This window comes from Streptomyces sp. NPDC007875, from assembly GCF_042868035.1.
GTDB classification, from domain to species: Bacteria; Actinomycetota; Actinomycetes; order Streptomycetales; family Streptomycetaceae; genus Streptomyces; species Streptomyces antimycoticus.
In genome coordinates this window covers 1-57671 of sequence record NZ_JBIADZ010000015.1, presented here as the reverse complement: position 1 = coordinate 57671, position 57671 = coordinate 1, and the positions used below count along the sequence as shown (strand labels likewise).

General features: G+C 72.0%; 13 protein-coding genes and 1 pseudogene (1 of these 14 running past the window's edge). 13 read left to right on the top strand and 1 reads right to left on the bottom strand.

All coding sequences use genetic code 11. The features are described from left to right. The 3 genes in view from ACFYOY_RS28265 to ACFYOY_RS28255 are tightly spaced (at most 54 nt apart) and all read left to right on the top strand, a layout consistent with a single transcriptional unit that may run on beyond the window. Positions 1-1109: the 3' portion of an ABC transporter ATP-binding protein gene (locus ACFYOY_RS28265; protein WP_388590373.1), read on the top strand. 679 nt of this gene lie to the left of the window's left edge; only the last 1109 of its 1788 coding nucleotides appear in the window; the start codon falls outside the window, past its left edge; the stop codon is at positions 1107-1109. A gap of 54 nt (positions 1110-1163) precedes the next feature. Beyond that, on the top strand, positions 1164-12062 hold the full coding sequence (locus ACFYOY_RS28260; protein ID WP_388590371.1) for an amino acid adenylation domain-containing protein: 10899 nt from the start codon (positions 1164-1166) through the stop codon (positions 12060-12062). Beyond that, positions 12049-13749, top strand: a complete 1701-nt coding sequence (locus ACFYOY_RS28255; protein ID WP_351890049.1) for an ABC transporter ATP-binding protein — start codon at positions 12049-12051, stop codon at positions 13747-13749. Before ACFYOY_RS28260 ends, ACFYOY_RS28255 begins: the two co-directional genes overlap by 14 nt. Before the next feature lie 9 nt (positions 13750-13758). On the opposite strand, the gene ACFYOY_RS28250 is transcribed toward ACFYOY_RS28255, so the two are convergent. Beyond that, positions 13759-14859, bottom strand: a complete 1101-nt coding sequence (locus ACFYOY_RS28250; RefSeq protein WP_388590368.1) for an alpha/beta hydrolase-fold protein — start codon at positions 14857-14859, stop codon at positions 13759-13761. Between the two features lie 110 nt (positions 14860-14969). On the opposite strand from ACFYOY_RS28250, the gene ACFYOY_RS28245 reads away from it, so the two are divergent. The 10 genes and pseudogenes from ACFYOY_RS28245 to ACFYOY_RS28200 form a co-directional block, all read left to right on the top strand. Beyond that, positions 14970-16550: an amidohydrolase gene (locus ACFYOY_RS28245; RefSeq protein ID WP_388590366.1), complete on the top strand. Its 1581-nt coding sequence runs from the start codon at positions 14970-14972 to the stop codon at positions 16548-16550. A 64-nt stretch (positions 16551-16614) separates the two neighbouring features. Next, on the top strand, positions 16615-17133 hold the full coding sequence (locus ACFYOY_RS28240; protein WP_351890034.1) for a GNAT family N-acetyltransferase: 519 nt from the start codon (positions 16615-16617) through the stop codon (positions 17131-17133). A 199-nt stretch (positions 17134-17332) separates the two neighbouring features. Beyond that, a complete protein-coding gene (locus tag ACFYOY_RS28235) occupies positions 17333-19447 on the top strand; it encodes an FAD-dependent monooxygenase (protein ID WP_351890029.1) in 2115 nt (704 codons plus the stop codon). Positions 19448-19740: 293 nt separating this feature from the next. Then, complete coding sequence (locus ACFYOY_RS28230; RefSeq protein ID WP_388590364.1) at positions 19741-27849, top strand: type I polyketide synthase; 8109 nt, start codon at positions 19741-19743, stop codon at positions 27847-27849. A gap of 20 nt (positions 27850-27869) precedes the next feature. Continuing rightward, on the top strand, positions 27870-36299 hold the full coding sequence (locus ACFYOY_RS28225) for an SDR family NAD(P)-dependent oxidoreductase (protein ID WP_388590362.1): 8430 nt from the start codon (positions 27870-27872) through the stop codon (positions 36297-36299). A gap of 100 nt (positions 36300-36399) precedes the next feature. Beyond that, positions 36400-42675 carry an SDR family NAD(P)-dependent oxidoreductase gene (locus ACFYOY_RS28220; protein WP_388590481.1) on the top strand — a complete coding sequence of 2092 codons (6276 nt, stop codon included), beginning with the start codon at positions 36400-36402 and terminating at the stop codon, positions 42673-42675. Then, positions 42672-50027 carry an SDR family NAD(P)-dependent oxidoreductase gene (locus ACFYOY_RS28215; protein ID WP_388590360.1) on the top strand — a complete coding sequence of 2452 codons (7356 nt, stop codon included), beginning with the start codon at positions 42672-42674 and terminating at the stop codon, positions 50025-50027. Before ACFYOY_RS28220 ends, ACFYOY_RS28215 begins: the two co-directional genes overlap by 4 nt. A 94-nt stretch (positions 50028-50121) precedes the next feature. Beyond that, positions 50122-51324: a cytochrome P450 gene (locus ACFYOY_RS28210; protein WP_388590358.1), complete on the top strand. Its 1203-nt coding sequence runs from the start codon at positions 50122-50124 to the stop codon at positions 51322-51324. Between the two features lie 75 nt (positions 51325-51399). Continuing rightward, positions 51400-56556 (top strand): annotated as a pseudogene (locus tag ACFYOY_RS28205) (type I polyketide synthase); the annotation flags it as partial. Between the two features lie 37 nt (positions 56557-56593). Next, on the top strand, positions 56594-57671 hold a 1078-nt coding region (locus ACFYOY_RS28200), incomplete at its 3' end, for a beta-ketoacyl synthase N-terminal-like domain-containing protein (protein ID WP_388590356.1).

Below are 57671 nucleotides of genomic sequence, written 5' to 3'. Positions count from 1 at the left end.
GGGCGTACCGCCTCGAGGGCGCCTTCCGCGAGAAGGTCAGCGCTGAGTCATGGCGGGTGCGGGATCTCGGTATCGAGGTGTTCCGGTTCTTCGGCCGCTTCGTCGGCAGGGAGAACCGCGCCGAGTTCATCGGGCTGGTCCTGATCATCGTGGTCGGGTACTCCCTGCTGGAGGCCGATGCCGCCAGCCTGGGCGACGTCTCGTCGGCCCCCCTGATCTTCCACCGGCTGTTCACCCCGCTGGGCTCCATCATGTTCACCTTCGACGAGGCGCAGAAGTCGGGCGCGAGCCTGACCCGGCTGGTCGGCGTGGTGGGCGAGGCCGCCGAGGACCGGCTGGTGGGCGACGCGACCGTTTCGCCGGCGGACACCGGGCCACACTCGGTGACGGTGGAGGGGCTGACGTATCGCTACCCCGACACCGAGGAGCCTGTCCTCCGGGACGTGCATCTGACGATCCCGGCCGGTGGTTCGCTCGCGCTGGTGGGGGCGACGGGCGCGGGCAAGAGCACGCTGGCCGCGCTGATCGCGGGCATCGGGACCCCGCAGGCCGGGTCGGTGCGCGTCGGGACCACCGACCTCGCCGGTCTGGACGAGGCCGGGGCGCGGGCCCTGGTGAGCATCCTGACGCAGGACACGCATGTGTTCTCCGGGCCGCTCGCCGACGACCTGCGGTTGGCCGCGCCGCAGGCGACCGATGCCGAGCTGATGGACGCGCTGCGCACGGTCGGCGCCGACGGATGGGTCGACGCCCTGCCCGATGGGCTGAACACCGTGGTCGGCGAGGGCGGAGAGCGCCTGGACGTCACCAAGGTGGCCCAGATCGCCCTGGCCCGGCTGGTGCTGGGCCGGTCGCCGGTGGTGGTGCTCGACGAGTCGACCGCGGAGGCGGGCAGCGAGGGCGCCGCCGAGCTGGAGCGGGCCGTGCTGGCCGCGTGCTCGGGCCGGACCACGCTGTTGGTGGCGCACCGGCTGACCCAGGCGATGGCGGCGGACCGGATCGCCGTGCTGGACGCGGGCCGCGTGGTGGAGCAAGGAACGCACGAGGAGCTGGTGGCCCTGGGCGGCCGGTATGCGCGACTGTGGCGGGCCTGGCGAGAAGGTAGTTAGACACCCCTGATTCAGGTGAGCTTTTCATGACGTGGAAGGGATGCTGAGTCTTCGATGGTGGAACCGGGCGCTCGTCGCGTACTGCTTTCTCCCGGACAGGTTGCCGACGTACGCCGGCGGATCGGTGACTTCTCCGACCGGACCATCGCCGAAGCCTGTGCCATCGGGCTGTCGTACTGGGCGACGGGCCTGAGCCCCGATGGCATCGACCTCACCCCCGGCACCCTGTTCGCCGATGTCCTCGGGTGGGTCGACAACGGCGGGGCGGGGCCCGCGGGTTGGGGGGTCGGCGCGGACGACCGGAGCATCACCGTCCCGGAAGGCGTCGGGCCGGACGATGCGCAGGCCGCGCTGGACGACCTGACCGATTTCCCGGACCGGCCCATCGGCACCATCTCCCCGTCCTGCGTGGCGGCCAAGCTCGAGGCCCTGGCCGGGTGGAACGACACCGAGGCCGACCGGGTCCGCCCGACCATCGTGGAGATGTTCCGCGAGCGGGCGCGGTCCAGGCCGTACGCCGTCGCCATCGTCGACGAGCACCGGTCGCTGACCTACCGTGAGGCCGCCGAGCGCTCGAGCCAGCTGGCCCACCATCTGATCGAGCGCGGACTCGGTCCCGAACAGGTCGTCGGCATCTCACTGCGCCGCTCCGCCGAGATGGTGATCGGGCTGCTCGCCGTACTCCAGGCGGGGTGCGCTTTCGTGCCGCTCGATCCGCAGTGGCCCGCCGCGCGCCGGGCCGTCGTCATCGACGACGCCCAGGTCGTGGCGCAGCTGGGCGACTCGGGCGAACGCGACCCGGCCGAACCGGAAGCCGTCGTCGTCGACCTCGGCGACTGGCGCTTCGGTTCCCACCCCACCGGGGGCACCGGGGTCACCGTCCCCGGCAACGCCCTGGCGTACGTGATCTTCACGTCCGGTTCGACCGGGCGGCCCAAGGGCGCGATGATCCGGCACGAGGCGATCAGCGAGCGCCTGCTGTGGCAGGGCAACGAGATCCTGGGCTTCGGCCACGACGACGCGTCGCTGTTCAAGGCGCCGTTGTCCTTCGACATCTCCATCAACGAGATCTTCCTGCCGCTGGTGCACGGCGGCAGGCTGGTCATCCTGCGGCCCGGTGGCGAACGCGACCCGCACCACTTGCTGAGCGTGATTGCCGAGCAGCGGGTCACCTTCACCTACCTGGTCTCCTCCATGCTGGACGTGCTGCTGGAGATGGTGGGCGACTCCGGGCGGCTGGACAGCCTGCGCCATGTGTGGTGCGGCGGCGAGGTGCTGACGCCGGAGCTGTACGAGCGGTTCCGCACCCGGCTCGATATCCCGCTGTACCACGGCTACGGCCCCGCCGAGACCACGATCGGCGTCTCGCACGTCATCTACCGGGGCGCGGCCGAGCGCCTGTCCACATCGATCGGCAAGGCCAACCCGAACACCCAGTTGTATGTGCTGGACAGCGAGCTGCGCCCGGTCCCGGTCGGCGTCGGTGGCGAACTGTACGTGGGAGGGTTCCTCCTGGGCCGCGGGTACATCAACGCGCCCGGCCTGACGGCGTCCCGCTTCGTGGCGAACCCCTTCGCCGGGGACGGGTCCCGGCTGTACCGGACCGGAGACCTCGCGCGGTTCGCCCCGGACGGGTCGCTGGACTTCCTCGGCCGGGCCGACAACCAGATCAAGATCCGCGGTATGCGGCTGGAGATCGAGGATGTCGAGGTCGGCCTCGCGGAGCACCCCGGGGTGCGGTACACCTGCGTCGTCGCGAAGAAGAACGCGGCAGGCAGCACCTACCTGGTGGGATATGTGATCCCGGCCGCCGGGAGCGAGGACCTGCGCGCGGACGAGGTCAAGGGGTGGGCCGCCGGGCACATGGTGGAGTACATGGTGCCCGCCCACATCGTCGTGATGAAGGAGTTCCCGCTCACCGCGAACGGCAAGCTCGACCGCCGTGCGCTGCCGGAACCCGCGATCGGGACGGGCTCGATCGTCCAGCCCGCCACCGAGAACGAGCGGGTGCTGTGCGCGGCGGTCGCGAAGGTGCTGCGGCTGGACGAGGTCGGCGTCGACCAGGACTTCTTCCAGCTCGGCGGAGACAGCCTGCTGGCGATCTCGTTGCTGAGCGCGGTGCGCGACGCGGGTCTCCACCTCACGGCACGGCAGATCTTCACCGACAGCGCGGTGGGGGCGCTGGCGGCGATGGCGAGCCGTGAGGGCGCCTCCGCCACGGACGACGGCGATGTCGCGACCGGTTCCGTCATGGGATCGCCCATCGTGCAGTGGCTCGGCGAGACCACGGAGGCGATCGACGGCTTCGTACAGTCGGTCGTGCTGAACACCCCGGCGGAGCTGACCGCCGACGCCCTCGACGCGATCCTCGCCGCCGTGGCCGGGCGGCACGACATGCTGCGCGCCAGGCTGGTGCGCGGCGAACGCTGGAGCTTCGACATCCCGGCGGCGGACCGGGCCACGCCGTCGTGGCAGGAGAGCGACCGGCCGGTCGAGGAGTGCGTCGCGCTCGCCACCGGCGGGCTGGACCCGGACCAGGGCGTGATGCTGCGTGCCGTCTGGCGACGCGAGGCACGGCAGCTGGTCGTGGTCGTCCATCATGTGGTGATCGACGGCGTGTCCTGGCATGTCCTGATGGACGACCTGGCCACGGCATGGCGGCAGTTCGCCTCGGGCGCGCCGATCGAACTGCCCCCGGTGGGCACATCGTTCCGGCGCTGGACGCAGACGCTGGGGAATGCCACCTTCGACGCGGACCGTGGCTACTACGAGCGTCCCCTGCCGGGAGCGGACGGCCCCGTGGGCAGGCGCGCGCTGTCCCAAGCCGACACCGTCGCCCGGGAGAGGGTGCGGACCGTCTCGGCCGGTCCCGAGGTCACCGCCGCGCTGCTGGGCGAGATCCCCGCGAAGTTCCACGCCGGCGTGGGCGATGTGCTGCTGACCGCGCTCGCCGTCACCCTCGCCCGATGGCGCCGCGACCTCGGACAGGACCAGACCTTCGCGCATATCGAACTCGAGGGCCACGGCCGCGAAGGTCGGTTCGTGGCGGACGCCGCCGGTTTCGAGCCGGAGCTGTCACGGACCGTGGGCTGGTTCACCACCCTGTTCCCGGTGACCGTGGACCCCGGCGCGGCGGCCGATTTCACCGCCTCCGACTACCTGGCCACCGCGCTCAAGGCGGTCAAGGAAGACCTCGCCCGCGTGCCGTCCAACGGCGTTTCCTACGGTGCCCTGCGGTATCTGACCCACACCGAGTTCGACGCCCCCGCACCGCAGGTGCTCTTCAACTACCTGGGCCGCTTCGACGCGGGCGCCACCGGAGACTGGAAACTCTGCGGCAACACGGGCCAGTTGGGCGAGAGGCGCGACCCGAGGATGCGCCTGCCGCGCCCCCTGGAGTTCAACGCGATCGCCGAACCCGCATCGAGCGGCGCGTACGAGCTGATCACCACCATGTCCTGGCCCGACGGGATGTTCACCGACGAGGACATCGCGACCATCGGCGCGTACTTCCAGGAGACCCTGACCGCCCTGGCCGCGCTCGACCGGGGCGGCCACTCGCCCAGCGACTTCGGCCTGGTGCGGCTCACCCAGGCCGACGTCGACGTCCTGGACGGCCCGGCGCTGCGGGACATCCTGCCGCTGACCCCGTTGCAGGAGGGCCTGTACTTCCATTCGGTCTTCGACGACGACTCGGCGGGCGCCTATGTCGAGCAGCAGCTGCTGAGGCTGGACGGCGAGGTGGACGCCGACCGGCTCGCGGCGGCGGCCACCCGGTTGCTCACGCTGTACCCGAACCTGGCGGCGCGGTTCACGGCCCTCGCCGACGGCCGTGTGGTCTCCGTGCTGGAGAGCGGTGTGGGGGCGCCGTTCACCACGCTCGACCGCCCCGGGATCACCGACGCCGAGATCCGCGAGTACGCCGAGCGTGACCGCCGCGCCGGGTTCGACCTGGCCACCGGCCCGCTGATGCGGTACACACTCATCCGCACGGGCTCCGGCCGGAACGTCCTGGTGCAGACCGTGCACCACATCATCGCCGACGGCTGGTCGGTGCCACCGATGCTCCGCGCGCTGCTGGCCGAATACCACGCGCCGGGGACCGTGTACCCGCTCGGCGGCTTCCCCGACTACGTACGGTGGCTCGCGGAGCGCGACGAGGACGAGAGCGACCGGATATGGCGCGATCAGCTCGCCGAGCTGCGCGGGCCCTCGCTGGTCGCCGAGGGACACACCCCGTCCGGCCGATTCGCCGACACCGCCGTGCAACCGGGCGACGACATCGACACTGCCGCCCGGTCGGCCGGTGTGCCGCTGAGCGTGGCCGTGCACAGCGCCTGGGCGGTGACGCTGGGCGGCATCCTGCACGGCAGTGACGTGGTGTTCGGATCCACGGTGTCCGGGCGCGACGCGCAGGTGCCCGGCATCGAGGACATGGTGGGTCTGTTCATCAACACGATCCCCGTGCGCGCCCGGTGGGCCGGTACCACCACGGCGCGCGACCTGCTCGCCTCGGTGCGGGAACACCAGAGCGCGGTGCTGCCGCACCAGCATGTCTCGCTGGCGAGGATCGGCCGCCTGGCCGGCGCCGGCCCCCTGTTCGACACCCTGGTGGTGTTCGATGTCGCGGCCGATGTGGCCGCCCTGCGGGGGCCGGGCGACGAACTGGTCATCACCGAGATCGTGAACGAGGGCGCCCCGCACTACCCGTTGACGCTGGTCGTGGAGCGCGCTCTCGACGGCCGTCCGCGCCTCAACCTGATCTACGACGGCGAGCTGCTGCGGGAGACGAGCGCCCAGGCGATCCTGCGCACGTTCACCCAGACCCTCACCGGCCTGCTCACCCGCCCGGACGCCCTGGTCGACGACCTGGCGCCCGAGGACACCCGGCGTCCCGCGCCGATCACTCCGACGACCCTGGGCGGACTGTTCGACGCCGCCGCGCGCCGCGACCCGGTGGCCGCCGCCGTCACCCAGTGCGCTCTCGACGGCGGAACCCGGTCACTGACCTACGGCGAACTGGCGGCCGCGAAGAACGAGCTGGCCTCCGCCCTGCGCGCGGCCGGTGCCGGGCCGGGCAGACGGGTCGCCGTCGCCGTCCCGCGCTCCGTGGAGCAGGTCGTCGCCCTGGTCGCGATCGTCACGGCGGGCGGCGCGTATGTACCGCTGGACCTGGCGTACCCGGACGAACGGCTGGAGTACATCCTCGCCGACTCCGCTCCGCAGGTCGTTCTCGTGGACCGCGAGCAGCGCGAGCGCTTCACCCGGCTGCTGGCCCGGGCGGGCGTGCCGGCCCGTGTGCTGGTATCCGGAGACGAGCTGCCGCGGGCCGATACGGAGGCCGGTCCGGAGGCGAGCCGGCACGACCCCGCCTACGTCATCTACACATCCGGATCGACCGGCAGGCCCAAGGGCGTCGTCGTCCCGCACTCCAGCGTGGTGACCCTGCTTGCGAACACCCGGCCCGCCATGGACTTCGGCCCGCACGACGTATGGGTCCAATTCCACTCCTTCTCCTTCGACTTCGCGGTCTGGGAGCTGTGGGGCGCGCTGGCGCACGGCGCTGAGCTGCTGGTGCCGGAGTACGGGCTGACCCGCTCGCCGGTCGACTTCCACCGGCTGGTGTGCGAGCGCGGAGTGACCGTGCTCAACCAGACCCCGTCGGCGTTCTACCAGTTCATCGAGGCCGACCGGCATGCGGGCCGGCCGGTCACCGCGCTGCGCCGGATCATCTTCGGCGGCGAGCCGCTGGATCTCGGGCGGCTGCGCGGCTGGGTGGAGCGGCATGGCACCGGTGCGCCCGAGCTGGTCAACATGTACGGCATCACCGAGACCACCGTCCATGTCACCCACCGGGTGCTGACCGACGAGGACTTCGCCCCCGGCGGCGACGTCAGCCCGATCGGCGGTCCGATCCCGGGCCTGGCCACCTATCTGCTCGACGACCGGCTCCGGCCGGTGCCGCCGGGCCGGGTGGGCGCCATCTACGTCGCAGGCGACCAGGTGTCGCTCGGCTACCTGGGCAGGCCGGGGCTCACCGCGGGCCGTTTCGTGGCGAACCCGTTCGCGGGCGACGGCTCCCGCATGTACCACACCGGCGACCTCGCCCGCCGCACGCTCGACGGTGAGCTGGAGTTCACCGGACGCGCCGACGACCAGGTGCAGCTCAAGGGTTTCCGCATCGAACTCGGCGAGGTGGAGGCCGCGGTCAGGGGGCTCGATGGTGTGGTCGACGCGGCCGTCACCGTGGCGGACAGCGGCGACCACCTGGTCGCGCATGTCGTGGGCCGGGTGCCCGCCGATGTCACCGCCCTGCTGTCGGCGAAGCTGCCCGTACATTTGGTGCCGGGCCGGGTGCTGCCGGTCGACGCCCTGCCGCTGACGGTCAACGGCAAGCTGGACCGGAAGGCCCTGACCGCACGCGCCGCACAGGACGACACCCCGGTGCCCGGCTCCTCGGGCAGCGGGGATGCCGTGCTCACCGCACTGGTCGGCATCTTCGCCGACACACTGCCCGAATCCGCCGTGGCCGACGACACCGACTTCTTCCGGGCCGGGGGCGACAGCATCGTCGCCATCACCGTCATCAACCGGGCCAGGGCGCTCGGCCTGCCGATCGCGCCACGGGACGTGTTCCTGTTCAGGACACCGCGCGCGCTCGCCGAGCACCTGGGAACGCGCACACCGCAGGGCGAGGCGCCCGCGCCCGCCCACCACGAGGACGGCCCGCTGCCGCCGACCCCGATCATCCTGCGCCAGCGCGACCTGGGCGGATCGCTCACCCGGTTCGCCCAGGCAAGAACGGTGGTGGCCCCCGACGGCGCCGGGTTCGCCGACGCCGAGCGCGCCGCGAGCGCCGTCGTGGCCGCGCACCCGGCCCTCCGGCTGCGGCTGGGCGTCGAACACGGGGTATGGGCCCTGCGCACCGAACCCGCCCGCGAGGTCACTGTCGTACGGGCGGACACGACCGACGCGACGACCGCGGCGAACGAGGCCGCCGGACGGCTCGATGTCGAGTCCGGGGAGGTCATCGCGTTCGCGTGGCTGGAGGCGAGCCGGACCCTGGTGGTCACCGTGCACCACCTCGCCGTCGACTCGGTGTCCTGGCTGATCCTGCTGGACGACCTGGCCGCCGCCCTGCGCGGGGCGCCCCTGGCGCCGCCGACCACGTCCTACGCCCAGTACGCGGAAGCACTGGCGGCCCGGTCCGCCCATGCGATCGACGACCTCGGCCACTGGCTCACCACGCTCCAGGCACCCGCGCTCCTGCCCGCGGTCGAGCGACCCCGCGAGACCACGGTCGTGCTCGCCTCCGAAGTGAGCGACCGCGTGACGCGTACCGCGCCCAGCGCACTCGGCGTCGGTCTCACCGAGTTGCTGTGCGGCGCGCTGCGCACCGCGCTGACCCACATCCAGCCATCGCCCACCGACCTCGCGATCGAACTGGAGCGCCACGGCCGGGTCCCGGCGCTGGAGCACCACGACTACACCCGCACGGTCGGCTGGTTCACCTCCATCGCGCCCGTGCGGCTCACGGCGCACAGCGACCCCGTCGCCGCGGCGTACGAGGTCGCCGAACGCCAGCCGGACGAGCGCGCACACGTCGCCTACGGCCAGCTCAGATACCTCAACCCGCAGGCGGCCCCGCTGCTCACCGCTCGCCCGCAGGTGCTCTTCAACTACCTGGGCCGGGGCGGCGAGTCCCAGGCGCCGCACCTCACCGGCGGCGATCAGGGCAGCCCGTACGCCGTCGAGGTCAACGCGTGGACCGACGCGGCCACCGGCAGCCTGCACGCCGTCTTCACCCTCGCCGAAGGAATCCCGGACGAGATCACCGACCACTGGCGGACCGCACTGGAACGCATCGCGGACGCCTCCGCGACGGCCGAGCGCACGGCACCGGTCACCCCGCTCCAGCGGGGCCTGTACTTCCAGGCCCAGATGGCGGGTTCGGCGGGACACTACGTGGCGCAGAGCTGGTTCACCTTCGATCGGCGCCTGGACACCGACGCACTGTCCGAGGCGATGGCGTATGTGATGGCGCGGCACCCGGTCGTGGCCGCCGGCTTCGCCACCGACGACGACGGAAACCCGGTCCAGGTCCTGGGGGCGGGCCGGCGCGTCGACGTCCGTACAGTCGAGCTCACGAGCGACGCGGACGTCGAGGCGCTGCGCACCCGGGACCGCGACACGGGATTCGACCCGGGTGAGCCCCCGCTGATCCGGATGACCGTGGTGCGGCTGCCCGGCGACCGCGACGGGCTGCTGCTCAGCTACCACCTGCTGCTGTGGGACGGGTGGTCCCGCGAGATCGTGCTACGGGACCTGTTCGACGCCTACCGGGCCGTCCTCGCGGGCGAGTTGCCCGACCCGGCCCCGGCCACGCCGAGCTTCGAGGACCACGCCCGGGCGCTCGACGCCCGGGACTCCGCCGCGTCGGAACGCTTCTGGGCCGAGCACCTGTCCGGTCTCCCCGGCCCGACGCTGCTCGCCGGAGCGGCGCCGTCCCTCTCCGACGACCTGCCGCGCGCGCTCGTGCGCACGCTGTCCGCCGAGCGGTCGAAGCTGCTGCGGGCGGCGGCCAGGGCGCACGGCGTCACCCTGAACTCGGTGCTGACCGGCGCGTTCGGCCTCCTGCTCGGCGCCCACACGGGGCGCGACGACGCCGTGTTCGGCGTGACCGTCTCCGGCCGGGAGGGCGAGGGGCTGGACGGCATCGTCGGCGTGCTGCTCAACACCGTCCCCATGTGGACCCGGGCCCGGCCGGACGACACCGTCCGCGCGTATCTGTCGGACGTACAGGCGGCCAGGGTCGAGGCGATGGTCCACGAACACCTGGGGCTCGGCGAGATCCAGCGGGCCACCGGGCACGACACCCTGTTCGACAACCTCTTCGTGCTCCAGAACTTCCTGGACATGGACGCGTTCGCCGAGATGAACGCCAGGCATGGCATCACCTCGGTGACGGCCGACGACTCCACCCACTACCCGTTCACCTGGGTCGTCACCCCCGGCGACCGGCTCACGGTCAAGCTGGAGTACCGGGACGAGGACACCGCGAACGCCCGGCGGCTCCTCGACGACTACCTGCGCGTGCTCGACGACCTGGCCCGGTCGACCGGGCCGGTCGGCGGCCTGCGGGGACTGGGCCCGGAGCCCGTGCCCGCCGAACGCATGGACATCGGCACGGACACCGTGGTCGACCGGTTCGACCAGGCGGCGGACCGCGACCCGCGGCGGATTGCGCTCGTGGCCCACGGCTCGACCATGACCTTCGCCCAGCTGCGGGACCGCAGCCGCGCCGTGGCCGGTGTGCTCGCCGGGCGCGGCATCGGCCCCGAGACGACCGTGGGCCTCGCGATTCCGCGGTCCCTGGACTCGATCGTGGCGCTGTTCGCCGTGCTGCGCGTCGGCGCCGCGTATGTGCCGCTGGAGCTGGACCACCCGGACGAGCGGATCGCCGCGATCGTCGCGGACGCCCGCCCCGATGTGATCCTCACGGTGAGCGCCGTGTCGCCCCGGCTCACCGGCGACCTGATCGAGCTGGACCGCCCGCTGTCCGAGGCCGAGCCGTATCGGACGTATCAGCCGGAGGACCCGCAGCGCCTGCGGCACCCCGCGTACACGATCTACACCTCGGGATCGACCGGGAAGCCCAAGGGCGTGGTGACCGAGTACGCCGGGCTGACCAACATGCTGATCAACCATCAGCGCCGGATCTTCGAGCCGGTGCTGGCGGACCACGGTCACCGGGTCTTCCGGATCGCGCACACCGTGTCGTTCGCCTTCGACATGTCGTGGGAGGAGCTGCTGTGGCTCGCCGACGGCCACGAGGTGCACATCTGCGACGAGGAACTGCGCCGTGACGCGCCCCGGCTGGTCGAGTACTGCCTCGAACACCACATCGACGTCATCAACGTGACCCCGACCTACGCACAGCAGCTGGTCGCCGAGGGCCTGCTCGACCACCCGGAACGGCGGCCGGCGCTGGTGCTGCTCGGCGGCGAGGCCGTCACCCCGGCGCTGTGGCAGCGGCTCGCCGAGACCGAGGGGACGGTCGGCTACAACCTGTACGGGCCCACCGAGTACACCATCAACACCCTCGGCGTCGGCACCTTCGAATGCCAGGACCCGGTGGTGGGCGTGGCGATCGACAACACCGATGTGTATGTGCTGGACCCGTGGCTGCGGCCGCTGCCGGACGGCGTTCCCGGTGAGCTGTACGTGTCGGGCATCGGCATCGCCCGCGGCTATCTCGGGCAGCCCGACCAGACCGCGCACCGCTTCGTGGCGTGCCCGTTCGGCGCACCTGGCGAGCGCATGTACCGCACCGGCGACCTGGTGGCCCGCCGGCCCGACGGCAACCTGACGTACCTGGGCCGCATCGACCAGCAGGTCAAGATCCGTGGGCACCGGGTCGAACCGGGCGAGGTCGAGGCCGTGTTCGCCGCGCACCCGGCGGTGCGGTTCGTCGCCGCGGTCGCCCAGCCCGATCCGCAGGTCGACGGCGCCTACCGGCTGGCCGCCTACCTCGTACTGGACGGCTCCGACCTGGCGGCTGTCGCCGCCGAAGTAGGCACCGGGCTGCCGGACTTCCTGCGCCCGACGCACTACGCCCAGGTCGACAGCATCCCGCTGACCGTGAACGGGAAGGCTGACACCAAGGCGCTGCCGGAGGCCAAGCCGCTGGGCACGCTGACCACGGCGGGGGAGCGGGGACCGCGGACCGAGAACGAGACCGTGGTGTGCGAGTTCTTCGCCGAGGCACTGGACCTGGATGACGACGAGGTGAGTGCGGTGAGCGATTTCGTGTCCCTGGGAGGGCACTCCATGGTGGCGGTGCGGCTGATCGGGCTGCTCCGCCGCGAGTACGGCCCAGTGATCACCATCCGTGATCTGTTCACCCTGCGAACCCCGGAAGCGATTGCCCGCCACCTTGATGACCACTCCTGACACCCAGCGGCCCCGCCCGGGGGCCGACATCCTCCGGACCGCACTGCGCCGCAACATCGGCGCCATGACCTGGGGCACCGTCCTCATGGGCCTGTACCAGGCCGGTGAGACCGCCTTCCCCATCGCGCTCGGCCTGATCGTCGAGCACACGATGCGGGACCGCAGCCTCGGCTCGCTCGGCCTGGCGATCGCCGCGTTGGCAGTGATCATCACGACGGTGTCGCTGTCGTGGCGGTTCGGGATGCGCGTCCTGCAGAAGGCCAACACCACCGAGGCGCACCGCTGGCGGGTGAAGGTGGCGGCCTACGGCCTCCAGCCGGTGGCCAGGGACGTCGACCTGAAGTCCGGCGAGGTGCTGACCATCGCCACCGAGGATGCCGACCAGACCGCCGACATCATCGAGGTGGTGCCGCTGCTGGTCAGCTCGCTGGTGGCGGTGCTGGTCGCGGCGGTCGCGCTGGGCCTGGCCGACGTCCGGCTCGGCCTGCTGGTGATCGTGGGCACCGTCGCGATTCTGTCGATCCTGAGCGTGCTGTCCAAGCGGATCGGCTCCAGCACCCGAGAACAGCAGGCCCGGGTGGCACGGGCGGGGGCGAAGGTCGCGGACCTGATCACCGGCCTGCGCCCGCTGCACGGCTTCGGCGGCAACCACGCGGCGTTCGGTTCCTATCGCAGGGTCAGCACGGAGGCGAAGCACCAGGCGATCACCGTAGCCAAGGTCAACGGCGTGTACGCGGGCACCGCGCTGGCCCTCAACGCGGTCCTCGCCGCCGCCGTGACCCTGATGGCGGGCTCACTGGCCTTCAGCGGCCGGATCACGATCGGAGAACTCGTCATGGCCGTGGGGCTGGCGCAGTTCATCATGGAACCGCTCAAACTGTTCTCGGAGATGCCGAAGTACGTGATGATGGCGCGCGCGTCGGCCGAGCGGATGGCGCTGGTGCTGGCCGCCCCGCCGGTGGCGGCCGATGGGCGGGAGCGCCCGGCCGCGGGCGGCGACCTCGACCTCGACTGCGTCCGGTACGGCTCGCTGCGCGAGCTCAAGTTTACGGTGGCCGCTGGCGAGTTCGTGGCGATCGCGCCCTACCAGCCGCGCGCGGCGGCCGACCTCGCGTCGATCCTGGCCGTGAAGGTCCCGCCCGGCGCGTACGAGGGAGCGGTGCGGGTCAGCGGGCGGGAGCTCGCGGACCTGTCGATCGAGGCGGTCCGCGAGCACATGCTGGTGAACCCGTACGACGGGGAGATCTTCGCGGGCACCCTCGGCACGAACATCGATCCCTCGGGCACCAGCCGGATGGTCCCCGAGGCCGTCGAGGCGTCCATGCTGACCGACGTCGTCGCCCTCCACCGCGAAGGACTCGACTACGGCGTCCGCGACCGCGGCGCGAACCTCTCCGGGGGGCAGCGCCAGCGGCTGTCCCTGGCCCGCGCCCTCGCCGCCGACACCGACGTCCTCGTCCTGCACGACCCGACAACGGCCGTCGACGCCGTCACCGAACAGCTCATCGCGCGCAACATCGCGAAGCTGCGCCGGGACCGCACCACCATCGTGATCACCAGCAGCCCGGCCCTCCTGAACGCCGCCGACCGGGTCCTCGTCCTGGACGACGGCGTCATCACCGCCGAGGACACCCATCGCAACCTCCTCGTCACCGACCAGGACTACTGTCTGGCGGTGGCCCGGTGACCCGGCCCGCTAACCGAGCGCCCAGGCGACATCCCTGAGCAGGGCGTGCCGCCAGCCCGCCCGGTCGTGGCCCGCCGCCGACCGCGAGACCCGTATGGTCGCGCCGGATTGCCGGACCAGGCCCTCGGTCAGCTCGCAGTGGGGGAGCAACCACCTCTCGTGCTCGCCCACGTCGAACGCCACGCGCAGATTGGACAGGTCGGGGCGCTCGCGCAGGCGCGCGGCCATGGTGCCGCCGACCGGGCCGCCCATGGGGTCCGGCAGGTCCATGGCGTCGGGTGTCCACCAGAACGACCCCGACTGACAGGCGACGCGGGACACCAGGTCCGGGAACTCCAGCGCCGCGTACAGCGCGCTCAGCCCGCCCAGGCTCTGCCCGGCGACCACCAGCCGGTCCCAGCCGGCGGGTGCGCCGGACTCCGTCACCAGCGGCAGCAGTTCGTCCCGGATCGCCTCCCACAGCGCAGGGCCGCACCCGAACTCGGCCTCCCTGTCCTTGCTCGGCAGGAAGACGAGCGTGACGGCGGGCATCTCGCCACTGGCGACGGCCGAGTCGAACGCGGTCATGGCCGGGTGCAGATACAGCCAGTCGTCGCCGTCGAGCAGCAGGACCACGGGTCCGCCGCCCCCCACCGGGTGGACGCGCACGGTGCGCCGCCCGCCGAGCCGTTGGCTGTTCCAGCGGATCCGGTTGTGCGGGAGGGGCAGTACGGCATCGGCGCCGATGACGGGCCAGTACGGCTGGGCCGGGGCGTCCGGGGTCGCGGCGATGGACCGGTCACCGCCCGCGCCGACCGGGTTGAACGGGTCGGCGTGCGCCGCGTCGCCCGCGAGGAACTGGTAGGTCACCCGCAGCCGCGCGGGCATGCGTACCTCGGCGTACCAGCAGTCCGTATCACCCCACTGGCGCAGCGGGACCGGCTCCGACCAGCTCTCGAAGCCGATGCTCGCCGGAGACCCGCGCCACAGGAACAAGGTCGTCCAACCGCCGCCGTCGGCGGGCATCGACGCGGGTGTCCCCGCCGCCGCCCAGAACTCGTCGGTGCCGGGTGTGCCGGGCAGTCCGAACGCGGCGAAGGCGTTCTGTCCATCGGTCGCACTCAGGCGCATGAACGTCTCCTTGTGAGAGGGAAGGGACAAGGCTAAGCTCCTGTCAATTAGGCGAGGCTAACCTAAGTTTGACCTGTGAACCGCCCCGGCACCCAGGAGAGCTCCGGCAGATGCTCTGCACCAGACTGACGAACGCCCGCTTCCTCACCATGGACCCGGACCACCCCGTCGCCCACGACCTGGGCGTGTGGCGGGGCCGGATCGTGGGCCTGGACGACGCCGTCACCTCCCTGCCCGCCTGCGAGGTGATCGACCTGCAGGGCGCCACCGTGCTGCCCGGGTTCATCGACCCCCATGTGCACCTGGCCTGGACCGGGTTCAAGCAGAAGACCCCGAGCATCGCGGGGTGCACGCGGATCGACGAGGTGCTCGCCATCGTGGAGGAGGCCGTCACGACCCGGAAGAGCTCGCCCGGCGCCTGGGTGAGCATCGCCGGCTACGACCAGCGGGCCCTGGGACGCCATCTGACCGCCGCCGAACTGGACAAGGTCAGTCATGGGCGCAAGGTGTTCATGATGCACGACTCCGGGCACGGCTGCATGGTCAACTCCGCCGTTCTCGATCTGCTTCCCGCCGACACCCCGCACGAGAACGGCTTCCTCGCCGAGGGCGCCATGGGCGCCGCCCGCGCTCTGCGCCTCCCGTACTCTCAAGCGGAGCTGGCCGAGGCGATCGGCCGCGCCGCCCGTACATGCCTGGCCGAGGGCGTCACCGCCTGCGCCGAGGCGGGCATCGGCGGTGCCCTCTTCGGCCACAGCCCGGTCGAGCTGGGCGCCTACCAACTCGCCGGCGACTCCGGCCTGTTGCCACTGCGTGTACAGCTCATGGTCTCCGCCGACCGGCTGCGCCCGGTCGGCGCACACGAAGCCGACGGCATTCCCCGGGCCCTCGACCTCGGTCTGCGCACCGGGTTCGGCGACGACCGGCTCTCGGTGGGCGCGCTGAAGATCTACACCGACGGCGGCATGATGGCCCGGACCGCCGCGCTCAGCAGCCCGTACGAAGGGCTGGATCACATGGGCGAGCTGCAGGACGACCCGGAGGCGCTCGCGGACGCGATCGTGGACGGCCACCTGGCCGGGTGGCAGCTCGCCGTCCACGCGATCGGCGACCGCGCCGCCGACGTCGCCCTGGACGCCCTGGAACGGGCCCAGCGTCTCCGGCCGCGCCCCGACGCCCGGCACCGCATCGAGCACGCCGGACTGATCCGCCCCGACCAGCTCCCGCGCTTCGCGCGGCTCGGCATCAGCGCCGTCGTCCAGCCCAACTTCCTGCGCTACTTCGGCGACGACTATGCGGCGATCATGGGCGAGGAACGAGCCCCGTGGCTCTACCGCGGCAGGGCCTTCCTGGACCACGGCATCCCCCTCGTCGGCAGCTCCGACCGCCCCGTCACGGACGGATCCCCGCTGCGGGCCATCCAGTTCATGGTCGAGCGCACCTCCGAGTCCGGCCAGGTGATCGGCCCGGACGAGGGCATCACCCGAGACGAGGCCCTGCGGGCCTACACGGTCGCGGGTGCCGTCGCCTGCCGCTGGGAGGACAGACTGGGCAGCCTCACCCCGGGCAAGCTCGCCGACCTCGTCGTGCTCGGAGATGACCCCCGGCGGGTCGACACCTCGCGCATCGGGGACATCGAGGTGGTGGCGACCTACGTCGACGGCCGGGAGACCGGGACCCGCACCGGATGAGATGAGGCATGCCGAGGCGCTCACCGACCGGGCCCTCCGACCGTGGAACCGAGGAAGGAAAGCCTTGATCACGGCTACGCCACGCCCTGCACCGCTGCCGCACGCGCTCCTCGCGCCGACGTCCCGCGTGCGCGGCGCCCGTCCGGAGGACGCCGCCGCACTCGCCGAGCTGTCCCGGCCCTTCGTGCGTTCGGGGGCGCTGCGGGAGCGGCCTGTCTCGCGCTACGCGACCCGGGCGGCCGACTTCCTCGTGGCGGAGGCCGATGGCACCGTCGAGGGCTGCGTGGGCCTGCGCGTGCATCCCGCAGAACCGGGGGAGGGCCGCGGGCCCGCGGGCGTGGTGTACAACTTCTGCGTGGCCGGGCCGAGTCAGGGAAGCGGAGTGGGAGCCGGGCTGCTGCGCGCCACGCTGGCCAGGGCGCGCGCCCAGTCGCTCGGTGCCCTGTTCACGGCGACGACCGGCGGTGGCGGCCTGTTCCTCCGCCATGGATTCGCGCCCACGACGATGCGCCTGGCGCCTTCGCGCTGGGTGGAGTCGCTGGACCCCCGGCGCGATGCGCGGATCCTCGCAAGGACCCTGTGACCGCTCGCCCTGCGTGACGCCTGGGCCGTTTCGTTCCGGTTTCTTCGGCCCGGGCCATGAGTCCTTCCGCCGATTATGGCTGGTTTCTGGGCAGCAATGCCGTCACCTCCCTCAACTGGTGGGAGGACGGCGCGTCGCGGACGCGATGATGTCAGGCGGGACGACGTCCACCGCCGCCGCCGAAAAGGACTCTTTGACCATGAACACCACCCCCCGTATCGCGATCATCGGCGCCGGCCCCGGCGGCCTCACCCTCGCCTGCGTCCTTCAGGCCAACGGCATCGACGCGGTCGTCTACGAGCGCGATGCGGCCGATGCCGCCGGCTGCCAGGGCGGCACCCTCGAACTGCACCCCGAGTCCGGTCAGCACGCCCTGCGCGAGGCAGGACTGGAAAACGAGTTCTGGGCCCGAGCCCGCCCCACGGGCCTGGACATGAAGATCCTCGGCAAGGACGCCACGGTCCAACCCCAGGACGTCACCCCCGAAGACGACACGGGCTGGCCGGAGATGGACCGGTCCGCCCTGCGCGAGATCCTCCTCGATGCCCTCGCCCCCGGCAGCATCCGCTGGGGCCACGGCTTCGACCACGCCACCGCCCTGGAGAGCGGCCGCCACGAACTCCACTTCGACGGCGGCGCGGTGGAGAGCTGCGACCTGCTCATCGGCGCGGACGGCACCTGGTCCCGCGTCCGTCCGATGCTCACCGAAGTCGAGCCCGCATACTCCGGGATCAGCCTCATCGAACTCGGTGTCCCCCAGGCCCACCGCACCCAGCCGGCCTTGGCCACGCTCGTGGGCCGTGGCAGCATGTTCGCGCTGCAGGACGACAAGGGCCTGATAGCGCGCCGCGGCGGCGATGGCCGCCTGCGCATCTCCATCGCCTTCCGCGTTCCCGAGAACTGGCTCACCACCAACGGCATCCCCTACGACCGGCCCGAGCGGGCGCGCGCCGCGATCCTGGAGCACTTCACCGATTGGGCCCCGCAATTGACGGACCTGGTCCGCCACTGCGATGACACGATCGTGCCCCGCTCCGTCTACAGCCTCCCCATCGGCACCAGCTGGCCGACCACACCGGGAGTCACCCTGCTGGGCGATGCCGCCCATGGCATGCTGTCATCCTGCTGGGGCGCCAATCTCGCCATGCGGGACGCTGCCGACCTCGCCCGAGCCGTCATCGGGGCCGGTGACGACCTTACGGCGGCGATCGCAGCGTATGAGAAGACGATGCGCGAGCGTGCGGCGTCCATGGCCAGGGAGCTGAAAGGAAGCCTCGACGGGGGTGCCGATCCGCACGGCGTACGCAAGATCGGCGACTTCTTCGGGCGGATGACCGCCCCAGGGCAGCGGAAGAGCCGGTCGGCGTCCTCGACCGAGGGGGAACAGCAGCCGGTTGCGACGGCTCGTCCCACCAAGATCGACCTGAACCTTCTGGTCCCGCTGAACGCGCTCCTTGCGGAGCGCAGTGTCACCAGGGCCGCTGAGCGGGTCTTTGTCAGCCAACCCGCGATGAGCACGGCACTGGCGAAGCTGCGGCGGCACTTCAACGACCCGCTGCTGGTCAGGGCCGGGCGCGCGATGGTCCTCACCCCGCTCGCCGAGTCACTGGTCGACCCGGTCAAGGAACTCATGGGCGGGATGTACGAGGTCCTGGACCGTACGGATCGGTTCGATCCGGTCACCAGCGCCCGAACCTTCAACCTGGTCGCCGATGACTACGTGACCGCAGTGATGCTGCGTCCATTGCTCAGCGAGCTCAGCGAGCTCAGCGAGGTGGCCCCGGGCGTGCGGATCAGCGTCACCGGGGTGCACCCCGGTATGTTCGACCGGTTGCGCCGCGGGGAGACCGACCTGCTGATCTGGCCGCCGAACGTGCTGACCGACGAGCTGACGTCGTTCTCCCGCGCCGATCTGCCTCCGGACGAGCTGGTCGCCGTTGTTGACGGTGGCCACCCAGATGTGGGCCCGACCCTGAGCCTGGAGGAACTCGGCGCCCTGCCCCATGTCAGGATCGGCTCACAGTCCATGCCGCTGTCGGGCCTCACCTTGGGCGACTGCGGCGTAACCGACCGGACAGTGGCGGTGAGCGACACTTTTGCCGGCGCGGCCTCCATGGTGTCCGGCACCCGGATGGTCGCGGTCATTCCCCGGCGGCTCTTCGAGCGGCTGGGGAATCCCATGAGCCTGCGGGCGGTATCTCTGGAGCCGGCGGGGGAGTTGACGGAAGCGATGTACTGGCATCCCAGGAACACCGCGGATCCGGCGCACCGCTGGCTGCGGGAGCGTATCCAGAAGATGGCGTCACAGTTGTGATCCCACGGCTCCCACGGCTCCCGCGGTCGGCGGGCTGACCGGGCACCGGCGCTGGGTCGTTTGCGTAATTGGCCCGGTATCCATGGCGCGGATGGTCTTGATCGATACCAGTTGCCTTCCGGGCTCTCCACGAGCTGATTAGCGTCTCCGTCGAAGGCGGCGACAACCTGTCGCCGCCCATGACTCGGCGATGGGCCCGGTTTTGCCCAGCAGCATTCCGCTCGCATGGGAAGGATCTTCCGGGCACATTCCTCTCGCCGCTTGTCCTGTCCCGTGGGGAGGAAAGGTTGGCTGTGTCCGTCGCGCCTTCCGCGAGCGCTCACGCCTCGGCGCCGATCGCGATCACGGGTATTGCCTGCCGTCTGCCCGGTGGCCGGAGCCCGGAGGAATTCTGGCGGTTGCTCAGCGCCGGGCGCCATGCGATCGGCGAGACCGCGCACGGTCGATGGAGCGCCGAACAGGCCGTCGAGCACGGCGGCTTCCTCTCCGAAGTGGCCCACTTCGACGCCGAGTTCGCCGGAGTCACCGCGGCCGAGGCGGCCGCGATGGACCCGCAGCAGCGGCTTGCGCTCGAACTGGCCTGGGAGGCGATGGAGTCCGCACGGTTCGTGGCGGACCCCCTTCGTGGCGGCCGATCGGGTGTGTATCTGGGAGTGTCGTCCGACGACTACGCGGCCCTCATCCGTGCCCGTGGCGCGGCGGAGGACCGCTACACCCTGACGGGTACCCACCGCTCCATGACCGCCAACCGGGTGTCGCACCTGCTGAGGCTGGGCGGGCCGAGCATCACCGTCGACTCGGGACAGTCCTCCTCCCTCGTGGCGGTGCACCTGGCCTGTGACAGCATCCGCCGTGGCGAGGTCGACCACGCCTTCGTGGGTGGCGTCAACCTCAATCTCGCCCCGGTCTCCGCCAGGGCCGTCGACGCGCTCGGCGTCCTCTCCCCGGACGGTCGCTGCTACACCTTCGACGAACGGGCGAACGGCTACGTGCGCGGCGAGGGCGGCGTGATGATCGTGCTGCGGCCGCTCGCCGACGCGCTGGCGGACGGCAACCGTATACACGGCGTGATCCTCGGCAGCGCGGTCAACAACGACGGCGCCGGTCAGGCGGATCTGACCACACCGGACCCCTCCCTGCAGACCGATGTGCTGCGCGCCGCCTGCCGGGCCGCGGGCGTCGAACCCGATGCCGCGCAGTACGTCGAGCTGCACGGCACCGGGACCAGGGCCGGCGACCCGGTCGAGGCGGCCGCGTTGGGAGCGGCACTCGGCTCCGAACGGCCGGAGGGCGCGCCCCTGCGCGTCGGCTCGGTGAAGACCAACATCGGTCACCTCGAAGGCGCGGCCGGAATCACCGGGCTGCTCAAGGTGGTTTTGGCAATCACCCACCGCCTGCTGCCCGCCAGCCTGAATTTCGCCCGGCCCAACCCGGCGATCCCGCTGACCGAGTTGAACCTGCGGGTACAGACCGAGACCACCGCGTGGCCGGAAGAGGAGCGGCCGCTGGTGGCGGGGGTCAGCTCCTTCGGTATCGGCGGCACCAACTGCCATGTCGTCCTCGCCGAGCCGCCCTCCGTCGAGCCGCCGCCGTCCGGTACATCCTCGGCAGTGACGCCGTGGGTCCTGTCCACCCGTACCCGACAGGCGCTGCGCGGCCAGGCGGAACGCCTCCTCGACCACCTCGACCAGCACGATCTGCCGACCGCCGACGTCGGATACTCGCTGGCCACCACGCGCACGCTGCTCGAACACCGCGCCGTGGTCTTCGATCGGGAGGAGCTGGCGGCGCTCAAGGAACAGCTGCCGGGACCCGTGCTCGGTACGGCGGGGGAACCGGGGCGCACGGTCTTCGTGTTTCCCGGTCAGGGCTCCCAGTGGTCCGGTATGGGGCTGGCACTGCTGGAGGAGTCGGCGGTGTTCGCGGCACGGATGCGTGAGTGCGCACGGGCCCTGTCCCGGTTCGTCGACTGGGATCTGTTCGATGTGCTGCGCGCACCGATGACCGGCGACGATGTCGTGCAACCTGCCACCTTCGCGGTCATGGTGTCGCTGGCCGAACTGTGGCAATCCCACGGAGTGCTGCCGGACGCGGTGATCGGGCATTCGCAGGGCGAGATCGCCGCCGCCTGCGTCGCCGGAGCGCTCAGCCTCGAGGACGCCGCACGGGTCGTGGTGGCGCGCAGCAGGGCTGTCGAGGCGATCAAGCACCGGGGCCGCATGGGCATGGTCGCCCTGCCCGCGGCCGAGGTCGAGCCCTTGCTGCCGCAGGGTGTCACGATCGGTGCGGTCAACGGCCCGCGTTCGGTCGTGGTGTCCGGTGACACCGAGCCGGTGCGGGAGCTCCTGGAGTCCCTGTCGGCCCGGGGCGTGTGGGTGCGCACGGTGCCGATCGACTACGCCTCGCACTCCCCGCACGTGGACGACATCCGGCCGGCGCTGCTCGCTGAGCTGGCCGCCGTTCGCCCCGCCCGCTCCGCGGTCCCGCTGTTCTCCACCGTCACCGGGGACTGGATCGACGGTACCGGACTCGATGCCGACTACTGGTGTCGCAACCTGCGGGAGACCGTGCGGTTCGAAACCGGTGTGCGTGCGCTGGAAGCCGAGGGGTTCAGCGGGTTCGTCGAGTGCAGTCCGCACCCCGCCCTGGTGATGCCGGTTCAGGAGACCACCGGGTCCCAGGCCGTCGTCGTGGGTTCGCTGCGTCGTGACGACGGCGGTCTCGGGCGCTTCCTGCGATCGGTCGCCGAGGCCCATGTGCGGGGAGTGGAGGTGGACTGGCGGCCCGCCTTCCCGGACGGACAGCCGGTGGATCTGCCCACGTATGCGTTCCAGCGCAGCAGGTACTGGCTCGACGAACCGACACATGAGCCAGAGGCGAGGACACCGCGGGCGTCGCGGCGTACGGAGGAACAGCGGCGTGCCGCCGCGTTGCGGCTGGTGCGCGAGCACGGGGCCGCGCTGCTCGATCGGGACGACCCGGAGTCGCTGGCGGTGACCGAGTCGTTCCGCGACCTCGGCTTCGACTCGCTGACCTCCGTCGAACTGCGCAACCGGCTCGTCGCGGCCACCGGCGTAGCGCTCTCCTCCGCCGTGCTGTACGACCATCCGACCCCCGCGGCGTTGGCCGCCCACCTTGCCGCCCTGCTGGACGGTGAGCGTCCCCGGGCCGTCCAGGCGACGGTCGCCACCGTCGCGACGGACGATCCCATCGCCGTCGTCGCCATGAGCTGCCGGCTCCCGGGCGCGGTGACCTCGCCCGAGGACCTGTGGCACCTGGTGGCGGAGGAGCGTGACGCCATCGGCGGGTTCCCCACCGACAGGGGCTGGGACCTCGCCGATGGCAGCACCGCCACTCAGGCGGGCGGATTCCTCGACGGCATCGACACGTTCGACGCGGCCTTCTTCGGCATCTCCCCGCGCGAGGCCACGGCGATGGACCCCCAGCAACGCCTCCTGCTGGAGGGCACATGGGAGGCGCTCGAACGGGCGGGAATCGTTCCCGAGAGCCTGCGCGCCACCCGGACCGGGGTGTTCGTCGGCGCCAGTGCCCAGGACTACGGGCCGCGCCTGCACGAAGCCGCGCATGGCGCCGAAGGGTTCCTGCTCACCGGCACCAGCGCGAGCGTGCTGTCCGGCCGGGTGGCCTACACACTCGGCCTGCGGGGGCCCGCCGTCACCGTGGACACCGCGTGCTCGTCCTCGCTGGTGGCCGTGCATCTCGCCGTACGGTCGCTGCAGCAGGGGGAGTGTTCGCTCGCCCTGGCCGGCGGTGTGACCGTGATGTCGACCCCGGGCATGTTCGTGGAGTTCAGCCGTCAGGGCGGACTCTCACCGGACGGGCGCTGCAAGGCGTTCTCCGCTCAGGCCGACGGCACCGGCTGGGCCGAAGGGCTGGGCGTTCTCGTCCTGGAGCGCCTCTCCGACGCCCGGAGCAACGGACACGACGTCCTCGCGGTGATCCGCGGTACCGCCGTCAACCAGGACGGGGCCTCCAACGGGCTCACCGCGCCCAGCGGACCGGCGCAGGAGCAGGTCATCCGGCAGGCCATGGCCCAGGCCCGCCTGCTGCCGGACGATGTCGACGTGGTCGAGGCACACGGCACGGGCACCGTGCTGGGCGATCCGATCGAGGCGCACGCCCTTCTCGCCACCTACGGTCAGGACCGGGAACAGCCCCTGCTGCTCGGCTCGCTCAAGTCGAACATCGGCCACACGCAGGCCGCCGCCGGGGTCGCCGGGGTCATCAAGATGGTGCAGGCCATGCGGCACGGCATCGCGCCGAAAACCCTGCACATCATCGACCCGACCGCACACGTGGACTGGTCGGCGGGAGCGGTGCGGCTGCTGACCGAGGCCACACCCTGGCCCTCGCGCGGCCGTCCGCCCAGAGCCGCCGTCTCCTCGTTCGGCATCTCCGGGACCAACGCACACCTCGTCATCGAGGGCGTCCCCGCGCCCGGGCCGGACCGGACGCCCGACACCGGCAGCACCATGCCGCTGCTGTTGTCCGGGCACACCAGGCAGGCGGTGGTCGACCAGGCACGGCGACTGGCCGTGGCGCTGCCCGGGGCCGGGCTGGACGACGTCGCCCTCTCGCTGGCCACCACCCGGCAGCACCAGCGGCACCGCGCGGTCGTCGTCGGCGGGGACCGCGACGCGCTCCTCGCCGGGCTGGGCTCCCTCGAGGCTGATGACGTGTGCACGGCCTCGGCGGGTCCACTCGCCTTCCTCTTCACCGGTCAGGGAAGCCAGCGCAGCGGGATGACGGCGGAACTCCACGCGCGGTACCCGGTGTTCGCCCAGACCTTCGAGCGCGTGTGCACCGGATTCGACGAGCACCTGGATGCCGGGCTGAAGGCCGTGGTGTTCGACGGATCGGATCTGCTCGACCGGACCGTCTACACCCAGGCGGCGCTGTTCGCGGTGGAGGTCTCCCTGTTCCGGCTGGTCGAGAGCTGGGGACTGCGCCCCGACTACCTGGTGGGGCACTCCATCGGCGAACTCGCCGCCGCGCATGTGGCCGGTGTGCTCGACCTGGCCGACGCCGTGACGCTGGTGGCCGCGCGGGGCAAGCTGATGCAGGCGCTTCCGGGCGAAGGCTGTATGGCCGCGATCGCCGCGACCGAGCAGGAGGTGCTGACCCAGTTGCCGGGGGCGGACGGGTACGCGGAGATCGCCGCCGTCAACGGGCCGCGGGCCGTGGTGATCGCCGGAGACGAGCGGGCCGTCACCGGGCAGCTTCGCCACTGGGAGCGGCAGGGGCGGCGCACGCGCAGGCTGCGGGTCGGGCACGCCTTCCACACCGCACACATGGAGCCCATGCTGGCCGACTTCCAGGCGGTCGCGGAAAAGCTGACCTTCCACGCACCGGCGATCCCCATCGTGTCCAACGTGACGGGCACGATCGCGAGCGACGAAGAGATGTGCTCCCCGGATTACTGGGTGCGGCATGTGCGCGCGGCCGTGCGGTTCGGCGACGGCGTGCGGTGGCTGTACGACCACGGCGTCACGGACTTCCTGGAACTCGGGCCGGATGCCGTGCTGACGACGCTCGGGCCCGAATGCGTCGACGGGGATGCGCGGTTCGTGCCCGCGTTGCGCCGTGACCGCTCGGAGGTGGCCACGCTCACCGAGGCCGTATCAAGGCTCTACGCACACGGTGTCGGCCTGGACTGGGGTGCCGTCTTCGACGGCACCCCGGCACGACGCACACAGCTTCCCACCTATCCGTTCCAGCGCAGGCGCTACTGGCTGGACCAGCCTCCCGGCGCCGGCTCCTCGCCGGGCGCGGTCGGGCTGCGCCCGGCCGGGCATCCCCTGCTCGGCGCGCGGATCGCGCAGCCCGACGGCGATGGTGTGGAGTTCACCGGTGTGCTGTCCACGCGCACCCATTCGTGGCTGGCCGACCACGTCGTGGGCGGGACCGTGCTCGTACCGGCCACGGCCTTCCTCGAGATGGCCGTGCACGCCGGTGGCGTGACGGACTGTCCCACCGTCGAGGAGCTGGTGATGACGGCGCCGCTCGCCCTGCGCGCCCACGAGACCGTGGAACTCCGGGTGGGCGTGGGGGAGAAGGACGCCGACGGACGCCGTGCGCTGAGTGTGCACTCCCGGCCGGTGGACGGCGATGCCGAGTGGACACGGCATGCGACCGCCGCCCTCGTCCCCGCATCGGCCGCCCCGCAGCGGGTCCTCGGCCACTGGCCGCCGGTGTCCGCCGTCGAGTTGTCCACGCAGGACCTCTACAGCGGTCTGGCCCTGTGCGGGCTGGAGTACGGTCCGCGCTTCCAGAACGTACGACGCATCTGGCGGGCCGGCGACGAGGTGATCACCGAGGTCGAACTGGACCTGGACCTCGCCGGGCGGGCCGGTGAGTTCGCCCTGCATCCGGCGCTGCTCGACGCGTGTCTGCACGGCGCCGGCGCGCTCGGGCTCTTCGGCGGTGCGAAACTGCCGTTCTCCTGGCAGAAGATGGCCGTCCATGCCACCGGGGTCGCCGCCGCTCGGGTGTACACCAGACGTACCGGCGAGGACGCGGTGTCGCTGCGGATCACCGACACAGCCGGAGGGCCGGTCGCCGACATCGAGGCGCTGAGTGTCCGCACGCCCGGTCCTGTGGTGCACGACGATCCGTTCCTGAAGGTGGAGTGGGTTCCGGTCACTCCGGCGTCCACGCCATCCCGTGTCGCCGTACCGGACGACGGAGATCTCTTTGGGTGCGCGGGGGAGGGTCCGGACCTCGTGGTGGTGCGGGTGTCCTCGGAGACGGACCGGACCTTGCCCGGCACCGCCCATGCGACGGCCGGCCGGGCGCTGGAGCTGGTGCGCGCGTGGATCAGCGACGAGCGGTTCGCCTCGGCTCGGCTGGTACTGGTGACCCGGTCGGCGGTGGGCACCCGGGAGGGCGAGGAGGTCCCGGGCCTGGCCCAGTCCCCGGTGTGGGGTCTGGTGCGTTCCGCGCAGCGTGAGCATCCCGGCCGGTTCGTCCTGCTCGACCTGGACGCCGACGTGGAGGCGGCGCGGCCCCTCCTGGACGTACTACCCCTGGACGAGCCGCAGTTGGCGGTGCGTGCGGGCACACTCCTCGCCCCCCGGCTGACGCGGGGGCGCAGGCCCGCCACCCTCCGCGGCTGGAACCCCGACGGCACCGTGCTGATCACCGGCGCGTCCGGAGGGCTCGGCCGGCTGGTCGCCCATCGGCTGCTCGCCGAGCACGGCATGCGCCACCTGGTGTTGGCCGGCAGGCGGCCGGTGGACGTGGCGGAGTTGGGTCCCGGTGTCAGCTGGCGGTCCTGCGACGTCGCCGACCGCGACGCGGTGGCGGGGCTGCTGGCCTCGATCCCGGACGAGCGTCCGCTCACCGCGGTGGTGCACGCGGCAGGCGTCCTGGATGACACCGTGCTCTCCGGGCTGACCACCGAGCGGCTGTCATCGGTACTGCGTCCCAAGGTGGACGGGGCCTGGCACCTCCACGAGTTGACCCGGGACCTCGACCTTGACGGGTTCGTGCTGTTCTCCTCGGCGTCCGGCATCCTCGGTGCCGCCGGACAGGCGAACTACGCCGCCGGGAACACGTTCCTGGACGCCCTGGCCCAGCATCGTGCGGCGCAGGGGCTGCCCGCCACTTCGCTGGCCTGGGCCCCGTGGGAGCAGACGGGCATGGCCGGCGACTTGTCCCGTACCGACCTCGACCGGCTGGCGGACATCGGCATGCCCACCCTGTCCACCGAGGACGGCCTGGCGCTGTTCGACGCCGCGCTGCGACTGGACACCCCGCTCCTGGTGGCGGTGGGCCGCACAGCAGGACAGCCGCGGCCTGCGTCCGACCACCCGGGGCCACTGCTGCGCGGCCTGGTCCCGATGGCGTCGAGGGCACGGCCCGAGCGGGACGCCTCCCCCCTCGACCTGGTGCGGCGGGAACTGGCCGGCTGCCTCGGGCAGAGCCCCGACGAGGCGATCGACCTGGACCGTGGCTTCCGGGAACTGGGTGTGGACTCCTTGATCGCGGTCGACCTGCGCAATCGGCTCAACCGGGTGGCCGGGCTCGCGCTGTCCCCCACGGTCGTCTTCGACCACCCCACCCCGAACCGGCTGGCCGCCCTGATCGCCCAGAAGATGGCGCCCGCCGAACCGGAGCCGGTGGACGAGGCGGCGTTGCGCAGGGCGCTGGCCACGCTGCCGGTGGCACGTCTGCGCGCCGCCGGTCTGCTGGACGCCCTTCTCACGCTGGTGGCCGAACCGTCCGCCCATGCCGCGCCCCCGGCCGACATCGACCCACCGGACGGCCTCGACGGGCCGGACAGTGCCGACGTACTGGACGGCCTCGACGAGTTGGACGGCCTGGACGAGCTGGACGCGGACGAACTGGTCAGGCTGGCCCGTCGCAGCCTGGAATCCTGAGCGAGCCGGAGACGACACCGATGAGCGAAACAACCGCTGCCGCGGTCACCGAGGCGTTGCGCGACAGCATCCGTGAGGTCCAACGGTTGCGCAGGAAGAACCACGACCTCACCGCCGCCGCGCGCGAGCCCTTGGCGATCGTGGGAATGAGTTGCCGCTATCCCGGTGGCGTCCGCTCGCCCGAGGACCTGTGGGACCTGGTCGAGCGAGGCGGCGACGCCGTCACCGGGTTCCCGGTCGACCGGGGCTGGCGGCTGACCGAGCTCTTCGACCCGGACCCGGCACACCCCGGGACGTCCTACTGCAGCCAGGGCGGATTCCTGCACGACGCGGGCGGGTTCGACGCCGAATTCTTCGGCATCGGCCCGCGAGAGGCCCTGGCCATGGATCCGCAGCAGCGGCTGCTGCTGGAGGCGTCCTGGGAGGCGCTGGAACGCACCGGACTCGTACCGGGCACCCTGCGCGGCAGCCGCACCGGAGTCTTCGCCGGAGTGATGTACCACGACTACGGGCCGCCGCTGGAACATACCGCCGGCGCGGTCGACGGGCACCGGCTGACCGGCACCACCGCCAGCGTGCTGTCCGGCCGCATCGCCTACACCCTCGGGTTCGAGGGGCCGGCGGTCACGGTGGACACGGCCTGCTCCTCGTCGATGGTGGCGATGCACCTGGCCGCGCAGTCCTTGCGCAGCGGTGAGTGTTCGCTGGCGCTGGCCGCGGGTGTCACCGTCATGGCCACGCCCGGCACCTTCGTGGAGTTCTCCCGGCAGCGGGCGCTGTCCCCGGACGGCCGGTGCAAGTCCTTCGCCGCGGCGGCCGACGGCACGGGCTGGTCCGAGGGGGTCGGGGTACTCGTACTGGAGCGGCTGTCGGACGCGCGTCGCCACGGCCACCGGGTGCTGACCCTGATCCGGTCGACGGCGGTCAACCAGGATGGCGCGAGCAGCGGGCTCACCGCTCCCAACGGTCCGTCGCAGGAGCGCGTGATCCGCGCCGCGCTGGCGGGCGCCGGCCTGTCCCCGGCCGATGTGCACGCCCTCGAAGCACACGGCACCGGCACCAGGCTGGGCGACCCCATCGAGGCCCAGGCCGTGCTGGCCACCTATGGACAGGACCGCCAACATCCCCTGCTGCTCGGCTCGTTGAAGTCCAACATCGGCCACACCCAGGCCGCGGCCGGGATCGGTGGCGTCATCAAGATGGTGATGGCCCTCCAGCACGAGCAACTGCCCAGGACGCTGCACATCGACCGGCCCTCGCCGCTGGTGGACTGGGACAGCGGCGCGGTCCGGCTGCTCACCGACCCCGCGCCCTGGCCGGACACCCAGGGCCCGCGCCGCGCCGCGGTGTCCTCGTTCGGCATCAGCGGCACCAACGCCCACGCCATCATCGAGCAGGCCCCCGTGGCCGAACCGGCGGCGCCTGTGTCGGCCACGGCGCCGCTGATCCTGACCAGCGTGCCGCTGGTGGTGTCCGGACGCACGCCCGAGGCGCTGAGGGCGCAGTCCGTCCGGCTGTCGACCACGCTGACCGACGACGCCGACCTCACCGCGGTCGGCGCCTCGCTCGCGCTCGCCAGGTCCGCGTTCGAACATCGCGCCGTGCTTCTCGGCCGGTCGGCGCGTGAGCTCCGTACGGGGCTGGACGCACTGGCCCGCGACGAGCCCACGTCGACGACCACGCGCGCCACGGCAGGCCCACGCAAGGTCGTATTCGTCTTCCCGGGACAGGGCCCGCAGTGGGCGGGGATGGCGGTGGACCTGCTGACGACCTCGCCGGTCTTCGCACAGGCGATGGCCGACTGCGAGCGCGCGCTGACTCCCCATGTGGACTTCCAGCTCACCGACGTGGTGCGTTCCGGGGAGTTCGAGCGGACCGAGGTCCTGCAGCCGGTCCTGTTCGCGGTGATGGTCTCGCTGGCGGCGCTGTGGAAGTCCGTCGGGGTGGTGCCGGACGCGGTGATCGGCCACTCGCAGGGCGAGATGGCCGCCGCGGTCGTCGCGGGCGCGATGTCCCTGGAGGACGCCGCCCGTGCGGTCGCGCTGCGCAGCAAGGCCATCGCCGAGGGCCTGTCCGGCCGTGGCGGCATGCTGTCGATCAACCTGCCCCTGGACGAGGTCCGGTCCCGGCTGGAGGGCTTCGAGCGGGTGAGCGTGGCCGCGCTCAACGGCCCCACCTCCACCGTGGTCGCGGGCGATCTCCCCGCGCTCGCCCGGCTGGAGTCCGCCCTGTCGGAGGAGGGAATCTGGTCGCGGCGGGTGCCCATCGACTACCCGTCCCACTCCGCCCACGTCGAGCCGATCCGGGAGCGGGTGGAGGAGCTGCTCGCCCCGGTCCGGCCGGCCGCCACCTCGACGGCGTTCATGTCCACCGTGACCGGCGACTGGATCGACCCGGCCGAGCTGACCGGTGAGTACTGGTACCGCAACCTTCGCAGGCCCATCCAGTTCGAGCCGGCCACCCGCGCCCTGCTGGCCGCCGGTTTCGACACCTTCGTGGAGTGCAGCCCGCATCCGGTGCTGCTGGTCGGCATCCAGGAGATCATCGACGACGTCGGCGCCGGGGCGGCGGTTCAGGGCACCCTCCGGCGTGGGCAGGACGAGTCCGACTGCTTCCTCGGCTCACTTACTGCCCTGCACGCGCACGGCGTCGCGGTCGACTGGGCGAGCGTGTTCGCCGGGGCCGGACACGGACACGTCGATCTGCCGACGTACCCCTTCCAGCACCGCCACTACTGGCTGCCGAGCGGCAGTGCGGCGGATGTGCGGACCGCGGGCATGACGGCAGTGGACCACCCGCTGCTGGGCGCCGCGGTGCGCTTGGCGGACCACGGTGACACGGTGTTCACCGGTGTGCTGTCCGTCGGTGCGCATCCGTGGCTGGCCGACCCCGCCGGGGCGCATGCCGCACTGCTGGAACTGGCGGGGCACGCCGCGGCCGACGCCGGTTTCGACCGTGTCGATGTCCTGCGCCAGGTGGACCCGCCACGGCTGCCCGACTCCGGCGTCCTCCGTGTCCAGGTGCGCATCGGCGCCGACGGCGCCATCGACGTGTTCTCGCAGCCGGACGAGGAGACCCCGTGGACCCGCAACGCGACGGCGAGCGCCGGCGTCGCATCCCCGGACACGGGTGCCGGTCTCGTGCAGTGGCCACCGGCCGACGCCGAAGAGGTGAGCCCGCCGGACGGCTCATCCCCCCTGCTGGGGCGGGTCTGGCGGGCCGGTGGAGAGCTGTTCGCGGAGGCCGGCCTGGAGCGGGAGAGCGAGGCGGAGCCGTATGGTCTGCATCCGGAGCTGGTCGGTGCGGCGCTGAGCCTGGTGGCGGCCGAGGACGAAACCCCCGTCCTGTGGCACGGCGTACGCCCGCACGCCGTCGGTGCCGCATCGGTCCGCGTCCATCTGCTGCCGCTCGGCGAGCACACCTACGCGATGCGGATCGCGGACGGTGCCGGTCAGCCCGTGTACACCGTCGAGTCCGTGACCCTCGCGGCGGTGGACACCGCGCGGGTCCGGCACCACACGCCGCTCCACCGACTGGAGTGGACGGTCACACGGCTGCCCTTCGCGGAAGCGGGCCGGTGGGCCCTGGACGGTGGGGACGAGCACGGGCTCCGCGCCGTCCACCCCGGCATCCAGCGGTTGCCCACGGCGGACGGACAGGCGGACGTGGTGCTCGCAGCCTTCGGGCCCGGCCACGAAGGGGCGGACATCGCCGCCCAGGCACGCGAGGCCACCTCGCGAGCGCTGGACCTCCTCCGGTCCTGGCTCGCCGAGGAACACCCCGCCGACGCGCGGTTGGTGTTCCTCACCCGCCGGGCCGTGTACGGCAGCACGGAACTTCGTGATACCGCCCAGGCCGCGGTGTGGGGGCTGGTGCGCACCGCGCAGACCGAACACCCGGACCAGTTCGTCCTCGTCGACCTCGACGGCACCGAGGCGTCCTCGCGCGCCCTGCCGGGCGCGCTCGCCTCGGGTGAACCGCAGATCGTCCTCACCGAGGGAAGCGCTCGGGTGCCCCGGCTCGTCGCCACGCCCACCGTGGCCGGCACCCCGCGGGCCCTCACCGGAACAGCGCTGATCACGGGCGGAACCGGTGCGCTGGGATCACTCGTCGCCCGACACCTCGTCGCCGAGTACGGGGTACGGCACCTGCTGCTCACCAGCCGCCGTGGCGAGACCGCCAAGGGCGCCGCCCGACTCCGTACCGAGCTGGAGTCCCTGGGGGCCGAGGTCACCATCGCGGCCTGCGACGCCGCCGACCGCGACGCACTCGCCGCACTGCTCGCGTCCATACCCGCCGACCGGCCGCTGACGGCCGTCGTGCACGCGGCCGGAATCGTCGACGACGCCGTGATCACATCGATGACGGACGATCAGGTGGCACGGGTGCACCGCCCGAAGGTGCAGGCCGCAATCAACCTCCACGAACTGAGCACGGGCGCCGACCTCCAGGTCTTCGCGCTGTTCTCCTCGTACTCCGGACTCGTGGGCAACGCCGGACAGGGCGCCTACGCGGCAGCCAACGCCTTCCTCGACGCCCTCGCACAGACCCGGCGCGCACAGGGCCTTCCGGGCGTGTCGATGGCCTGGGGCCTGTGGGACGACCGCGGCGGTGTGACCGCCCACCTCGACGCGGACGACCTCGCGCGACTGGCCCGTGCCGGGATCGATCCGCTGACCGCGGACCACGGACTGGCCCTGTTCGACATTGCACTGCGCGCCGATCACCCGGTGACGGCACCGGTGCGGCTGAACCTCTCCGTGCTGCGCGCACAGGCGGGCGCCGGCACCCTGCCCGCCCTGCTGCGCGGGCTGGTCAGGGCCCCGGCGCGACGGGCGTCCGGTACCTCGGCACAGCAGCCCTCCGCGTTGGCGGAGCGACTGCGCGAACGCCCCGAGTCCGAGCGGCCGCGACTCCTGCTCGACGTGGTCCGGGACGAGGTGCTCACCGTGCTCGGTCACACGGAGTCCGGCGCGCCGGACATGACGCGCCCCTTCCGTGACCTGGGCTTCGACTCGCTGGGCGCCGTCGAGCTGCGCAATCGCCTCGGCGTGCGCACCGGGCTGAAACTGCCCACCACCGTGGTCTTCGACCATCCGAGCCCGGCTGCGCTCGCCGAGTATCTGCTGGCCGAACTGCTGGGCGTGGCAGCCGAGTCGGTGGAGCGGCAGACGGCCGTGGTCGCGACCGGCGACCCCATCGCGATCGTGTCGATGGCCTGCCGTTTCCCCGGCGGTGTGTCCTCCCCCGAGGACCTGTGGCAGGTGCTCGAAGAGGGCCGTGACGTGCTGTCGCCCTTCCCCGACAACCGGGGCTGGGACCTGGAGCGCCTGTACGACGACGATCCGGACCGGGCGGGCACCAGCTACGCCCGAACGGGCGGATTTCTGTACGACGCCGACCGCTTCGACGCCGCCTTCTTCGGCATATCCCCGCGCGAGGCGCTGGGCATGGACCCGCAGCAGCGGCTCGTGCTGGAGTCCGGGTGGGAGCTGTTCGAACGGGCGGGCATCGACCCCGCGGCCCAGCGCGGCACCCGGTGCGGGGTGTTCATGGGCACCAACGGCCAGGACTACGGCACCGGGATCGACACCGGCGCCCTGGACGCCGAGGGCTACCTGCTCACCGGGACCGCGGCCAGCGTGCTGTCCGGGCGACTGTCCTACACCCTGGGCTTCGAGGGACCCGCGGTCACCGTGGACACGGCCTGCTCCTCCGCGCTGGTCGCCCTGGACGCGGCGGCGAAGGCGCTGCGCGCCCGGGAGTGCTCGCTCGCGGTGGCAGGTGGCGTCACCGTCATGTCCACACCGAACGCCTTCGTCGAGTTCTCCCGGCAGCGCGGACTGGCCCCTGACGGGCGCTGCAAGGCGTTCGCCGCGGCGGCGGACGGCACCGGATGGTCCGAGGGAATCGGCCTTCTGCTGCTGGAACGCCTCTCCGACGCCAGGAAGAACGGCCACCAGGTGCTGGCCGTGGTCAGGGGTGCGGCCGTCAACCAGGACGGCGCCTCCAACGGTCTGACCGCGCCGAACGGGACCGCCCAGCAGCGCGTCATCCGGCAGGCGCTCGCCGACGCCCGGCTGGCCCCCTCCGAGGTGGACGTGGTCGAGGCACACGGCACCGGAACGGCGCTGGGCGATCCGATCGAGGCCGGCGCCCTTCTCGCCACCTACGGCCAGGACCGCGAACAGCCCCTGCTGCTGGGCTCGGTGAAGTCCAACCTGGGCCACACCCAGGCCGCCGCGGGCGCCGCCGGGGTGATCAAGGCGGTGCTGGCGATGCGGTACGGCGTCGTGCCCGGGACGCTGCACGTCGATCAGCCCACCCCGCATGTGGACTGGTCGGCGGGCGGGGTGTCCCTGGTGACCGAGCCGACGCCGTGGCCGTCGGCCGACCGGCCCCGCCGGGTCGGCGTCTCCTCGTTCGGCATCAGCGGCACCAACGCCCACACCATCCTCGAACAGGCCCCCGCCGAGACCGCGCCCGCGCCGACGCCTTCCACGGTGTGCACCCCGGTGGTCCCGTGGGTGCTCTCGGCCCGCGGCGCGGCGTCCTTGCGGGCCCAGGCCGCCCGCTTGCACTCCTGGCTGACGGACCGCGCGGACCAGGACCACAGCCCGGCCGATGTCGCCTGGTCACTGGCGACCGGCCGCTCGCTCATGGGGCACCGTGCGGTGCTGGTCGGCGGCAGCCGCGAGGACCTGCTGGCCGAACTGGGCCACCTCGCCGACGGCCACCTCACAGACGGCGTCGGTCAGGCCCGGCCACAGCGGCTCGCCATGGTGTTCTCCGGACAGGGCAGCCAGCGGCCGGGCATGGGACGTGGGCTGTACCGTGCGTTCCCGCAGTACGCGGCGGCGTTCGACGCGGTGTGTGCCGAGTTCGACCGCCACCTCGCACTGCCCCTGCGCCACGTGGTCCTCGGCGCCGACGACGAGGTACTCGACGAGGAGATCCTCGACGACGAGGTGCTCGACCGCACCGAGTACACGCAACCGGCCCTGTTCGCCATGGAGACCGCCCTGTTCCGGCTGATGGAGCACTGGGGAGTCGCTCCCGATCTGCTCCTGGGGCATTCGATCGGCGAACTGACCGCGGCGCACGTCGCCGGTGTCCTGTCGCTGCCCGATGCCTGCGCGCTGGTCGCCGCGCGGGGCCGGCTGATGCAGGCCCAGCCCGCGATCGGGGCGATGGCCGCGATCGAAGCCTCCGAGGAGGAGATCCGGGCCGACCTCGGCGCCGGCGTGGAACTCGCCGCCGTCAACGGGCCGTCCGCCGTGGTGATCTCCGGGGACGCCGACGAGGTCGACCGTGTCCGCGAGCACTGGCGCTCGACCGGACGCAGGACCAGCAGGCTGCAGGTCAGCCACGCCTTTCACTCCGCACACCTGGACGGCATGCTGGACGAGTTCCGTACCGTCGCCGAGAACATCCGCTACCGTGCGCCGGCCGTTCCCGTGGTGTCGAACCTGACCGGCACGGTCGCGAGCGACGGGGAACTGTGCTCCCCGGAGTACTGGGTGCGGCACGCGCGCGGCTGTGTCCGTTTCGCCGACGGGGTGCGCGCGGCCGAGGCCGACGGCGTCACCGCGATCCTGGAACTCGGACCCGACAGCACCGCCGCCGGCATGGCCGAGGACAGCCTGGCCGATCCCGCCTCGACACTCGTCGTGCCCGCGCTGCGCCGTCACCGCGGTGAGGTGTCCGCGCTGACCGGAGCGCTCGCCGACCTCTCCGTGCGGGGTGTCACCGTCTCGTGGTCCTCGGTCCTGGCCGGTCGCGGAGGCAGGCGCGTCGACCTGCCGACCTATGCCTTCCAGCGGGAGCGCTACTGGCCGGCGCGCGACGTGGGCGGGAAGTCTGCCGACGCCGCGAGACCGCAGTACGCCACGGATGTCCTGGAGCCGGATGAGGGTGAGCCACGTGACGGCGAGCCACACCACGTTCCGCAGCCCGCGCTCACCGAACGGCTGGCACCCCTGACCCGGCCCGAGCGGGTCGGCCTGCTGCTGTCGATCGTCCGCCAGGACATCGCGAAGGTGCTGGGCCACCGCACCCTCGCCGAGGTGGAGCCCACGGTGTCGTTCGCCGAGATGGGCATGGACTCGCTGGCCGCCGTCCGTCTGCGGAACGTGCTGGCCAGGCGCACCAGTACCGAACTGCCCACCGCCATGACGTTCGACCATCCCAGTGCGGAGGCGCTGGCGGAGTACCTGGCCACCGTCGTCCTGCCCGATGACCGGCAGCAGGTCGACGCCGTCTTCCGCCGCCTCGACGACGTGGAGGCGGCACTGCCCGCCGTACGGGCCGACCGCGCGGCGCGCTCCCGGCTGGCCGCCCGACTGCGGAGCCTCAGCAGCCGACTCGACGACTCCGGCGAGCTGGACGAGGTGGACGGCGTCCCCGACGACGAGCTGTTCCGGCTGATCGACGAGGAGTTGGAGCTGTGAATGTTCGCCTGTGCGACCGGCCCGGTGTCCGTGGCCGCGCTACCCGGGCGCCCGGCTTCGACGCCGCGCCGTTCGATGTGACTGACGAGGAGTTGGGTGTCTGATGAGTGAGCAGCAGCTTCGCGACTACTTGCACCGGGTCACCGCCGACCTCAAGCGCACCCGCCGGTCACTGCGCCGCTACGAGGCCATGGCCACGGAGCCGATCGCGATCGTCGGCATGGCCTGCCGCTACCCGGGCGGTGTGCGCACCCCCGGGCAGCTGTGGGAGCTCGCGGTGTCCCAAGTGGACGCGATCACCGAGTTCCCCACCGACCGCGGCTGGGACCTGGCCTCGGTGCGAGACCGCCTGGCCACCGCGGCCAGCGGGTTCCTGCGGGACATCGACCGGTTCGACGCCGAGTTCTTCGGGATCAGCCCCCGGGAAGCGGTGGCGATGGACCCCCAGCAGCGGCTGCTGCTGGAGACGGCGTGGGAGGCGGTCGAGCGCGCGGGCATCGCTCCCGACTCCCTGCGGGGCAGTGACACCGGGGTGTTCGTGGGCACCTGTGCCCAGGACTATCCGGAACTGCTGCGGGACACCGTCGACCAGGTCGAGGGCTACGTCGGCACCGGTAGCGCCGCCAGTGTCATGTCGGGCCGGATCTCCTACACCCTCGGGCTGGAAGGCCCCTCCCTGACGGTGGACACCGCGTGTTCGGCATCCCTCGTCGCGCTCCACTCGGCAGTGCGCGCGCTCCGTGCCCGGGAGTGCTCGCTGGCGCTGACCGGCGGCGTGGTCGTGATGACCACGCTCTCGCCCTTCCTGGAGTTCACCAAACAGGGCGGCCTCGCTCCGGACGGCCGGTGCAAGTCGTTCTCCGACGACGCGGACGGCACGGCGTGGTCGGAGGGGGTGGGCATGCTCGCACTGCAACGACTCTCCGACGCCCAGCGCGACGGCCACGAGGTGCTGGCGGTGATCCGTGGCTCCGCCGTGAACTCCGACGGCGCCTCCAACGGCCTGAGCGCACCGAACGGCACCGCACAGCAGCAGGTCATCTGGAGCGCGCTGGAAAACTCCGGACTGGCACCCTCCGATGTGGACGCCGTGGAGGCGCATGGCACGGGCACCCGGCTGGGTGACCCGATCGAGGCCGGTGCGCTGCTCGCCACCTACGGTCAGGACCGCCGACGCCCGTTGCTGCTCGGCTCGTTGAAGTCGAACATCGGCCACTCCCAGGCGGCTGCCGGGGTCGGCGGCGTCATCAAGATGGTGGCGGCGCTGCGCGCGGGAGTACTGCCCGGGCTGCTCCACTTCTCGGCACCGTCCTCGCGTATCGACTGGGCGTCGGGTGCGGTCTCCCCGCTGGCGCACACGGCCGACTGGCCGGAGACCGGCCGGCCGCGACGTGCCGGAGTGTCGTCCTTCGGCGTGTCCGGCACCAACGCGCACGTCATCCTCGAGCAGGCGCCGGAACCCGAGACGCCCGAGCGGCCACTGCTCGCGGAGGACGATCAGGTCGTATGGCAGCTGTCCGGCAGGACTCTGCCCGCGCTGCGCGCCCAGGCACGAGCGCTGGCGGACCACCTCGAGGCCCGACCGGACCTCGGCTCGGCGGACCTGGCCTACTCCCTGGCGACCACACGCACACGGTTCGAGCACAGCGCGATCGTCGTCGGGGACCGGAAGGCCGCGCGCACCGCGTTCGAAGCCATGGCCCGCGGTGAAGAACCGGGTTCCGTCACGCTGTCCGCCGCCCGGGTCACCGACTCCCGTCCGGTGTTCGTGTTTCCGGGGCAGGGGTCGCAGTGGGTGGGGATGGCGGTGGAGTTGCTGGGGTCTTCTCCGGTGTTCGCTTCGGCGATGGAGGAGTGTGCGGGGGCGTTTGAGGGGTTGGTGGAGTGGTCGTTGGTGGAGGTGTTGGGGGATGAGGTGGCGTTGGGGCGGGTTGAGGTGGTGCAGCCGGTGTTGTTCGCGGTGATGGTGTCGTTGGCGCGGTTGTGGCGGTCTTTTGGGGTGGTGCCGTCCGCGGTGGTGGGTCATTCGCAGGGGGAGATCGCGGCGGCGTGTGTGGCGGGTGTGTTGTCGTTGGAGGACGCGGCGCGAGTGGTGTGCGTGCGGTCGAAGCTGATCGCGGAGAAACTCGCCGGGCGTGGCGGGATGGTGTCGGTCCCGCTCTCCCGGGCCGAGGTGGAGGGGCTGGTCGCACCCTTCGGTGAGGGGCTTGTGGTGGCGGCGGTGAACGGTCCTGAGTCGGTGGTGGTCTCGGGTACGCCGGAGGCGGTGACCGCTTTGCTGGAGCGGGAGTCACGGGCTCGCCGGATCGCGGTGGACTACGCCTCCCACTCCCCGATGGTGGAGGAGATCCGGGACGCGGTCCTGGCGGGTCTGCCCTCGGTGCGGCCGGTCGCCGCCGAGGTGCCGTTCTATTCGTCGGTGACGGGTGGCCGGGTCGATGGTGCTGAGTTGGGTGCGGAGTATTGGTTCCGCAACCTCCGGGAGCGGGTGGACTTTCATGGTGCGGTGTCGGGGCTGGTGGAGGGTGGGTTCCGGGTCTTCCTGGAGATGAGTCCGCATCCGGTGCTGACCACGTCGATCGAGGAGACGGCGGAGACCGTCGCGCTGGGCACCCTGCGCCGCGGCGAGGGAACACTCGACCGGATCCGCCTCTCGCTCGCCCTGGCGCACCAGCACGGGACCCCCGTGGACTGGAGCGCCGTCTTCCCCGACGCCGCTCGCGTGGAACTGCCCACGTACGCCTTCCAGCAGCAGCGCTTCTGGCCCCGTGCCGGTGCGACCTCGGTGGACGTCACCGCGGCGGGGTTGAGCGTTCCGGAGCATCCGCTGCTCGGGGCCGGGATCGAGCTGCCCGGTGACGACGGCTATCTGTTCACCGCCCGTCTGTCGCTCGGCACCCACCCTTGGCTGGCGGACCACGCCGTGGCCGGGACGGTGCTGCTGCCCGGGACCGCCCTGCTGGAGATGGTCATCCACGCGGGCGACGAGGTCGGCTGCCACCGGATCGACGAACTCGTGCTGGAGAAGCCGCTCGTCCTGTCGGAAGAGGGCAGTGTTCAGATACAGATCCGGGTGGACCGGCCCGCCGCCGACCACCGCAGGACCGTGCGTGTCTTCGCTCGCGGTGGAGCCACCTGGACGCAACACGCCTCCGGCACACTGTCCACCGGCGAGCACGAGGGCGGCGCCCCCGCGCCGTCGATCACATCCTGGCCGCCCCCGGGCGCGGAACGGATCGAGCCGGCGGGGGTGTACGACGACCTCGCCGCCGAGGGATACGGCTACGGCCCGGCATTCCGGGGCCTGAGCGCCGCGTGGCTCACCGAGGACGGGGCCTGCGCCGAGGTGGTCCTTCCCGAGCACGAGCGGGCCGAGGCGGGTGCCTTCGGGCTGCACCCCGCGCTGCTGGACGCCGTCCTGCACGCGACTAGCCTGCTGGGCAGCACACGTGTGCTGCCGTTCGCCTGGAGCGGGGTGCGCCTGTACGCGACCGGGGCCACCTCCCTGCGGGCCCGGCTGCGCGGCATCGGCCCGGACACCGTCGAGCTGACCGTCGTCGACCCCGCGGGCGCGCCGGTGCTGACCGCCGAATCCCTGGTGCTGCGCCGGCACACCGCTGTGGACTCCGTCCTCGACGCCCCGCTGTACCGGCTCGCCTGGCGGCCCGTGCCCGCCGACCCGGACCACGGGCGTACCGTCGTCGAGCTCGACCCGGGGACCTGGGCACTGCCCGACTCGGTCGCCGGTGTGGACGCGGCCGTGGTCCGCCTCGATCGGGCGGACGAGGAGATGCTGCCCGCCACCCATCAGCTCACGGCACGGGTGCTCGGCCTGCTGCGGGCCTGGCTGGCCGAGCCACGGCTCGACGATGTCTCGCTCATCTTCGTGACCGAGGGCGGCGTGGCCGTCGGTGACGAGGACGTCGTGCCCGCGGTGGCGGCCGCCCGCGGCCTGATCCGGTCCGCGCAGACCGAGAACACGGGCCGGTTCGTCCTGGTGGACACGGACGAGCCTGGTGTGCCGGACGAGCTGGTGTCGCGCGCGCTGGCCAGTGGCGAACCCCAGCTCGCGGTGCGTGACGGCGCCCTGCTCGCGGCCCGGCTGGCCGAGCCCGGTTCGCTGATGCCACCGCCCGGCCCGTCGTGGCGCCTGGAGACCATGCGCAAGGGCAGCCTCGACGACCTCGTCCTGGTGCCGTGGCCCCGCGCGGAGGAACCGCTCGGACCTCAGGAGGTCCGGGTCGACGTCCGGGCTGCCGGGGTCAACTTCCGCGATGTCTTCGACGCGCTGGGCATGAACCGACGTGCGGCCACTCCGCTGGGGGCCGAGGTGTCCGGTGTCGTGCTGGAGACCGGTTCGGATGTGTCCGGTCTGCGGCCCGGCGACCGCGTGTTCGGTCTGACCGTCGGCGCCTTCGGCCCGCTGACCGTCACCGACCACCGGCTGCTCGCGCCGATGCCCGACGACTGGACCTTCGCGCAGGCGGCGTCGGTGCCCGTCGTGTTCCTGACCGCCTACTACGGTCTGCTCGACCTGTCCGAGGTACGCGCGGGACAGTCCCTGCTGGTGCACGCGGGCGCGGGCGGCGTCGGCATGGCGGCCATCCAGCTCGCCCGGCACTGGGGGCTGGAGGTCTTCGCCACCGCCAGTGAACCCAAGCAGCACGTGCTGCGCTCGCTGGGCCTTCCAGACGACCACATCGCCTCCTCACGCACCCTCGACTTCGAGCGTCAGTTCCTGGAGGTCACCGGTGGCCGGGGCGTCGATGTCGTACTGAACTCGCTGGCCGGCGAGTTCGTGGATGCCTCGCTGCGGCTGCTGCCCAGGGGCGGGCGGTTCGCCGAGATGGGCAAGACCGACATCCGCACCGCGGTGCCGGACGGGATCGCCTACCGCGCCTTCGACCTGGCGGAGCTGGAGCCCGACGCCGTACAGGAGAGGCTGCGGGCCCTGCTCGACCTGTTCCACGACGGCGCGCTGCGGCCCCTGCCGGTGTCCACCTGGGACGTCCGGCACGGACGAGAGGCGTTCCGGTACATCAGCCGGGCCCAGCACATCGGCAAGGTCGTGCTGACCATGCCACGGCGCTGGAACCCGCGGGGCACCGTCCTGATCACCGGCGGCACCGGCGGCCTGGCCGCGTCACTGGCCCGTCATCTGGTGACCACGCGGGGCGTGCGGCATCTGCTCCTCGTCAGCCGGAGCGGACCGGACGCGCCCGGCGCGGCGCAACTGGTCGCGGAGCTGGCCGAATACGGGGCCGAGGCCCTGGTGCGCGCCTGCGACGTCGGCGACCGGACGGCGGTGGCGGACCTTCTCGCCACCCTTCCCGACCAGCATCCGCTGACCGCCGTCGTGCACGCGGCCGGGGTGCTCGACGACGGCGTGATCCAGTCGCTGACCCCCGAACGGCTGGCCACCAGCCTGGGCTCCAAGGCCGACGGCGGCTGGCACCTGCACGAGCTGACCAGAGACCTCGACCTCGCCGCGTTCGTGCTCTACTCCTCGGCCGCCGCCGTGATGGGCAGCGCGGGGCAGGGCAACTACGCCGCCGCCAACGCCTTTCTCGACGCGCTCGCCGCCCACCGCAAGGCCGCGGGCCTGCCCGCCACGTCGATCGCGTGGAGCCTGTGGGCCGAGGCGAGCGGCATGACCGGCGCGCTGACCGCACGGGACATCGACCGGATCGCCCGCTCCGGCCTGCCCGCGCTGTCCACCGACGAGGCGCTGGCCATGTTCGACGCGGCGGTGGCGCAGGACGAGCCCGCGGTCGCCGGGATGCGCCTGGACCTGCCGACCCTGCGGGCCGCAGCGTCGGCACCGCACATCCTGTGGGCACTGACCGGCACCACCGGCCGCAGGCACGCCGACTCCGACGAAGGCGCCCTCGTCGACCGTCTCGCCCGGATGGGGCCGCCGGACCGGGCCGCCGAGCTGACCAAGCTGGTGCGCGCGCAAGCCGCCGCGGTGCTCGGGCACTCCGACGAAGGGTCGCTGGAGGCCGACCGCCCGTTCAAATCGCTCGGCTTCGACTCGCTGACCGCCGTGGAACTGCGCAACCGGATCGGCACCCTGCTCGGCCTGCGACTGGCCTCCACCATCGTCTTCGACCACTCCTCGCCCACCGCACTGGCCGAGCACTTGTCCGCCCGCTTGGGCGGCGACCAGCCCCAGGAGAACCCGGTGCTCACCGAACTGGCCCGGCTGGAGGACGCCTTCGCCCGGTTCGACGGCGACCCGGCGATCCGCGAGCAGGTGATGCGCAGGCTGTCCGCACTGCTCGTGACCGACACCGAGGCCCAGGAAACCGATCTCGGCGAGGCCACCGACGAGGAAATGTTCGAGCTGCTCGGTAAGGAGTTCGGTATCTCATGACCAGCACAGAGGCCAAGCTGCGGCACTTCCTCAAGGAGACCACCGAGGACCTCCGGCGCACCCGGCGCCAACTGGACAAGCTGCTGGCCACCCGCAGCGAACCCATCGCGATCGTCGGCATGGCCTGCCGGTACCCCGGCGATGTGCGCAGCCCCGAGGAGTTGTGGGAACTCGTCGAGACCGGTGGCGACGCGATCACCGAATTCCCCACCGACCGGGGCTGGGGCGAGGTGCCGTCGAGCACCCGCTCCGGCGGGTTCCTGCCCGACGCGGCCGAGTTCGACGCGGCGTTCTTCGGGATGTCCCCCAGGGAGGCGCTGGCCACCGATCCGCAGCAGCGGCTGCTGCTGGAGCTGGCCTGGGAGGCGCTGGAGCGTGCCGGGATCGTGCCCGGCACCCTGCGCACCAGCCGGACCGGTGTGTTCATCGGCGCGCTGCACCAGGACTACCAGTCGGTACTCGACAAGGTTCCCGACCTGCCTCCCGGGTTCTCCTCGACGGGCAACGCGTCCAGCGTGATGTCCGGCCGGATCGCCTACACCCTGGGCCTTGAAGGCCCGGCGGTCACCGTCGACACGGCGTGCTCCTCGTCGCTGGTCGCCTTGCACCAGGCCACGCTGGCGCTGCGGTCGGGAGACTGCTCCCTGGCCCTGGCGGGCGGGGTGACCGTGATGTCCACGCCGTCGGCCTTCATCGACTTCACCCAGCAGGAAGGTCTGGCCCCCGACGGCCGCTGCAAGTCCTTCTCCGACGACGCGGACGGCACCAGCTTCTCCGAAGGCGCGGGTCTGCTCGTGCTGGAACGGCTGTCCGACGCCGAACGCAATGGACACCAGGTGCTGGCGCTGCTGCGGGGCTCGGCGGTCAACTCCGACGGCGCGTCCAACGGCCTCACCGCGCCCAATGGCTCCGCTCAGCGCCGAGTGCTCAGCAGCGCACTGGACAACGCCGGCCTGCGTCCCCCCGATGTGGATGTGATCGAGGCGCACGGAACCGGGACGCGGCTCGGCGACCCGATCGAGGCCAGTGCGCTGCTGGCCACTTACGGCCAGGACCGCGAGCAGCCCCTGCTGCTGGGCTCGTTGAAGTCGAACATCGGCCACACCCAGGCAGCGGCCGGGGTCGGCGGCGTCATCAAGATGGTGGCGGCGCTGCGGAGCGGGATCGTGCCGGCGACGCTGCACGTGAGCCGGGCCAGCTCCCGTGTGGACTGGGCGGACGGCGCCGTCGAACTCGTCACGGAAGCCCGGCCGTGGCCGGAGACGGGCCGACCACGGCGCGCCGGCGTGTCGTCCTTCGGTATCTCGGGCACCAACGCGCACGTGATCGTCGAGCAGGCCGCGCCGCGGCCGCAGGCCGAATCCCCGGGAGAGGGGCCGAGCCCGTGGGTGCTCTCCGGCCAGGACGCGTCGGCGCTGCGCGAGCAGGCGAGGCTGCTTGACGCGCACCTGAGGGGCCGCACACTGTCCGCGCGGGACATCGGCCGTGCCTTGGCCCTCTCGCGCACGCACTTCGCGCGGCGAGCCCTGGTCACCAGCCCTGAGGGCCTGCGCGCCCTGGCCGAGGGCGAACCCTCCGCGGACCTGGTGCAGGCAACGGCACTGCCCGCGGCCCGTCCGGTGTTCGTGTTTCCGGGGCAGGGGTCGCAGTGGGTGGGGATGGCGGTGGAGTTGCTGGGGTCTTCTCCGGTGTTCGCCGAGGCGATGGAGGAGTGTGCGGGGGCGTTTGAGGGGTTGGTGGAGTGGTCGTTGGTGGAGGTGTTGGGGGATGAGGTGGCGTTGGGGCGGGTTGAGGTGGTGCAGCCGGTGTTGTTCGCGGTGATGGTGTCGTTGGCGCGGTTGTGGCGGTCTTTTGGGGTGGTGCCGTCTGCGGTGGTGGGTCATTCGCAGGGGGAGATCGCGGCGGCGTGTGTGGCGGGTGTGTTGTCGTTGGAGGATGCGGCGCGGGTGGTGTGTGTGCGGTCGAGGTTGATCGGGGAGGGGCTTGCGGGGCGTGGCGGGATGGTGTCGGTCCCGCTCTCCCGGGCCGAGGTGGAGGGGCTGGTCGCGCCGTTCGGTGAGGGGCTTGTGGTGGCGGCGGTGAACGGTCCTGAGTCGGTGGTGGTCTCGGGTACGCCGGAGGCGGTGACCGCTTTGCTGGAGCGGGAGCCGCGGGCTCGGCGGATCGCGGTGGACTACGCCTCGCACTCCCCGATGGTGGAGGAGATCCGGGACGCGGTCCTGGCGGGTCTGCCCTCGGTGCGGCCGGTCGCCGCCGAGGTGCCGTTCTTCTCCGCCCTGCGGGGCGGGCAGATAGAACCCACGGGCCTCTCGGCCGACTACTGGTACACCAATCTGCGCGAGCCCGTCGACTTCGCAGGCGCCGTGTCGGCCCTGCTGGCGGCGGGCCACCAGGTGTTCCTGGAGATGAGCCCGCACCCCGTACTCACCATGAGCGTCGAGCAGACCGCGGACGCCGCCGGAGCGACGGTCGCCGCCCTGGGCACCCTGCGGCGCGGCGACGGTGGCCTGGGCCAGTTCGTCCGCGCGCTGGGCAGCGCCCATGTGCACGGCGTACCGGTCGACTGGAGCGCCGTCTTCCCAGAGGCACCCCGCGTGGACCTGCCCACGTACGCCTTCCAGCGCAGTCGCTTCTGGCCCACCGATCCTGCCGGCACCGTCGATACCGTCCCGGTGACCGAAGGCCCCCAGGACATGCTGGACCTGGTCCGCGGACACGTGGCGGCCGTGCTCGGCCATCGACGGGCCGCCGACGTACCGGCCGACCGCGCCTTCTCCGACCTCGGACTCGACTCACTGACCGCGACCCAGCTGCGTACGGCTCTCAGCGACGCGACCGGTCTCGACCTGCCGATCAGCCTAGCCTTCGACTACCCCACACCAGCCGCGGTCGCCGCGTTCCTGACCGGGGCCGCCGACACCCCGATCCGGCGCACCGTCGCCGCGGACGACGGCGACCCCGTGGTCATCGTCGGCATGGCGTGCCGGTACCCCGGTGGCGTCGCCGACCCCGAGGGGCTGTGGCGTCTCGTCGTCGATGAGCGGGACGTCGTGTCCGGGTTCCCGACCGATCGCGGCTGGGATCTCGACCAGCTGATGCTGACCAGCGCGACCACACAGGGCGGATTCCTGCACGACGCGGGCGGGTTCGACGCCGAGTTCTTCGGTATCAGCCCGCGTGAGGCGCTTGCCATGGACCCCCAGCAGCGCGTGCTGCTGGAGACGGCGTGGGAGGCGATCGAGAGGACCGGGATCGACCCGAGCACGTTGCGCGGCAGCGCGACGGGCGTGTTCGTGGGCGCGTCCCAGCAGGACTACCTGGGCGCGGCCGACGGCGAGGAGGCAGGGCTCGGCGGCCTGGTCCTCACCGGCAAGATGTCCGCCGTGCTGTCCGGCCGCATCGCGTACACGCTGGACCTCAAGGGGCCCGCGGTCACGGTGGACACCGCGTGTTCGTCGTCGCTGGTCGCGCTGCACACGGCCGCCCAATCCGTGCGCAGCGGGGAGAGCGCCCTCGCCCTGGCGGGTGGTGTGGCCGTGATGGCGACGCCGTTCGCCTACGAGGAGTTCACCCATCAGGGCGGGCTGGCCGCGGACGGCCGGTGCAAAGCGTTCTCGGCGGACGCGGACGGCACCGGCTGGGCCGAGGGCGCCGGTTTCGTGGTGCTGGAACGGCTGTCCGCGGCCACCCGCAACGGACACCGGGTGCTCGCCGTGCTGCGTGGCTCGGCGGTCAACCAGGACGGCGCGTCCAACGGTCTGTCCGCTCCCAATGGGGTGGCACAGCAGCGGGTGATCCGGCAGGCACTGGCGAACGCGCGCCTGCGCCCGCAGGACATCGACATGGTCGAGGCACACGGCACCGGCACGGTGCTCGGCGACCCCATCGAGGCCAACGCCCTGATCGCCGCGTACGGCCAGGACCGTGAACAGCCGCTGTGGCTGGGCTCGATGAAGTCGAACATCGGCCATGCCGCCGCGGCGGCGGGCATCGGCGGCGTGATCAAGACGGTGTCCGCCCTGGCGCACCGGGTCATGCCACGCACCCTGCACGTGACCGAACCGGCGTCCACCGTGGACTGGCCGACTGGGGTCCGGGTGCTGACCGAGACACTGCCGTGGCCGGAGGCCGACAGGCCGCGACGTGCCGGAGTGTCCTCATTCGGCGTGTCCGGCACCAACGCGCACGTCATCCTCGAACAGGGACCCGACCTCCCTGACGAGGCGCCTGCCGTCGACGCCGGGCCGACCAGTGTGCCCTGGCCGCTGTCCGGACGCACCCCCGACGCCCTGCGGGCACAGGCGGCCCGCCTGGCCGAGCACCTCCGCGACCACCCCGACCTGCGTCCGGTCGATGTGGGCCTGTCGCTCACGACCTCGCGCACCGATCTCCCCTGCCGTGCCGTGGCCTTCGGTCCGGACGAACTCGACCGGCTCGCCACCCAGGACCGGGCCATGCGCACCTTCGACTCCCGTCCGGTGTTCGTGTTTCCGGGGCAGGGGTCGCAGTGGGTGGGGATGGCGGTGGAGTTGCTGGGGTCTTCTCCGGTGTTCGCTTCGGCGATGGAGGAGTGTGCGGGGGCGTTTGAGGGGTTGGTGGAGTGGTCGTTGGTGGAGGTGTTGGGGGATGAGGTGGCGTTGGGGCGGGTTGAGGTGGTGCAGCCGGTGTTGTTCGCGGTGATGGTGTCGTTGGCGCGGTTGTGGCGGTCTTTTGGGGTGGTGCCGTCCGCGGTGGTGGGTCATTCGCAGGGGGAGATCGCGGCGGCGTGTGTGGCGGGTGTGTTGTCGTTGGAGGATGCGGCGCGGGTGGTGTGTGTGCGGTCGAGGTTGATCGGGGAGGGGCTTGCGGGGCGTGGCGGGATGGTGTCGGTCCCGCTCTCCCGGGCCGAGGTGGAGGGGCTGGTCGCGCCGTTCGGTGAGGGGCTTGTGGTGGCGGCGGTGAACGGTCCTGAGTCGGTGGTGGTCTCGGGTACGCCGGAGGCGGTGACCGCTTTGCTGGAGCGGGAGCCGCGGGCTCGCCGGATCGCGGTGGACTACGCCTCCCACTCCCCGGTGGTGGAGTCGATTCGCGAGGGTGTGCTGGAGGGGCTGGCGGAGGTTGGCGCGGTGCCGGGTTCGGTGCCGTTCTATTCGTCGGTGACGGGTGGCCGGGTCGATGGTGCTGAGTTGGGTGCGGAGTATTGGTTCCGCAACCTCCGGGAGCGGGTGGACTTTCATGGTGCGGTGTCGGGGCTGGTGGAGGGTGGGTTCCGGGTCTTCCTGGAGATGAGTCCGCATCCGGTGCTGACCACGTCGATCGAGGAGACGGCGGAGACCGTCGCGCTGGGCACCCTGCGCCGCGGCGAGGGAACACTCGACCGTGTGCACCGGGCGCTGGGGGAGGCGTATGCGCACGGCGTGTCCGTCGACTGGCGGCCCGCCTACCCCGGCGCCCGCGTGGTCGACCTGCCCACCTACGCCTTCCAGCACCAGCACTTCTGGGTCACCTCGCCCCGTGACCGCACCTCCGTCGCGGACCGCTGGCGCCACCGGGTCGGCTGGTCCCCGTTGCCCGAGCCCGCGGCCGTCGCCGAACCGGGACGCTGGCTCGTGCTCGGCGCCACCGGCACCGCATGGACCGACTCGGTCGTGCGGGCGCTCGGTGAACGGGCCGTCCAGGTGCCCGCGGAGGCACCGCGCGCGGAGCTCGCCGAGCGGCTGAGCGCTCAGGCGCCGGTCGATGGAGTCGTCCTCACACCCGAGACGCCCGTGGAAGCCGCGACCATGCTGCAGGCCCTCGACGACGCCGGAGTGGCCACGCCGATCTGGATCGCCACCCGCGCCGCGGTGGCCGTCGACTCCGCCGACCCGCGGCCGCGGGTCGACCAGGCGGGCGTGTGGGGGCTGGGCCGGGTCGCCTCCTGGGAGTACCCCACGCACTGGGGCGGCCTGGTCGATCTCCCTCAGGACCTGGACGAGTCGGCAGTCGGCAGGCTGCGGTCCCTGCTCGCCGAGGAGAAGGCCGAGAACCAGGTCGCGATCCGGTCCACCGGGCTGTACGGACGCAGGCTCGTCCGCGCGGCTCCCGAGGCGCCTGCCCGAGCCTGGACACCCGAGGGAACCGTCCTGATCACCGGTGGCACCGGCGGGCTCGGAGCGGAAATCGCCTGCTGGGCCGCGGGCCGTGGCGCCGACCACCTCATCCTGCTCAGCCGCCGCGGGCCCGACGCCCCCGGTGCCGAGGCGCTGCGCGAGACGTGCGAACAGGCCGGTGCCCGTGTCACGTTCGTCGCGGCGGACGTCGCCGACCGGGAGCAGATGGCCGCCGTGCTCGACGAGCATCCGGTCACCAGCGTCTTCCACCTGGCCGCGAGCCTCGACGACGGTGTGCTGGACAGGCTCACCTCCGACAGCTTCGCCGCGGTCGCGGCGGCCAAGGTGCGCGGGGCACAGGTGCTGGACGAGCTGACGCGCGGTCGCGGCCTGTCCGCCTTCGTGCTGTTCTCCTCGATATCCGGGGTGTTCGGGGTGCCCGGTCTCGGTGCGTACGCGTCGGCGAACGCCATGCTCGACGCCCTTGCCGTATCCCGCCGCGCGGCCGGCGAACACGCCCTGGCCGTGGCCTGGGGCGCCTGGGCGGGCGAGGGCCTGGCCACGCATGTGGTCGGCGACGAACGGCTGCGCCGCATGGGCCTGACCGCCATGCCAGCCAAGGCCGCGCTGACCGCACTGGAACACGCGCTCAACCGCGAGGACGCCACCATCGCCGTGTTCGACGCCGACTGGGACCGCGTGCCGTCCCACACCCGCGACGGCCTGGGCACCTTGCTGCACGAACTGCCCGAGGCCCGCCGCCCGGCGGCCGCCTCCCGACCCGACGCCGCCGACCTGCGCACCCTGCTCACCGGGCTCGACGCGGCGCAGCGCACCGCGAAGCTGCGGGACGTCGTCCGTGCCGAGGTCGCGGACGTGCTCGGCCACGACGACACGGCGGTCATCGACCCGCGCCGACCCTTCGCCGAACTCGGCTTCGACTCGCTCACGTCGGTACGGCTGCGCAACCGGCTCACCCAACTCACCGGCCTGAGTATGGCCGTCACCGCGGTGTTCGACTTTCCCACGGTGACCGAACTCGGCGAGCACCTGGCAGGACGACTCGGCGGCGACGGCCTCGACGCCGGGAAACTGCTGGTCCGTCTGGAATCCCTGCTCGACGAAGCGGGGCCGGACGACGTGGACACCCTGCTGAGCGGTATGGAGGCACTGCTCGGCACCCGACGCCCGCGGGCACTCGCCACAGGCCACTTCGCCTCGTCGAGCGACGAGGAGATGTTCAGCTTCATCGACCAGGACCACGCCCAGCCGCGCAACTGACTGTGCGACACACCCTGGGTCCGCGTCGCCTCGCTCACGCCCCAACCCCCACCGCCTCACCTCGCTCATGCGCCATCCCAAGGAGATTCCCGCGATGACCGCTGTCGACAACCAGATCCGCGCCTACCCGTTCGGCCCGCAACACGGACTCGACGAGGACCCCGCGTACGAAGAGGCCCGCCGTGCCGGGACGCTGACCAGGGTGCAGATGCCCTACGGCGGCCCGGGCTGGCTGGTCACCCGTTACGACGACATCAAGGTCGTGCTCTCCGACCCCCGGTTCAGCCGCACGGCCACCCTGGGGAAGGACGTCGCACGCAGTACGCCCGCCATCGAGACCGACATGTCCATCCTCTCCATGGACCCGCCCGAGCACACGCGGCTGCGCAGGCTGGTGGCGCAGGCGTTCACCGTGCGCCAGGTCGAGCGGCTGCGCCCGGCGATCGACGAGATCATCAACGATCTGCTGGACCGGATCGAGGCGGACGGCACCACGGCGGATCTGGCCCGGTCGCTGACCTGGCCGCTGCCGGTGCGGGTGATCTGCCAGCTGCTCGGTGTGCCGATCGCCGACCACCCGAGGTTCGCCCAGTGGACCGACGACATCATGTCGGTGGCCTCCGAAGACCTCGAACTGATCGTCAAGGCCAGGGACGGCCTCATCGCCTACCTCGCCGAGCTGATCGCCCAGCGCCGCGCTGAGCCCGCCGACGACCTGCTGAGCGGGCTGGTTCTGGCCAGGGACCAGGACGAGCGGCTCAGCGAGCAGGAACTCGTCGTGTTCGGCATGACCCTGCTGCTCGCCGGGCACGAGACCACGGCCAATCAGGTCGGCAACTTCCTCTATCTGCTGCTGAGCCGCCCCGAACGGTGGCAGCGGCTGGTCGACGACCCGAGCTTGGTGCCCCAGGCCGTCGAGGAGCTTCTGCGCTACACCCCGCTCGCCGCGGCGGGCAACTTCCCCCGGATGGCCGTCGAGGACGTCGAGCTCGGCGGCACCCTCGTCCGGGCGGGAGACGTGGTGGTCGTCCACATGGCCGCGGGTAACCGGGATGCCGGCGTGTTCGAGCGTCCCGACGAGATCGACTTCGACCGCGACGCGCGGGCCCACATCGCCTTCGGCCACGGCGCACACCACTGTCTGGGCGCCCAACTGGCCAGGGTGGAACTTCAGATGGTCCTCACCGCCCTGGTGCGCCGATTCCCCGGACTGCGCCTGGCCGTCCCCGCCGACGAGGTGCCGTGGCGGACCGAACGGCTCGTGAACGGCGTCAGCGCGCTGCCGGTCACCTGGTGACCCCGCGACCACGGCAACCCACACAGCACACGCGACCAAGGACTCGGGCGGATGGCTGACCACGACAAGCTTCGCGACTATCTGCGGCTGGCGACCTCTGAGCTGCACACCTTGCGCACCCGGGTGCGCGAGCTGGAGTCCGCGGTACCGGAACCGGTCGCCATCGTGGGCATGGCCTGCCGGTATCCCGGCGGGGTGCGCACTCCCGAGGACCTGTGGGACCTGGTGGCCGGCGGTGTGGACGCCACCTCGGACTTCCCCGGCGACCGCGGATGGCGGCTCGCCCCCGGCGACAGCCTGACCGAGCGCGGGGCCTTCCTCGACGACGCGGGCGATTTCGACCCGGCGTTCTTCGGGGTGTCACCGCGAGAGGCACGGGGGATGGACCCGCAGCAGCGCCTCGCGCTGGAGGTGGCCTGGGAGTCGCTGGAAAACGCCGGAATACTCCCGGAGACGCTGCACGGCGGGTCGACGGGGGTGTTCGTCGGTGCCTCCTACCAGGGGTACGACACGCTTGCCGACGACACGTCGGAGGTCATGATCGGCAACGTGTCCAGCGTGATATCGGGGCGCATCGCCTACACGCTCGGTTTGGGAGGTCCGGCGCTCACCATCGACACCGCCTGCTCGTCCTCGCTGGTGGCGCTGCACCTGGCATGCGAGTCGCTGCGCCGGGGGGAGTGCGATCTCGCCCTGGCCGGTGGCGTCGCGGTGCAGGCGCTTCCCGCGCTGTTCGTGGAGTTCTCGCGGCAGCGGGGGTTGGCGGTGGATGGTCGGTGCAAGTCGTTCGCGGAGGCCGCGGATGGTACCGGCTTCTCCGAGGGTGCGGGGTTGGTGGTGGTGCAGCGGTTGTCGGATGCGGTGGCTGCGGGGCGTCGGGTGTTGGCGGTGGTGCGGGGTTCTGCGGTGAATCAGGACGGGGCGTCGAATGGGTTGACGGCGCCGTCGGGTCCTGCGCAGGAGCGGGTGATTCGTGGGGCGTTGGCGGCGGGTGGGTTGTCGGTGGGGGATGTGGATGTGGTGGAGGGGCATGGGACGGGGACGGTGTTGGGGGATCCGATCGAGGCGGGTGCGTTGGTGCGGACGTACGGGAGCCGTTCGGGTGGTGGGCCGGTGTGGTTGGGGTCGGTGAAGTCGAATATCGGTCATACGCAGGCGGCGGCGGGTGTGGCTGGTGTGATCAAGATGGTGATGGCGTTGCGGCATGGGGTGCTGCCGCGGTCGTTGCATGTGGACGCTCCGTCGTCGAAGGTGGAATGGGGCTCGGTCCAGGTGCTGAGGGAGGCCCGTGCGTGGCCTGGGGTGGACCGCCCCCGCCGCGCCGCCGTCTCCTCCTTCGGAGTGTCGGGAACGAACGCGCACCTCGTCCTGGAGGAGACAGCGGAGGAACCGGTTCGGGAGGCCCCGGTCGACGCCGGCGTGCTGCCGTATCCCCTCTCCGCTCGCAACGACGCCGGAGTCCGGGAGCAGGCACGGCGGCTGCACGGACACCTCGAACGCCATCCCGACGTCGCCCTCGCGGACATCGCCCACTCGCTCGCCACCACACGGACCGCCTTCGCACACCGTGCGGTGGTGCTCGCCGCACGCCGCCCGGAACTGGCCGGACGGCTCGACGCCTGCGCCGCCGGTGAGCCGCACAACGACGTGGTCACCGGGAAGGTCGTCTCCGAAGGCGGACCCGTCTTCGTGTTTCCGGGGCAGGGGTCGCAGTGGGTGGGGATGGCGGTGGAGTTGCTGGGGTCTTCTCCGGTGTTCGCCGAGGCGATGGAGGAGTGTGCGGGGGCTTTCCAGGGGTTGGTGGAGTGGTCGTTGGTGGAGGTGTTGGGGGATGAGGTGGCCTTGGGGCGGGTTGAGGTGGTGCAGCCGGTGTTGTTCGCGGTGATGGTGTCGTTGGCGCGGTTGTGGCGGTCTTTTGGTGTGGAACCGTCCGCGGTGGTGGGTCATTCGCAGGGGGAGATCGCGGCGGCGTGTGTGGCGGGTGTGTTGTCGTTGGAGGACGCGGCGCGAGTGGTGTGTGTGCGGTCGAAGCTGATCGGGGAGGGGCTCGCCGGGCGTGGCGGGATGGTGTCGGTGGCGTTGCCCATGGCCGAGGTGGAGGAACTGGTCGCACCCTTCGGTGAGGGGCTTGTGGTGGCGGCGGTGAACGGCCCTGAGTCGGTGGTGGTCTCGGGTACGCCGGAGGCGGTGACCGCTTTGGTGGAGCGGGAGCCACGGGCCCGACGTATCGCGGTGGACTACGCCTCCCACTCCCCGATGGTCCAGAGCATGTGCGAGGACGTGCTGAAGGCACTGGCGCCGATCGCCCCGGCCACGGGCACGGTCCCGGTCTACAGCTCGGTGACCGGTGGCCCGGTCGACGGATCGACCATGGACGCGGAGTACTGGTTCGCCAACCTGCGAGAGCCGGTGGACTTCGCCGGGGCGGTGTCGGCGCTGCTGGCCGACGGCTTCCGGGCGTTCGTCGAGCTGAGTGCGCACCCGGTACTGACCACGGCCGTCGAGCAGACCGCCACCGCCTCGGACACCGAGATCGCCGTCGTGGGCACGTTGCGCAGGCAGTCCGGTGGACGGACACAGTTTCTGCGGGCCTTGGCCGGAGCCCACGTTTCCGGAGTCGAGGTGGACTGGAGCCCGGTGTTCCCCACCGGCGTCCGCCAGGTGGAACTTCCCACGTACCCGTTCGCCAACGAACGGTTCTGGCTGGACGGGAGCTCCGCCCGCGGTGATGTGTCCACGGTTGGCCTGGCCGCGGTGGACCACGGACTGCTCGGTGCGAGGGCGGACATGGCGGGTTCCGGCGAGATCGTGCTGTCCGGGGCGCTCTCGCTCCTGACGCATCCATGGCTGGCCGACCACACGGTGCGCGGCTCGGTGATCCTGCCCGGTGCCGCCTTCGTCGAACTGGCCGTCCGGGCGGGCGACGAGGTCCACCGCCCGGACGTCGAGGAGCTCACCCTCCACGCACCGCTGGTCGTCCCGGCGGGGGAGCGGGTCGAGGTACAGGTGTCGGTCACCACCGACGGCCATGTCCAGGTCCACTCCCGTACGGCGGGTTCGGACTGGACGTACCACGCGAGCGCGCTCACGACCGACCGCGCGGAGGAGGCCCAGGTCTGGCGGAGCTGGCCGCCGGAACCGGCGGAAGCGGTGGATATCAAGCGGTTCTACGAGACGCTGGCGGGCGATGGCCTGGGATACGGCCCCGCCTTCCGGGGCGTGCGGGCCATGTGGCGCTCCGCGGACGCCTTCTACGCCGAGGTGGCTTTGCCGGACGAGGTGCCGGCGACCGCGTTCGTGCTGCACCCGGCACTGCTCGACGCCGCACTGCAGGTGATGGCCTTCGGAGCGTCGGAGCCCGGCCGCACATCCCTTCCCTTCGCCTGGTCGGGGGTTCGGGTACACGCCTCGGGGGCCCGGTCACTGCGGGTGCGCATCGCCGCGACGCCATCCGGTGACATCTCGCTGCTGGCCACAGATCCGGCGAACGCACCGGTGGTCACCGTGGACCGCCTGCGCTCCCGTCCGCTCCGTACCGGCGAACCCGATCCGGCACCGGACGGCCTGCTGTCCCGCCTCGACTGGACACCCGTGGACGGCCCGTCGGCCGAGGACCCCGGCCCCTTCGTGATGTACGAATGCGAGGCCATGGACGCACCGGTCGAGGTGGCGAGTCGGGCCCTGGAGGCCGTCCAGGGGTGGCTGCTGAACGAGGGCCGTCCGGACTCCCGTCTCGTCGTGGTGACGCGCGGCGCCGTGTCGACCGGTCCCGGCGACACCCTGTCCGCTCTCCAGCAGACTCCGGTGTGGGGCCTGGTGCGCTCGGCGCAGACCGAACACCCCGGGCGGCTGGTCCTCGTCGACATCGACGACGAGTCCGCCCACGTGTTGCCCGCCGCCCTCGCGACCGGTGAGCCGCAGCTCGCCCTGCGCCGCGGTGCGGTTCTGGCCCCCCGGCTCGTGCCCGCCCGGAGCGACGGTGACATCCCGCGGATCCCGGCCGACTCGGCGGTCCTCGTCACCGGTGGCACCACTGGACTGGGCGCCCTCGTGGCGCGGCATCTGGCCGGGACGCACGGCGTCCGCCACCTGGTCCTCGTCAGCCGCTCCGGGCCGCGGGCCGACGGTGTGGCCGAGCTGGTCGCCGAACTCGGTGCACTGGGCGCGACGGCCGACGTGGTGGCCTGCGACATCGCCGACCGGGACCAGGTCCGGGCGCTGCTCGACGGCATCGACGCGTTCCCGCTCGCCGGTGTCGTGCACGCCGCGGCCGTGCTCGACGACGGAATCGTCACCTCGATGACCCCGGACCGGCTGCGCACCGTCGCCGCACCGAAGATCGACGGGGCGTTGAACCTGCACCGGCTGACCGAGGGCATGGACCTCGCGCTGTTCGTGTTGTTCTCCTCGGCGGCCGGGACTCTCGGCTCTCCGGGGCAGGCGAACTACGCGGCGGCCAACACCTTCCTCGACGCGCTCGCCACCCAGCGGCGCGCGGCCGGGCTCGCCGCGCACTCCCTCGCCTGGGGCCTGTGGGAACAGGCGACAACGCTGACCGCCCCGGTCAAAGGCACCCGCCCCCAGGCCGCGGTCGGCGCCCTGTCCACGGCCGAGGGCCTTGCGCTGTTCGACCGTGCGCTGGCCGGTGTCGACCCGGTGACGGTGCCCGCGCGCAGGACACCGGTCGCCCGTGGCCCCGTGCGACCGACCGCCGCGGTCGCGGTCGCCGAGCCGGACTTCGCCGCCCGGATGGGCGCTTTGAGCTCGGCCGAGCGCAAACGGGAACTGCTGAGGCTGGTGCGCGAGCAGGCCGCGGCCATTCTCGGATTCGCCCGGCGCGACGAAATCGACCCCCAACGGCCGTTCCTCAACGCCGGATTCGACTCGCTCACCGCCGTGGATCTGCGCAACCGGCTCAACACGGTCACCGGCCTGCGGCTGCCACCCGCCACGACCTTCGACTTCCCCACGCCCGACGCCCTCGCCGGGAAGATGGCCGAGGAACTGGCCTCGGAGACGGGCACCGAGCAGGCGCTGCTGGCCGCGCTCGACCAGCTTGAGGCGGCACTCGCCGCGCCGTCGACCGACGCGGCGCTGCGCACCGTCCTGGCCGACCGCCTCGCCCGGCTGCAGGCGCACAGCGCACCGGCCCGGCAGCCCGCCGCGGAGCTGCGGACGGCGAGCGCCGGCGAACTCCTCGACTTCATCCACAACGAACTCGGCATGAAGTAGAGCCCTTCCTGCCACTCTCACAGACAGGCCCCGTGTCATGCCGAACGAGGAAGAACTGCTCAACCACCTGCGCTGGGTCACGGCCGAGCTGCACGAGACCCGGCAGCGTCTGCAGGAGCGCGAGTCGGCCATTGGTGAACCCCTCGCGATCGTGGGCATGTCGTGCCGCTATCCGGGCGGGATCAGCTCACCCGAACAGCTGTGGCAGCTCGTCATCGACGAACGCGACGCCATCACAGCGCTGCCGACCGACCGGGGCTGGGCCCTGGACGGGCTCTTGGACGACGACCCCGCCAGCCGTGGCAAGTCCTACGTGGCACGCGGCGGCTTCCTCACCGATGGCGACTGGTTCGACGCCGAGCACTTCGGCATGTCGCCCAGGGAGGCGCTGGCCACCGACCCGCAACACCGGGTGCTGCTGGAATTGGCGTGGGAGGCCCTGGAGCGATCGGGTATCGCCCCGGACTCGCTGCGTGGCAGCCGGACCGGTGTGTTCACCGGGGTCATGTACCACAACTACGCCGACCGCCTGACCAGGCCGCCCGAGGAGCTGGAGGGCTATCTCGGCACCGGCAACTCCGGTGGCGTCGCCTCCGGCCGGATCGCCTACAGCCTGGGCCTGGAAGGGCCCGCCATGACACTCGACACCACCTGCTCGTCCTCGCTGGTGGCGTTGCACCTGGCGGGCGACTCGCTGCGCAAGGGCGAATGCGACCTCGCCCTCGTGGGCGGAGCGACGCAGATGTTCACGCCCGCCGCCTTCGTGGAGTTCTCGCGGCAGCGGGGGTTGGCGGTGGATGGTCGGTGCAAGTCGTTCGCGGAGGCCGCGGATGGTACCGGCTGGTCCGAGGGTGCGGGGTTGGTGGTGGTGCAGCGGTTGTCGGATGCGGTGGCTGCGGGGCGTCGGGTGTTGGCGGTGGTGCGGGGTTCTGCGGTGAATCAGGACGGGGCGTCGAATGGGTTGACGGCGCCGTCGGGTCCTGCGCAGGAGCGGGTGATTCGTGGGGCGTTGGCGGCGGCTGGGTTGTCGGTGGGGGATGTGGATGTGGTGGAGGGGCATGGGACGGGGACGGTGTTGGGGGATCCGATCGAGGCGGGTGCGTTGGTGCGGACGT

Coding starts and splice junctions, on each gene's coding strand:
- ACFYOY_RS28260 (WP_388590371.1), top strand. CDS start 1,164: ATGGTGGAACCGGGCGCTCGTCGCGTACTGCTTTCTCCCGGACAGGTT.
- ACFYOY_RS28255 (WP_351890049.1), top strand. CDS start 12,049: ATGACCACTCCTGACACCCAGCGGCCCCGCCCGGGGGCCGACATCCTC.
- ACFYOY_RS28250 (WP_388590368.1), bottom strand. CDS start 14,859: ATGCGCCTGAGTGCGACCGATGGACAGAACGCCTTCGCCGCGTTCGGA.
- ACFYOY_RS28245 (WP_388590366.1), top strand. CDS start 14,970: ATGCTCTGCACCAGACTGACGAACGCCCGCTTCCTCACCATGGACCCG.
- ACFYOY_RS28235 (WP_351890029.1), top strand. CDS start 17,333: ATGAACACCACCCCCCGTATCGCGATCATCGGCGCCGGCCCCGGCGGC.
- ACFYOY_RS28225 (WP_388590362.1), top strand. CDS start 27,870: ATGAGCGAAACAACCGCTGCCGCGGTCACCGAGGCGTTGCGCGACAGC.
- ACFYOY_RS28215 (WP_388590360.1), top strand. CDS start 42,672: ATGACCAGCACAGAGGCCAAGCTGCGGCACTTCCTCAAGGAGACCACC.
- ACFYOY_RS28210 (WP_388590358.1), top strand. CDS start 50,122: ATGACCGCTGTCGACAACCAGATCCGCGCCTACCCGTTCGGCCCGCAA.